Origin of the sequence: Aeromonas sp. MR16 (assembly GCF_022549315.1) — a bacterium.
Taxonomy (GTDB): domain Bacteria; phylum Pseudomonadota; class Gammaproteobacteria; order Enterobacterales; family Aeromonadaceae; genus Aeromonas; species Aeromonas aquatica.
Map to the genome: position 1 here is coordinate 1 of NZ_JAKZFK010000005.1, position 56721 is coordinate 56721.

The window sequence follows — 56721 nt, forward strand, 5'->3', positions numbered from 1 at the left end:
GCGACAGACAGCCCTGCGGCTGATGGCGTTATTCAAACGCCGCTATGTGCGGAACTCGGGGGGAATGGGCAGGTCTTTGGCGATCGGAGTCGGGCGCCGGCCACGACCACGGCGGAACTTCTTGAGCCGGTACGCACAGGCCAGCGCTTACACCACGGCGACAGACAGCCCTGCGGCTGATGGCGTTATTCAAACGCCGCTATGTGCGGAACTCGGGGGGAATGGGCAGGTCTTTGGCGATCGGAGTCGGGCGCCGGCCACGACCACGGCGGAACTTCTTGAGCTGATACACATAGGCCAGGACCTGCGCCACGGCGGCGAACAGCCCCTCCGGGATCTCCTGGCCAATCTCGGTGGCGTGATAGATGGCGCGGGTGAGCGGCGGGGACGGCATGATGGGGATCTCGTACTCGCGGGCGATCTCCCGGATCTTCATCGCCACCTCGTCCACCCCCTTGGCCAGCACCTTGGGCGCCGCGCCGGGCTTGCTCGCATCGTATTTCAGGGCCACCGAGTAGTGGCTCGGGTTGGTGATGATGACGTCCGCCTTGGGCACATCTCCCATCATGCGGCGCATCGCCATCTGCATCTGCAACTGGCGGATCTTGCCCTTGACCTCGGGCTTGCCCTCGCTGTCCCTGAATTCGTCCTTGATCTCCTGCTTGGTCATCTTGAGCTGGCGATTGTGGTTCCAGGTCTGGAAGGGCACGTCGATGGCGACGATGGGGATCAGGGCGCAGCAGAGGATGATCAGCATCCAGAGCAGCAGATCCAGGGCGTCTATGATGCCGCCGGGAAACCCCTCGAGGGAGAGATTCAGTAGATGATTGAACTTGCTGGATAGCATCCACCAGGCGAATGTGCTAATAAAAATCACTTTAGCAATGGACTTGATGAGTTCCACCAGGGATTGCACCCCGAACATCCTCTTAAGACCATTCAAGGGGCTCAGCTTGCTCCACTTGGGTAGCATGGCCTCGGAGGAGAAGTTCATCCCGCCGAGCAGGGTGTTACCGACGAAGGCGGCGATGGCTACCAGCAGGAACAACAGGCCGAGCGGCTGTAGCAGCGGGGCCAGCAGGGCGGGCACCATGGCGCCCATGGCGTTGGGATCGAAGGCCTGATCCCGGTCCAGGGTAAAGCCGACGGTGAGCACCTTGACCATGGCACCGGCCAGGCTCTCCTTGATCATCAGCAGACCAAACACGGTCGCCAGCAGGACGCTGGCGGTACCCAGCTCCTTGGAGCGTGCAATCTGCCCTTTTTCCCGGGCCTGTTGCAGTCGTTTGCCCGTGGGTTGTTCGGTACGTTCCTGGTCGGTATCAGCCATGCTGACCCCCGACTGGCGAGAGGCAGGCGATCATCCGGCCAAAGACCTGGCATTGCGTGAACTGCGCCAACACCAGGTCAACCATTCTGGCCCCCATAGCACCGGACGTTGATAAGCTCGCAGCTGGTCTCCTGCACTCGCTCCCAGATGGATTCGAAGTGGCCCATGAAGCCGCCTATGGTGAGCCAGAGGATAAACAGGCCGGACATCATGCTGACCGCGAAGCCGATGCTGAAGATGTTGAGCTGGGGGGCGGCCCGGGTCATGACCCCGAACGCGAAGTTGATGAGCAGCAGCGCGACGATGGCCGACAGCGCCATCACCAATGAGGCCTGGTACATGACCCCGAGGAAGCTTATCAGGCTGCGAATGGCGGGCAGGGTCAGCCCGCTGTCGGAGACCGGCAGGGTCTCGAAGCTCAGCACCACCATCTTGATCATCAGCAGGTGACCGTCCACCGCCAGGAACACCAGGGTCGCCAGCATCAGGTAGAACTGGCCCACCACGGGGGCGGACTGGCCGTTCATGGGATCCACCAGGGTGGCGAACCCCAGGCTGGTCTGCATGGCGATGACCTGGCCCGCCATCACGAAGCTCTCCAGCAGGAACTGGGTCATGAGGCCCAGCGCCACGCCGATGAGCAACTGCTGCCCCAGCACCAGAAAACTGCCGACAGAGAACAGCTCTATCTTGGGCATGGGGGGCAACAGGGGGGCGATGATGAGGGTGATGGCCAGCGCCAACCCCATGCGGATATGGGCCGGGGCCAGCCGGCTGCCAAACACCGCCATCACCATCAGCAGGCTGCTCACCCGGGCCAGCGGCCAGAGGATGGAGGCCAGCCACTCCATGATCACCGCAGTGGTATAGCTCATGCCGCCGCTACCGAAGCCATGGGACTGGTGGTCATCGGCAGCCTGATGGTCGCGAATGCCGACACGGGCATCAGCCGACGACCTCGGGGATCTGGCTCACCATCAGCTGGAAGAAGTCCATCAGGCTCTGCAGGCCCCAGTGAGCGCCCGCCCCCAGCGCCAGCAGGGTGACAATGAGACGGGGCAGGAAGCTCAGGGTCTGTTCGTTGATGGAGGTGGCGGCCTGGAAGATGGCGACGACGAGCCCCACCATCAGGCTCGGCAGGATCACGGCGCACACCATGATGGTCACCAGCCAGAGTGCCTCGCGAAACACATCGACAAAGGTTTCCGGACTCATCTTATCGGCTCCTTTCCATTGACCGGCTTAGCCGGCGCCCAATCCGAAGCTGTTGGCCAACGATCCCAGGATCAGGCTCCAACCGTCCACCATGACAACCAGCATCGGCTGGAAGGACAGTGAGGGCGGCACCGGAGGAGAACATCATCCTGCTCCCAGACCAAAGCTGTTGGCGAGGGATCCCAGGATCAGGTTCCAGCCATCGACCATGACGAACAGCATCAGCTTGAACGGCAGCGAGACCAGCATCGGGGAGAGCATCATCATCCCCATGGCCATCAGTATGCTGGCGACCACCAGATCGATGACCAGGAACGGCAGGAACAGCATGAAGCCTATCTGGAACGCGGTCTTGAGCTCGCTGGTGACGAAGGCCGGGATCAGCACCCGCAGCGGCACGTCCGCCGGCTTGTCCACCTGCACGTTTGCTATCTCCATGAAGGTGTTGAGATCCTTGACCCGGGTCTGGGCCAGCATGAACTGGTGGATGGGCAGCTCGGCCTTCTCCAGCGCCTCCTTGGCGCCTATGGTCTCCGCCAGATAGGGCTGCAGCGCCTCGTCGTTGATGCGATCCAGCACCGGCGACATGATGAAGAAGGACATGAAGAGGGCGATGCCGATCAGCACCTGGTTGGACGGGCTCTGCTGCAGGCCAATGGCCTGGCGCAGTATGCCGAGCACCACGATGATCCGGGTGAAGGAGGTCATCATGATCACCATGGCCGGCAGGAAGGAGAGCGCGGTCATCAGCGCCAGCACCTGCAGGGTCAGGCTGTATTCCTGACTGCCATCCGCCATGGTCTTGACGGTCAGCGCCGACATGCCGTCCTGGGCCAGGGCCAGTGGCGACAGCAACACGGACAACAGGCCCAGCCACCCAATCCAGTTAGCTTTTTTCATGCTTGCCCATCAATTTGCCGAGCTGCTGGGAGAACGCCTGAGGCTGGCTCTCGTCCAGCGGCTGCTCCAGGCGATAGAGAAAGTTGACCTGCTGGGGCGTCACCCCGATGAGCAACTGCTGTTCGCCCACCTTGACCACCATCAGCTTCTCCTTGTAACCCACCGGCAGGGTGGCGATGACCTTCATCTGGCCGCCCCCCATCACCTGGGTGAGCTTGCTCTTCTTGAGCAAAAAGCCCAGCACCAGGATGAGGCCGATCACCATCAGGCTGGAGAGCAGCCAGGAGGTGATGCTGGGGGGATTGACGCCCCCCTCGGCCAGCGCGGGGAAGGACAACAGCAGCAACGGGAAGACGAGGTTCATTTGAGTTTCTTGATCCGCTCTATCTGGCTGATCACATCGGTCAGGCGAATACCGAACTTGTCGTTCACCACCACCACCTCGCCGTGGGCGATCAGGGTGCCGTTGACCAGCACGTCCAGCGGCTCGCCGGCGACCCGGTCCAGCTCCACCACCGAGCCCTGGTTGAGCTGCAGCAGGTTGCGGATGCTGATCTGGCTGCGGCCCACTTCCATGGCGATGGTCACCGGAATGTCCAGGATGGTGTCCAGCTTGCGGCGCTCCTCGGCGCTGATGGGGGCATCGTCTTTGAGCTCCTCCAGCGGGGCGGGCTTGGCCTCGGCCGTCACCTGTTCTTCCAGCGCAGCCGCCCAGGCATCTGCCATCAAATCCTGCTCGTCATCGGTTCCGCTCATCTTGCTTCCTTATGCTGCTTCGTGACCCGCGTCTGATACGACGGGTCTGTTAAGAGTGTTTGTCTTCGATGCTGCGCTCGAGCTCTTCCAGCTCGGCCTCGCCATCGATGCGCACGCCCCCACGGGTCACCAGATGCATCTCTGTCTTGACCCCGTCAGGGCGTTTGAGTTTGTCGACTATCTTGAGCGCCACGTTCTCCTTGGTGCGCCCCATCTTGGCGTGGAAGGTCGGCAAGTCCTCCACGTAGACCAGCAGGTTCTCCGGCATCTCCACCGGGATGATGTCGCCGGGTTTGAGCTCCATCAGATCGCGCAGGGTCAACTCGGTCTCCAGCAGCTTGGCCTTGAGCTCCACCTTGACGTCCATGATCTCGTCGCGCAGCGCCTTGCTCCAGCGCACGTCGGTGTCGCCCTTGTCGCTCTGCACCCCGGCATCGAGCAACTCGCGGATGGGTTCCAGCATGGAGTAAGGCATGGCCACGTGGAAGTCGCCGCCGCCGCCATCGAGCTCGATGTGGAAGGAGCTCACCACTATGACTTCGGTGGGGCTGACGATGTTCGCCATGGCCGGGTTGACCTCGGAGTCGAGATACTCGAAGCCCACGTCCATCACCGGCGCCCAGGCATCCTTGTAGTCCTCGAACACCAGCTTGAGCAGCATCTGGATGATGCGCCGCTCGGTGGGGGTGAACTCGCGTCCCTCGATCTTGGCGTGGTAGCGGCCGTCACCACCGAAGAAGTTCTCCACCAGGATGAACACCAGGCGGGCCTCCATGGTGATCAGCGCCGTGCCCTTGAGGGGACGGAAACGCACCATGTTCAGGCTGGTCGGCACGAACAGGGTGTGCACGTATTCACCGAATTTCAGCATCTGCACGCCGTTGATGGAGACCTCGGCGGTGCGCCGCATCATGTTGAACAGGCTGATGCGCATGTGGCGGGCGAATCGCTCGTTCACCAGCTCCAGGGTCGGCATGCGGCCACGGACGATACGGTCCTGGGAAGAGAAATCGAACTGGGCGATGCCGGGATCCCCGGCCGCCCCTAGCTCTTCCTCTTCGACATCATCGACACCGTGCAACAGGGCATCAATTTCGTCCTGACTTAACAGATCGCTCACGCTTCACCTTTCATTGCATGACAAAGCCGGTAAACAGCACTTGTTCTATTACGGGGGAAGAGACCAGGTCATTGAGCACCCGGCGACACTCTTCCAGTGAATCCTGACGCAGCTTCTCCTTGCCCTCGAAGGTCATCAGCTGCTCGGCGGTGGCCGCGCTGAAGACCCGCAGCAGGGTGCCTTCGATCAGGGGAGCATTCTGCTTGGCCAGCGCCTCGTCGGCGGCGCCGCGCACCATCAGCTGGATCTTGATCTGCACCAGCCGATCTCGCTGCCCACCCGCCACATTGAACACGAAGGGGCGCAGCATGGCGACATAGAGCGATGGCTGTGGCGTGCTGGCCTGTGGCTTGGCCTCCTCGGTCGCGGCGACCGCGGCTTTGTCCCCGCCCGCCAGCATGAACCAGGCACCGGCGCCGCCGCCCCCCAGCACGATGACGGCGAGGGCGACTATCATGATCAGCTTCTTTTTCTTGGCTGCCGCCGGGTCCTTCAGCGTCAGTTCGTTATCGTCTGCCATCCCTTGTCCACCCTGGTCCTAAACTGGTTCGATATCATAAACTTACTCAGGCAGGCATCAAGCATAGAAATCAATTCCGCTGTCGTTTGTCGATTCCACCAGCAGACTCATGGCACGGGCCGTATTATCTCCCTTCCCCTGGCCGCTGCCGCCGAAAGATCCGCCCTCTTGCTGACTCTGCTGACCCTGACCGTTGAAGGCCGACTGGCCCTGGGATTGCTGTTGTTGTCCCTGCTGCGCCTGCTGCTGTGACTGTTGCTGGACCTGGGTCTGACCGAGCTGGATCCCCTGCCCCGCCAGCATGTCCCGCAGACGTGGCATGGCCTGCTCCAGCATCTCCCGGGTCTGGCCATGCTGCACCACGAAGTGGACGCTGGCCTGGTTGTCAGCCCCCATCTGTATCTGGATCTTCATCTTGCCAAGCCCCAGAGGATCGAGCTGGAGCTCCGCCTGCTGCAACTTGTCCGTCAGCATCAGGTTCACCTTCTGGTGCAACTGCTCAGGTGCTTCCGGGGTCGCCAGCTTGAGGTGCGGCAGACTCTGAGCCTCCCGCCTGGCCGCTATTTCGGCCGCAGGTCTGCTCTCGCCGGGCTGGGTCTGTGCATGCTGCGGGGCCGGAGTCGATTCGCTCTGCTCGACCGACTTGGTCTCCAGCGCAGGCTGACCGGACTCATCCAGTTTTAGCTTCATGTCGGTCTGCTTGAGCTCGACGGCCGCCCTGACCGCGACCGCGGGCTCGGCCTCCATCTGCTGAATACCGGCCGACAGGGCCGTCAGCGAGGCTTGCGGCCCCTGGGATTCGTGGCTCGCCAGGATCTGCGGTGGCGCCGTCAGTACCGGCTCGGGATCCGCGCCGGCGGGTGTAGGCGCCCCGCTCCCAGCGGCGCCCTGGGCGGCGGCAGTGGTCTCGGACTTGGCTGCCGGCGTCTGCCCCGGCTTGGCCTCCTGCTCGGCGGCAGCTCTGGTCTGGCTGCTCTCATCGCCGGACTTGGTGCCATCCGGGGTGGCATTGGCGCTGGTGTCTGTCCTGGTATCCACCCTGACCAGCCCCTCGCCAAAGGCCTTGGCCACACTCGCCTGGGCGCCGTGCGCCCCTGAAGTTGCCTGAGCGCCATGGGCGGCGTGCTCAGCCGAAATAGGCTGCACCGGCTTGCCCGCCCTGGGTAGCACGCTCGCGTCTACCACCGGCTCGGCGTCCGCGGGGATCACCTTGGCCAGCAAGGCGGCCCGATCCTGACCGGACAGCGGCTGTGGGACGGCTTTCGGCGCGGCAGCCTCGAGCCTCTCTGCCTGGCTGGTGGCCTGCTCTTTTGACTGGGCAGCCCGATCTGCGGCCAGAGCGTCGACAGGCAGGGCAAGAGCCTGAGCCCCCTTGCCAAGTCCGGCAGCCGGCGCACTCCCCTTGTCGCTCTTGCCTGCCTCGGCGTCTGGAGCTGCTGCACCTTGAGCAAGGGTCTCGCCCGTGCCTCGCCCTTCGGCCGCCGGTTGCAAGAGCGCCTGCGGCGTGGCGGCGCCGGTCGTAACCGTGGGCTTGCCGACGTCAGCCAGTGACACCGGCTGCGACTCGGACGGCAAGTCGTTGCCGTCGATGACCGGCGCCGTCGGCACCGCCGTCTGGGTCACCAGGGGCGCAGGAGGGACCACCAGGCTCACATCCTGTCTGAGGGAGGCCTGCAACTGCTGCAGAAAATCATCGGGGGGCAGCTCGGTCTCGTCGCTCTTGTCAGACGTTGGCTGCGTCGCGACGGGAGTCCCGTCGGTCGCCAAAGATTTGGCATCCAGCGCTATCGCTATCGGGGGCTGTTCGCCAGTTTGGGCGGCTGGCGCCCCCTTGCCGACAAGCTGGGCCCTGGCCATGGCATCGGCAAACGCGGCCTTGCCATCCCCCTGCAGTGGCAGTTCGGCCTCATTGCCCTGGAGCATGGCCGACGGCGTGCCGCTGTCGGCAGGGGTGGCCTGGATGGCGGCCTTGAGCAACTGGGTCTGTATCATGCGGGGATCCCTGACGACAATCCGGTGGCCGGCGACATCGACGTCGCCCCGTCACCGCGTATTTATCACGATAAAGAAAACGGAAGCAAGTTACAGGCCAGAATGGTGATAGCGCCGCATGATGGCGTAATCGTCCAGCATCTTCTGCTCCTGACGCTGGGCCTTCTGGCGCACCCGTCCCGCCTGTTTCTCGAGCAGCAGCTCGACCGCCTTGCGTCGCTGCTGGGCCTCCAGCCATTGGGTGCGACACAATGCCAGCGCCTCGCGCACCTGCAGCACCCCTTGGTACTGCTGGGTCGCCGCATTCTCAAGCTTGCTGATGAAGGCGTGATACTGGCTGTTCTGCTGGGGCGTGATCCCCTGCAGGCCCCGGTCTGTCCATTGCTGGTGGTAGATCTGGCGATACTGGTTCAGCGCCTCTTGCTGATCCATGAACAGCTTCAGATCCTGCTGGGCCTTGGCCAGCGCCATGGCCGCCTGCTGCTCCGCCTCGACCAACCTGGTGGCCAACAACTCCAAGCCTTTACTCATTCCAACACTCCCATCCGGTTCATCTCATCAGCGCATCAGTGGCATGGCCACCATGTGCAGGGATTGCAGGCCTTCGTCGTAGGGAATCACCTCGCGCATTTTCTGCTGCAAGAACTGATCCAGATAGGGTTTCTGGATGATGGCCCTGTCGATGCGGGGATCCGAGCCCTGGCTGTAGGCGCCTATGGTGATGAGATCCCGGTTCTGCTGATAGAGGGAGTAGAACTGCTTGAAGGTACGCGCCAGCTCCATGTGTTCCGGCGAGGTGACCATGGGCATGACCCGGCTGATGGACTTCTCGATGTCGATGGCCGGATAGTGGCCCGCATCCGCCAGCTCCCGCGCCAGCACTATGTGGCCATCGAGGATGGCCCGCGCCGCATCGGCGATGGGATCTTGCAGATCGTCCCCCTCCGTCAGCACGGTGAAGAAGGCGGTGATGGAGCCCTGGCCGTCGCTGCCGTTGCCGGCCCGCTCCACCAGCGCCGGTAATTTGGCAAACACCGAGGGCGGGTAGCCCTTGGTGGCTGGCGGTTCCCCCACCGCCAGGGCGATCTCGCGCTGGGCCTGGGCGTAGCGGGTGAGGGAGTCCATCAGCAGCAACACGTTGAGGCCCTGCTCGCGGAAGTATTCCGCGATGGCGAGCGCCGTCTCGCAACCCTTGAGCCGCATCAGCGGCGAGGCATCGGCGGGGGCCGCCACCACCACGGCGCGCTCGCGCCCCTCGGCCCCGAGGATCTCCTCGATAAACTCCTTCACCTCCCGGCCCCGTTCGCCGATGAGGCCGACCACCACCACGTCCGCCGCGGCGCCACGGGTCATCATGCCGAGCAGCACCGACTTGCCGACGCCGGAGCCGGCAAACAGCCCCATGCGCTGGCCCTGGCCCACGGTGAGCACGGCGTTGATGGCGCGCACCCCTACATCCATCGGCTGATGGATGGCACGGCGGGCGAGCGGATTGATCCGTTGCTGGGCGAACTGCACCGTCTGGGAGGAGATGATGGGGCCGAGTCCGTCCAGGGGCTGGCCTATGCCGTCGATGACCCGGCCGAGCAGGTTCATGCCCACCGGGATGCCGTGATCCTCGGTGATGGGCACCACCCGGGCGCCGGGGATGACCCCCTTGAGCTGTTCGCTCGGCATCAGGAACAGGCGATCGCCGGAGAAGCCCACCACCTCGGCCTCCAGGGAACCATCCTGGGTATCGATGCGGCACAGGGCGCCGATGGCGGCGCGGCAGCCGATGGCCTCCAGCGTCAGCCCCACCACCCTAGTCAGCTTGCCTGCCACCGGTGGAATGGGGGCGACATCGCGCACCCGATAGCCTTGCAGCCGATTGAGCAAGGACGCTGTCATCGCGCCTCCAGAGAGAAAGGGGAAAGATGGCGGAGCATACCGTTGTCCGGCATTGTCACGCAGGGAGATACCACGCAGGGGCGCGACGTCCCGATAAAGAGCCGGGGCACAGGGTTACTCGACATTGTCACGCTGGGAGATGCCGCACAGCAGCGCGATGCCTCGTAGAGAGCACGGAACATGCCGTTACTCGGCATTGTCACGCTGGGAGATGCCGCGCAGCGGCGCGACGTCCCGATAAAGAGCCCCACAGGGTTACTCGGCATTGTCGCGCAGGAAGTTGCGCAGCAGCTGATCGATGCGTCCCGAGAGGGTCAGATCGATGCTGGAGAGTTCAGTGGCCAGTTGCAGATCGCCGGGGGAGAGGGTGGGATCGCTACGCAGCCGCCAGTGACGCTTGGCACACTCCTCGGCGCCGAAGGCCTGCTCGACCCGGGTGACATCGTCCGGGTGCAGCATCAGGGTCACGCCATGCTCGGCGGCGGGCAACAGGGAAAGCCCCTGCTTGAGCGCCTCGAGCAGCAGCTTGGGGGACGTCTGCGCTTCATGGCGGATGAGGGCGCGGGCCAGCTGTTGCACCAGGGCGATAAGCTGTTGCTCCACCGCACTGTCTTGCTCGCTGAGCGGGTTGGCGAGACGATCCGCCAGTCCCTGCCAGTGGGCAATCTGCTGCTCCACCTGCTCCTGGCCGAGGGCGAGCCCCTCTTCCCTGCCCTGCTCCAAACCCGCCTGATGACCCTGTTGCAAGCCTTCCAGCTTGCCCTCCTCCAGCCCCTTGGCAAAACCGGCCTCCCGCCCATCGCGCATGCCCTCTTCCCAGGCGGCCTGGCGAATGGCTTCCAGCTCTTCGGCTGTGATGCTGGGAGCCGGCTCCTCCTCGGGCTCTTCGATGGGAGCCTCGGCTTCCTGCTCCTGCCGGTACCAGTCCGGGCCAAGCCCCAGGGCATTGACCTGGATCTCGGACTCGACCTCCATCTCGGGCCAGCCCCAGGCCTCGACCTGATCGGCGTCCGCCTCGGGCCTGACATAGCCGCGCAGCTTGTTATTGTTGTTATTCATGCTTTAGAGACGCTCCTCGCGACGACCAGATGACAGGGCGACATCATCACACGGTTTAGGCTGCATGGCTTAGAGGAATTCCTCGCCGCCACCGGAGCCCAGCATGATCTCGCCCGCATCCGCCAGACGACGGGCGGTGGAGAGGATCTCCTTCTGGGCCGCCTCCACTTCGGAGACCCGGATCGGCCCCATGGCCTCCAGATCGTCCGCCAGCATCTCGGCGGCCCGTTTGGACATGTTCTTGAACACTTTTTCCCGCATCTGATCGTCGGAGCCCTTGAGCGCCCGTTGCAGCAGATCCCCCGGCACTTCCCGCAGCAGGGTCTGGATGCCCCGATCGTCCACGTCGATCAGGTTCTCGAACACGAACATCAGATCCTGGATCTGCTGGCTCATCTCCTCGTCGGAGTCGCGGATGGAGTCCATCAGCTGGCCTTCGATGTTGGTGTCGAGGTAGTTCATAATGTTGGCGGCGGCCTTGAGACCGCCCATCTTGGCGGCCTGAGCCCCGGCCGCACCGGCGAACTGTTTCTCCATGATGTCGTTCAACTCCTGCAGCGCCGCCGGTTGCACCTCTTCGAGGTTGGCGATACGCATCACCAGATCCAGGCGCACCTGCTCCGGGAACTGGCTCAGGATCTCGGCGGACTGCTCCGGCTCCAGATAGGAGAGCACGATCGTCTGGATCTGCGGGTGTTCGTTCTGGATGATGCTGGCCACCTGGCGCGCATCCATCCACTTGAGGGAGTCGAGGCCACGGGCACCTGACCCCAGGATGATCTGATCCACCAGGTTGCTGGCCTTGTCCTCGCCGAGCGCCGCCACCAGGGCCTTGCGCACGAAGTCTTCACTGCCGATGCCGATGTTGGTGTATTTCTGGATGTCTTCGATAAATTGCCGGTGCACCGCCGCCACCCGATCGTGGCTGAAGTCCGACATGGAGGCCATGGACATGCCGAGCCGCTGCACCTGCTTGGGCTCGAGGTGGCGGAAGATCTGGGCCGCATCCTCTTCGTTGAGGCTCAGCATCAACAGGGCGGCCATCTCCATCCCGGGCATCTGATCCAGGATCTGGCGCTGCACATCGGTAATCTCGTTACCGGTGATTTGGTTTTTCTTCTCTTCAGGCATCTCGGTTCGTTACCCATTCTTTAATGACCTGAGCGGCCAGATCCGGTTCATTCGCCACCAGCGCACGCACCGCCTTGAGCAAGTCTTCGTCACGGTGCAGATCCGGCAGCTTCAGATGGCCGTCACGCACCCCGAACACGGGTTCGGCTTCCGCTTGCGCCGCCAGCAGGCTGAGCTCGTCATCCCCACCCAGCACTATGCTGTTGTCCAGATCCAGCTCCCCTTCCGGGCGTGCATCCGGGTAGAGCAGGCGCTTGAGCATGGGCCGTACCACGGTCACGATCAGCACTATGATGACCAGCACCGAGGCGGCGATGCGCACCGCACGCCAGAACCAGGGCTGCTCGTAGACGGGGGTATCGGCCATGGCCTCGAGTTCGGGGCGGTTGAACGGAATGGCGACCACCTCCAGGGTATCCCCCCGGGTCACATCATAACCGAGGCCGCCACTGAGCAGGCGACGCAGGGTATCGAGTTCGGCCTGGCTGCGGGCCTCCCGGGTGACGGCGCCATCGGCGCCCGGGGTGGCCTTGTAATCCACCGCCACCGACACCGTCATGCGGCGAATGCCGCCCTGCTGGCGCCGGATATGGCTGACGGTGGTATCCAGTTCGAAGTTACGGGTCGCCTCCTTGCGGGAGCGACCACTGGAGGCTGACTCCGCATCGGCGCCCGTCGCCTGCTGGGGAATGCTGGAAGCGGCCGGAGGCTGGTTGGAGAGCGCGCCGGGCACGCCGCCATTGCTGCCCGTGCCGCTGTTGTCTTCCACCGTCATCTCGGAGCGCACGGCGGGCAGGTCGGGGTTGTAGGTCTTGCGGGTCTGCTCCTGCTGGGAAAAGTCGAGGGAGAGATCCACCTCCGCCGTGTAGTTGTCAGCCCCCAGCACCGGGATCAGGATGGCGTCAATTTTTTGTTTGTACTCCAGCTCCTGCTTCTGCTGCATCGCAAACTCCTTGCGAGTCTGGGCGGAGAGCGGATCCTGGGAGCCGGAGTTGAGCAGGCGACCGTTCTGATCGGTCACGGTGACGCGGGTCGGTTCGAGGCCGTGGACGGCGGAGGCGACCATGTCGACGATGGAGTCCACCTCCCCCTGGCCGAGGGCGCTGCCCTTGAGGCTCAGCACCACGGTGGCGCTGGGTTTGCGTTCGTTGCGGGCGAACACGTTGTCCTTGGGAATGGCCAGCAGCACCTGGGCCTTGGCCACATTCTGGAACTGCTCGATGGCGCTCGCCAGCTGGCGCTCGCGGCTGAGCTTGAGGCGCTCCCCCTCCATGCGCTGGCTGACGCCGAAGCTGGAGTCCTTGAGCAGGATGGACTCGCCATCGTTGCTGACGTCGCTGTTGCCAGCCAGTCCGGCCCGGGTCAGACGCAGGCGGATGTCACCATAGTTCTCGGCGCTGACCAGCACGCTCTTGCCCTCGACCTGATAGGGGATCTTCTGCTGATCCAGATAGTCGAGGGTGGAGACCAGCTCCTGGGTGTTGAAGGTGCCGAGCGGACGCATCTCCGGCTCCTTGCCCCACAGCAGGATGAAGACGGCGATGGCCAGACAGATGGTCAACCCCAGGATCAGGGTGATCTGCCGCAACACATCGGTGTTGGACAAGAAGCCCAGCGCCGAGCTCTTCTGCTCGTGCTCGTCGAGGGCCGCGCCCCCCTCGCTGTTGATCAGCAGGTCGCCGTTTTGATCAGTTGCCACGAGTTAGGTCCTTATTGCTGACATGTTCACGGTTTATTGACCCTTATACCGGCATGTTCATGATGGTCTTGTAGGCATCGACCATCTTGTTACGCACCTGTACCGTCGCCTCGAAGGCGATGGAGGATTTCTGCCCGGCGATCATCACCTCGGACAGGTCCACCGACTTGTCACCCATGTCGAAACGGGTGCGCAGATCATTGGCGCCGCCCTGTAGCTCGTTGACGTTGTCGAGCGCCTGTTGCAGCATCTGACCAAAATCCGAATTGACCTGACGACCGGGTTGGCTCAGCGGCGTGGCGCCGGCTTCGACCTTGAGAGCCTGCATCTCTTGCATCAGGCTGCTTGCACTTATTTCCATCTTCATCCCCAGACAAATCATTGACGCTGACTGCCACTAAGCAATTAGAGTGCCAATGAATGCAGATCCTGTGGGGCGTGTCGGCGAGTGGTCAGGATTTAGACGAACCTGGCTCTGTGGTGGGCCTGGGACTGAGCGGAACTCATCAAAATGAGCGGATCCTGGGCATAAAAATGGCCCGCATCAGGCGGGCCAGGATAACAGCGGATCTTGACGCTTACTGGGTCAGATCCTCGTCGATCCAGTATTTGGAGCCGGTGATACTGACGCCATACATCAGCCCCTTCTCGCCGATCTGGTAGATGGCCATGCCGCCGTTGTAGCCGCCATCGAGCGAGGCGCTCTCCTTGCCTGCCACGACGCCCGCCTCCGAGGTCGCCTCCCAGCCCTTGTTCACGAAGTCGTCAAAGGTCTGCTTGGTCTCGAACAACATCACCTGTTGATAGAACTTGCCGCCGAAGCCACTCGCCATGCCAGCGCCGAACATCTTCATATAAGTATGCTTGTTGCCAGAACGATTGACCGCCACCCCTGAGCCCTGATTGGTGTGCACCATCAGGGAGAACTTGCGCGAGTCAAACACCGCATAGCCATAAGCCTTGTCAAACAGCAGCTTGGCAGAAGGTTGCTCGTTGAACAGCCGCACCAGCGCGGTGTCGGCCATGGTGTCGAGGGCGGTGCGGGCCTCGGCCGGCGTCTTGGGCTCGAGCATGGTGTCGAGCTTCTTGTCCGCCGCCGACAGCCATTCCTTGCCGGTGGCGGCGCTCTCTGCCGTCCAGGCACCTGTCTTGTTATAGGCATCGGCCCCCCAACTGGAGACCGACTCCCAGGTCGCCTTGGAGAAATCGGTAATGCCCTGCCAGGCCTCCTTGCTGGTGTCGCTCACCGCCGTGCCCAGCTCGGAGGCGGCTTCCTTCAACTTCGCCCAGTCGGCATGGCTGGGGGTAGACGCCAGTACCAGGGTGGCGGCAACTATCCAGGATCGGGTCTTCATAATATGTTCCTTATCATCTCTCATCGGCTGAGGGCCACCTTAGCAGATAGTTCGCGCTCATACAGCTCCTCATGGGTAGTCCGCCATCAGCGCAGACGCTTGCCGCTCGCATCCACTACCTGCTCGCCATCCTCCTTGGCGAAGGCCCCTAGCTGGGGGTCGGGCAGGATATCCAGCACCAGTTCCGACGGGCGGCACAGTTTGGTGCCAAGAGGCGTCACCACTATGGGGCGGTTGATCAGGATAGGGTGAGCCAGCATGGCGTCGATCAGCGCGTCGTCGCTGAAGCTATCCTCCGCCAGCCCCAGCGCCTCATAAGGCGGCACGTTCTGACGCAGCAGCGCGCGCACCGGCATGCCCATGGCGGCGATCAGCGCCACCAGTTGGTCGCGGGAGGGGGGGGTCTCCAGATAATGGATGACGGTGGGCTCGACGCCGCTGTTGCGAATAAGCTCGAGGGTGTTGCGGGAGGTACCACATTCCGGGTTGTGATAGATGGTGATTGTACTCATTTTGCGTGTCTCTCATGGCTTAAGTGAATAAAAGGGTTAGCGGCGGATGCCTGCTTCATACCAGGGCTTGCTGGCATTGACGACGCGCACCACCAGCAGCATGACAGGTACCTCGATCAGCACGCCGACGACAGTGGCGAGCGCCGCGCCTGAGTGAAAGCCGAACAGGCTGATGGCGGCAGCCACCGCCAGCTCGAAGAAATTCGATGCCCCTATCAGGGCAGAGGGGCCGGCCACCGAGTGCTTCTCCCCCACCTTGCGGTTGAGCCAGTAGGCCAGCCCCGAGTTGAACAGCACCTGGATCAGGATCGGCACCGCCAGCAGGGCGATGACCAGCGGCTGCTCCATGATGGCGTTGCCCTGAAAGGCGAACAGCAGCACCAGGGTGAGCAGCAGGGCCGCCACCGACCAGGGCTGAATGCGGGCCATGACACCATCGAAACTGGCCAGCCCCTTTTTCAGCAGCGCCTTGCGCAGCAACTGGGCGATGACAACAGGGATGACGATATAGAGCACCACAGAGGTGAGCAGGGTATCCCAGGGCACCACTATGCTGGAGACCCCGAGCAGCAGCGCCACCAGCGGGGCGAAGGCAAACACCATGATGAGGTCGTTCACCGCCACCTGCGACAGGGTGAAGTAGGGATCACCGTTGGTGAGGCGACTCCAGACAAACACCATGGCGGTGCAGGGCGCCGCCGCCAGCAGGATCAGGCCCGCCACGTAGCTGTCCAGTTGATCCGCCGGCAGCCAGTCGGCAAACAGCACGCGGATGAAGAGCCAGCCGAGAAAGGCCATGGAGAAGGGCTTGACCAGCCAGTTGATGAAGAGGGTGACGCCTATCCCCTTCATATGGCCCTTCACCTGATGCAGGGCCCCAAAGTCGATCTTGAGCAGCATGGGGATGATCATCACCCAGATGAGCAGCCCCACCGGCAGGTTGACCCTGGCCACCTCCATGGCGCCGATCGCCTTGAACAGATCCGGCAATCCCTGCCCCAGACCAATGCCCACCAGAATACAGAGCAGCACCCAGGCGGTGAGATAACGTTCAAAAAAGCCGATGGCAGGGGCTGCCTTGGCATCACAGATTGCAGACATAAAAGCTCCCGATGCGGCGCAATCCCGCATCTTCTATTTGTTCAAAACAAGGTTCAAAAAAGGTTAAAAACACGGGTTTATAACAAGTTGACGGCATATTCAAGCCGCCCCGGCAGCAGGCTGGGGCAGCGATTCAATGGTGCTGACAGAGGCGGCGCAGGGCGTCCGGCCCCACCGGCTCTTCGGCCAGCAGCGGCACCACGGCATGGCGGCTGGCGTGCAACTGTTCGACCGCCTCGATATGGGGCAACTGGCGCTCGGCCCGCAGTTGCAGCAAAGGCGAGCTGACCGCCTCCTGCTGCAAACTGTGGTTGATGAGCCAGCCCCAGGGCTCGATACCGGCGCGGCGCAGATCGGCCTGCAGGTTGGCCGCCTCCTGCACCGGCGTGGGCTCGGGCAGGGTGACGATCAGCACCTTGGTCTGTTTGGGGTCCTGCAGTTGCATCATGGGGGTGGTGAAGTGCAGCCCCTTGTTTCCCATCTGGCGGGCAATCTCCCTGTGGTAGGCGCCGGTGGCATCGAGCAGCAGCAGGGTGTGGCCTGTGGGAGCGGTATCCATCACCACGAAGCGCTTGCCCGCCTCGCGGATGATGCGCGAGAAAGCCTGAAACACGGCGATCTCCTCGGTACAGGGGGAGCGCAGATCCTCCTCCAGCAGCGCCCGCCCCTGCTCATCCAGCGCCGCCCCCTTGGTCGCCAGCACCTGGGCGCGGTAACGCTCGGTCTCGGCGTGGGGGTCAATGCGGCTCACCTCGAGATGAGGCAGGCTACCTGCCAGCGTCTCGCTCAGGTGAGCGGCGGGATCCGAGGTGGTGAGATGCACCGGCAGGCCGCGACTGGCCAGCTCCACCGCCACGGCGGCCGCCAAGGTGGTCTTGCCCACCCCGCCCTTGCCCATCAGCATGATGAGGCCGTGGCCATCGGCGGCCAGCTGGTCCACCAGCGTCCCCAGATCGGGTTGGGTCACACTGTCGTGGGGCTGGGCAACGGATACCTGACTCCCTTTGGATGCACAGGGTTGCAGCAACTGACGCAGGCTCTCAACGCCCACCAGATTGGTGGCAAGCAGCGGGATCTGATCCTGCGCCAGGGCCCTGAGGGCCAGCGGCATGGTAGAGAGGGCCTGCTGCTCACGCTGCCAGAGGGCCAGAGCCAGAGCGTCACCGGCGATGGCACCCTCGGGGAAGAGGCCATTGATGACAAGCTGCTGATTCATGAGCCCGATGGCGGCCAGCTCCTCGTGGGTGCGGGCCACTTCGCGCAGGGTGGAACTTTGGGCGCGAGCCACCAGCACCAACCGGGTGTGGGCAGCATCGGCCAGCGCGGCGACCGCCTCGGCGTACTGGCTGCGCTGCTTCTCCAGCCCCGCCAGCGGTCCAAGGCAGGAGGCATCCCCCTTGCCCTGCTCCAGAAACTCGCTCCAGGCCCCCGGCAGTTGCAGCAGGCGTATGGTGTGGCCGGTGGGCGCCGTATCGAACACGATATGGTCATACTCGGCCAGCAGCGCCGGATCGGTCAGCAGGGCGGTGAACTCGTCAAAGGCGGCAATCTCGGTGGTGCAGGCGCCGGAGAGTTGCTCCTCTATGCTGCGCACCACGATCTCGGGCAACTTGCCGCGCACAGGCCCGACGATCCGCTCCCGATAAGCCCTGGCAGCCGCGGGGGGATCTATCTCCAGCGCCGACAACCCCGGCACAGCCGCGATGGCGGTGATGTGATTGCCGATGGTTGTGGCAAACACCTGCCCCACGTTGGAGGCGGGATCCGTGCTCACCAGCAACACCCGCTTGCCGGCATCGCACAGTGCCACGGCACTGGCGCAGGCCAGCGAGGTCTTGCCCACCCCGCCCTTGCCGGTGAAGAAGAGAAAGGGGGGCGGATCGGTCAGAAACTGAAACATGACGAACTCCTGTCGACAGAGTGGCGAGCCCGGCTGGGCAATCTGGGTTGACGCAGGGGATCAGCAGCAACCGCTGCCGGAGCAGCAATCACCCTTGACGATCCCCTTGATGGCCGCTTGCGGCGCGGGCAGACCCGCATAGCGGGCCAGCTCGCTGCGGATCGGATAGCGGCCGGTCAGCACTACCTGCCCTTCCACCAGCACCAGCGGCAGCCCCTCCTCCCCTGCGTGGGTCAGAAAGACGCTGACGGCCGGCGTCTCGGCAAACTGCATCGGCTGCTGCGCCAGATTGAAGCGCTCGATGACAACCCCCTGCTCCTTGGCCCAGGCCACATCGGCGGCGAAGGTGACCAGCGCCTGCTCGACCTGGGTACCGCAGACACCGCTGGAGCAGCAGAGAGCGGGATCAAAAATCTGAATGGCTGACATGGCATTACTCCTTGTTGCAGCAGGGCTGCGCAGGCAGAACATCGGGGGAACAGCCGGACTCGGCGCGCATCATGCCGCACGCCTCGGGATGGCCGGCGCAGCACTCCTCTGTGAGATAACCGATCAGGCCCAGCATCAGGGGAATGTTGGCGCGGTAGCGCAAAAAGCGCCCCTCCTGCGCCACCGACAGCAGCCCGGCATTGAGCATGGCCTTGAGGTGAAACGACAGGGTGTTGGGGGCGATGTCGAGCTCGCTTGACAGCTCCCCTGCCACCCGCCCCTCCAGCCCCGCCTTCACCAGCAGACGCCACACATCCAGCCGAATGCCGGAAGAGAGCGATTCGAAGACCCTGGTGGCTGTCTCTTTGTTCATGCCGTTCATGTTCATCCCCTTGCAACACTCATGACTTCAACTATACAAGAACTATTGAAATGATCAAGATCACTCCTCCGCAGGAGCCGCTGTCCGCGATCAGGCGTGCGGCGTCGCCGGATGAGCACCATTGACGCAGCACTCTTCCTGCAGGAACTGGATGATCCCCTCCAGCACCCCGTATTGCGAGACGCAGTAGAGGGTACGGCTCTCCCGCATCTGCACCACCAACCCCACCGACACCAGCGCCGCGACATGGTGGCTCAGGGTCGAGGCCGGGATCCCAAGCTGCTTTTGCAACTCGCCCACCGGTAATCCCTGCTCACCCGCCTTGACCAGGTGCTTGAAGATAAACAGGCGGGTGGGATGACCCAGCTCCTTCAACGCCTTGGCAACCTCTTCCAACTGCATCACGCATCACTCCGGTTCGACAGATATTTCGACAATACCAGAAATATCTTGATCACCTCCATGTTTCGAATATTTTAGAAATATAGTTTTAATGACGAGAAGAGGAAAATTGCGATGAACGATTGGTTTGCCATGCTGACGCAGTCCGCCTGGATGTTTCTGTTGCTGGCCGTCGAGCTGTCCGTGCTGTTCCTGGTGATCAGTGCTGGTGTCAGCCTGATACGCCAGAGGCTCCCCGACGAGAAGATCCAGGCCATGCTGGGGGCACGAAGAGGCAGGGGCTATGTGATTTCGGCGGCGCTGGGGGCGCTGACCCCTTTCTGCAGTTGCTCGACCATCCCCATGTTGCGCGGACTCTTGTCAGCCAAAGCCGGTTTTGGGCCAACCCTGACCTTCTTGTTTGTCTCGCCGCTGCTCAATCCGATCATCGTCGGTCTGATGTGGGCCACCTTCGGTTGGCAGGTGACGCTGCAGTATGCCGTCATCGCAGCCGGTGTCTCTGTGCTCGCGAGCATGCTGCTGGACAACCTGGGGTTCGAACGCCATGTCATAGACCCCAAATATGCCAAGCAAGGGGGCTGTGCCACGAATGGCGGCGCCTCAACCCCTGAGTCAGCCGGTATGAAGGCCGCCGCTTGCGGTGCGAGCAGCCCCATCAAGTCACTCAAACCGGTCAACGCGGCACCATACTGCTGCGCCCCGCGACCAGAGGCAGCCGCGAGCATCTCCTGCTGCGCCGACGGCACTGCGGCCCTGACTCAGGCGCCGGTGATCCCCACGGCATTCGCCAAGGCGCGCTCCGATGCCTGGCAGCAATTCAAAGAGGTTCTGCCCTACTTGCTGCTGGGGGTGCTGATAGGGTCATTTATCTACGGCTTCATCCCTGCCGGGTGGATAGCCGCCCATGCCGGGGCCGACAATCCCCTGGCCATTCCGTTCAGTGCGGTCGTGGGCATTCCACTCTATATCCGGGCCGAGGCGGTGATCCCTCTTGCGTCGGTATTACTGGACAAAGGCATGGCCATCGGCGCCGTCATGTCCCTCATCATTGGCAGTGCTGGCGCCAGCCTGACCGAGGTGATCCTGCTCAAGTCGATGTTCCGAACCCCCATGATCCTGGCATTTCTGACCGTGATCCTGAGCATGGCCATGCTGATGGGATGCCTCACTCAGTGGTTACTCCCTTTCTGAGGCGTGCCATTCCTGAACAAGCGGGGCCTATGGCCCCGCTTTCTGCCGGTGGATATCCCCAGCCCTGCTCTCCCAGGTTGACTGATGCCAGTCTGGCGTCGCCATGGATCACTCCATCGGATCGCAGTGCCCCCGTGGCCATGCCAGCCCCTGCACCTGTCGCCGCCATCAGCCCTGAGGCCCTTGCCCGCCGTCCCGCGCGCCCGGCAGGCAAAAGCGGCCCCTTCATATTCCCGCCCCCGATGAGTGGCCGGATCCTCTCACTCGACCGCCAGCACGCCGACCACCACAAAGATTGTTCCGCTCCGTTTCACCGGCTGTATAGTTTTTGGTTAGCCATTCCGGTAAAATCCGCGCCCTTATAAGAGAGCCACCTAAGAGTGATTGAGCGATGTCCAACATAAAACAGGCCCCCAAAGTAGGATTCGTCTCCTTGGGTTGCCCAAAAAACAATAAAAGTTACTAAAGACACATATCAGCTCCTACTTACCCACCTCCTAAATGAGCTACGAAACTCAGTTCGTAAGGTCGCGTTTTTGTTAAATCACTGCATTCACCACACCTATATACAACATAGCACCTTGATGTTATTGACAATCGAATACAATATCCTTATAAAAATATCGACCTTATGTAGAGAAACATATCATGCCATCAATAACATTTGTAATACTCGCAAAGTCGGTTAAACATAAAAAATTTTGTATTGCAGGCAAGATTTATCGTAATAGTGAAGTTGGTAACTGGGTTCGCCCTGTCAATCCAACAGCGGACACTGATGCATTAACTCACTCGCATATAGAATATCCTAATAAGCAACGCCCAGAATTACTTCATATAACCACCTTTAATTACATTCAAAGAGTCCCTCATCCAATCCAGAGGGAAAACTATTCGATAGATACATCATTTTATTGGGATAAAACTGGGGTATTTAACAAAGAAAATATCAACGAGCTTTTAGATAACCCACAGACCATATGGTCTAACGGCACATCCAGTTATAGCGGAAAAAATGATAGATTCCCTATAAATTCAGTCACTCATCCTATTCAATCCCTTTATTTTATATATGTTCAAAATTTGAGCGTAAGAGTTAAAGCTGAAGGTGCTAATTTTGGGGATGATTTAAAAAAATTCAGAGGTTTGTTTTCATATAATGGATATGAATATAAAATATTAATAACTGACCCTCAGATTTACTCTGACTATGGTCGGCATCCAGAAGGCATCTATGACATAGGTGCATGTTATATTACTTTAAGTACAGCCCCTCACAACGATGGATTTTGTTACAAATTTATCGCAGCAATTATTAGCTAATTTAATAGGCCGTATCATGAAAATTTTTTCAATTGGATTTACTGAAAAGTCAGCAGAAAAATTCTTTAACCTAATCAAATCACAGCCGATAAAAAAGCTTGTTGATGTGCGTTTAAACAACGTTTCTCAACTTGCTGGTTTCGCCAAAAAGAACGACCTGAAGTATTTCCTTAAAGAAATTTGCAATGTTGATTACATTCATTCCCCTGATTTAGCACCAACTAAAGAAATATTAGACCCATACAAAAAAGGAAATATTTCCTGGGAGACTTATGAGGATAAATTTTTAAACCTAATGGCAAAAAGAAACATAGAGCGAATTGATAGAACATTGATCGAAGATGGATGCCTCTTATGTAGTGAGCACAAACCCCATCACTGCCACCGTCGTCTTGTGATAGAATACTTAAACAAGCACTGGGACACTGACTTTGAGGTTAAGCATTTGCTATGATGAGAGTTCTGATAATGTATCATCCTGACTTTGCATCTAAGGGCAAGTTTGAGCGTAAACTTGCTCGAATTTTTTCGAATGCCAAGGATTATCAGATTCTGTACTTTGAAGATAGCCGAAATTTCATCAAAAATCATTTCCAGCCTGATGTCTTAGCAAAGCTAGATCACGATATACTTACTGATCCTTTTTCTGTTGAACCAACACACGCCATAATCTTTGATTCAGCGAATAAACCTGAATTTGTTACCCCTTACGAAGTCCTATCTTCAAAAATACCAGTTCGTTATATAAAAGATAGGATTACATCTGTTTCCAATAAGGACAAGGGAGAACATTTTGACACATATATTGGTCGCGGAACTTTATGGGGTAACCCCTACGCGATTGGTCATGATGGTGATCGTGATGAAGTAATTAGAAAGTTTCAATATGATTTCGATCGTGAATTTCTCAAAGGTGGTGTCGAATTTAAAGAGAAGCTAATCGCTCTGAGAGGGCATACACTGGGATGTCATTGCAAGCCTTATGCTTGCCATGGTGATGTTCTTGCTAAGTACTTAAACGAAATCGATGACGGGGAATAGATTTAGTATCTATAAGATAGCCTACTATTGAAAATCTATTAGTTAGCTCAGCTTATTCCCCTAAAGTAAATGTGCCAAATAGATTTCCACATATGCATAAAATATTCAGCTTGAAATTTATAGATGACCATATCAACTCTGTATTTTAACTAAAAATGAGTGACACGGTATGGCGTTGATCAGCTCCCGTTAATGGTCTCAAACGGTACGGTGTGGTAGGGTATCTGTCATTTACCACACTATGCACAAGGAATTGTAGTTTTGAGCAAAAAAGCAGCCAAGATCGGAGACATTGGCACAGACCATGATGGCTTTCACCCTACAGCCATCACCGCAGGATCGCCCGATGTGTTCATAGATGGGATCCCCGCTGCCCGCGTAGGCGATCCCCTCGCCCCTCATGACAAGCCAAATAACCCCCCTCATCCCCGTTCCATCGCTTCCGGTTCTTCTACTGTATTCGTCAACGGCAAGCCTCTGGCTATCACTGGTGGGGCAGTTGATTGCGGTGGGGTGATCATTGGTTCAGGGACGGTGATAGTGGGAGACATGGCCCCATCAGGGCAATCAAGCTTCATTCCACGAGTAACTCCGTGGTTTGATACCCATGTTCGTCTACTTGGTTCTACTGGTGAGCCTCTAGCAGATTTCAAATTCACCTATACCGACGATGCAGGAAAAACACACAGTGCCATGACTGGGCCTGATGGGGTAGCTACTGGTCTCGCCAAGTCACAGAAGCCTCAAAAGATCACAGTAGAAGGCAGCAGTAAAAGTTGGCTCGCAAAGGGAAAATGATGAACAACGTACTAACTACACCACTTGAAAATCTTTTTATCACCGATATTCGCCTGGATACTGATAGAGATTTCTTGATTCCATTGATTTTTACCTCATATCGTATCGCAGTGCGTGGGCAGTTTGGACTCTATTATCTTGGACATGCCGGTGTTCTACTCGTAAATGGTGCAACAGGCCAAACACGATACTATGAATATGGCCGTTACCCCGACCCAAAAGCATTCGAACCAGGTATTGTGCGAGGTAGCATTAAGCAACCAGTTAAGCTTGATAGCGGGATGATTGTTGAGAGTAGTTTTAAATCAACACTACATGAGATATCACAAAGCCATGGTCAATCTAGTAACATCGCAGGTGTAGTAATGCGAGGTTATTTCTACGAAAAATCCATAGATTGGATTAATAAAAAGAGACGCGAAAACCATAGCCCAACCAAAGAGGGGTATGGGCTTTTCCAAAATAACTGTATGACGTTCGTTATTGATCTTGCAGAACATTTAGGACTTGATACCTATTGGCGTCCACCGATTGTCGTCCCGACGTTATATGCAGAGCAGTTCCAGCTTCAATATACTGATTTGGACTACGACTTTAAGAATGATATATTAGAGGTATCAGAATGAATGGATTCTTAACTATATTGAAAAAGCTATACCATGTTTGTGCATTCCTATGCGTGCTTGGCGTAGCTATGATTTTTATTTTTTCTGTAGATATCCCTGTATATGATGATGAATCTTATACAGATGGAAATGGTATTACATGGATAAAAGATAAAGGTGTGCCCCATGGATATCAGGTTGTGGAATCAAAGTCAGGAACATACAACTTGAAGATTTACGAGCTAGATGAGAGCAAGAAATCTGTTGTTGTAGCAGAGAAAAATTTTAATATTGACTTGCCTTTAGACTCATCATTAAAAGCGAATAATTTCTCTTTGTATGATGGGCGGCAAGTAATTTTAAATGTTCCAATAAATTTGAAATAATAGAAATTGAATTAAAAGCTCCGCCAGTACGGGGCTTTAATTCATGGGCATCATCTATGTAAAACACTTCATATATAGAAAATTAAAATAATTTCCCAGCAAGCTGGTTTACTACGGCGAAGAGTAAATAAATGCTATCACCAAAGCGATGAGTGATACTACCAATGAAGTTAATGGGATGTATATTCCTGAGGTGTATTTAAATTTATTATCATTATCTAAATATCTATAGTAAAAGGACTTTGCTTTCAATACGATAATTCTAAGACGCAAAAAAATGTTTTTTTCAAATAAAACGCTCGTATACATATGATAAAGACATAAGCTATCCATCAATGAATTGAGTTTTTTGTCACTTATTTTCTCCCCATGAGCATCATGGTAAACAATTATCACTTTATGATCGGCACCACTTTGTTTTGATTTTGCTGGATGTATAAAGACTGTATCGAAACCAACATCAGAGTGAGAAATTACTAATGTAGCCCCAGTCTCATAGTCAATAGTAATACATTCATTTTCATGGTAATACACCCAAGTCGGTTGAAGGAAAATCCTTACCGCAATTGAATCATTACCTTCAATATATGGCTTTGTTTTTACTTGGCCATCATAAATAGAAATTAAAAAATCTTTTGCGTTTATATTTTCAGCTATCTTAGTCAAACGCATGATCAAATCAGCTTTATGATGACGCCAGTTAACGTAACTTATAAGGCATCTAAGTCTATTTTTAGTCACTGAATGGGTGAAGTAACTCTGTATTTTTGTCATTAACAATTCTACTAATATCAACCTAAAATATTTAAAATAGAAATCACTGTCCCTAAGACTTCGAAGCCACATAGCGACTCATCCGTAATAGTCACTGCATTATATTGCTTGTTATCACTGATCAAGCTGTACCCTTCAGAAACTATCTGCACTCTCTTGTATAAGTAGCTCCCTGCCTTACGCATAACAACTACTTTACTATCCCTGAGCTCTTTCTGGCCCTGGTCTATGACTAGAACACTCCCCACGCCAAACGTAGGCTCCATCACATCACTGTCCACTTGCAGAGCAGCAAGACGGCCAGCTTTCTCCTGGATAGATAGGAAGGCTTCATAATCCAAAAAAAGGAATCCATCTTTATTCAAAAAAGGAATTTTTAGTACTCTGTCGTTCTCGACCTCTCGATCTAGAGCCAGAGTCAATCCCCTAAACTCTTCCCCTGTAGCCAGCCATTCCACTGAGACATTCCCAGCTCTAGCAAGCGAGACAAGGTTCTCTAGAGTTGGGCTAGAAACGCCCTGCAAGTAGTTGTGGACGGTACTGTACCCAATCCCGGCCCTCTTGGCGAAGTCGCGGCCAGAGCCTGCCGGAACGATGGATTTTAGCCTCTCGCTGAATTGCAAAATGCTCTCTTTCTTATCAGTCATAGCGTCACCTATCACCACAACAAAAGGAACAGGAGATCCTTATTATGGTTTGACATGTTCCATATAGTGATCAATCATGTACCTAATATAAGTAACGAGTGGTCATTATGAGTATTCATAATCCTGAAGAATCGCAGAAAAAGGAGCTGGATGCCAGTACAAAGAACTGGCACAGAGCAGACATACTGGCAGCCATTAAGAAGAAGGGAGGAACACTAGCCCAGCTATCTAGGACAAATGGCTTACATGAAAGGACGTTGTATAACGCTCTTGAACGGCACTGGCCTAAAGGTGAACAGATTATTGCTGACCATATTGGCGTTTCAGCCCATGTTATTTGGCCTGAAAGATATGCTCTATTAAGTAGCGGAGACGAATAACTCCTTGTTTTTTAATTTCAATAGTAATGGAACTATAGATATCATGAAAAAAATAATTCAGGTGTTGGTATATGGTCTATGGGGATTAATCGCATTGCTCTTTGGACTAAGTGCTTATAATGAAATCTACGAGCCAGGAATAGGTTTCTGGTCTGGCACTCTGACAGCGATATCTGCGACCTTGATGATATTGGTTGCTTTGTTGGCCTTGTCATGGGCAGCTCTTTCTATTGATAAGATTAAAAACAGGCTATTGCCAAAACCAAAGTAAAAACTCGTAAACAACTACACAGTCCCTTGTTTATTAATTATCTTGGTAAGTATTTCGAATACACTGAGATCTTCTGCAAGTGCAATCCAGGGTAAAGAGCTTGGTTTCCTATCTGAAGCAGAGTTTTCTAATGCGAAGAGAAATAAAATCTTTGATAAAGACGAATACTCAACGTATTTGATAGAAAAAAAAGCAAAAGATAAGGCTGATGAAGAAAGAAGAGCCGCTGATGAAGCGAGAGTTTCAGCCGAAAATGCAGTTAAGGAAGAACTGTTAGCGAAAAAAGAACAGGAAGAAAAAGCACAATGTCTTGAGGACGCATATTGCTATTATAAAAATAATAAAAATAGTGAATATGCTTGTATTGAAGCAATTCCAAAGATTGCCAAATATAAATTCGAATGGACAGACAGTTGGTCTGAAAGTAAATTTGATAGAACAGGCTGGTATGATAAATCTAAACGTATCGTTAGAATATCAGGTGATAAAGCGACAGCTCAAAATGGGTTTGGAGCTACTAAAAATATAACCTATTATTGTATATTCAATGCTGATACCGGTGAGATAATTGATCTTGGATTTTTATAAACTTTAAATTAAAAGGCTTTCGTTTTACGAAGGCCTTTATTTATTTGAGACAAGCTGGATGAATAATTACTATTATGTTCATCTATTTTCAATATTATAACTTTCCTGATTATGTATCTACAAAACTATGCCACTAAGCTAATTTTTCTTGCTTTTAAGAATATTGAATATTTTACTTACTCCAGCCTTTGAGTCGAATGCAACTAATGATGTCTTTTGCGGAATTACTTCGCATGGCATATCCAAGCTATAAACAGGCTTAAAAATAATACGTTTATTTTCGAAGAAAGACTTCGTGCTATTTGATATAGCAACTGGAATTTCAGACATATTCTTTGAGTTCATCCAGCAGACTCTATGCCTACCATCAATAATAAATATTTCATTGTCTGTATTTACGCCAACAAGCGGCACATCAAACCAATGAAGTGGATCTCCATATGAAAACCAATCTAATTTTGGTTCATTGATACATTTAGACTTAATGCATTCAACCTGCTCAGCAGTATAATAATCGCTAAACCCGTCATTTACTATGCATGCGTTTATCAAAACAATTTCATACTCACGCTCTCGTTTATTAAATAAATTATATTTCATCATAAGATCACCACCTTTATTAATTTCAGAAAAACACTACATCTTAATATATCGTAGTGATAATATTTATGCCTTATGTGTACACGTCTAACATATTTCACAGTTCTTTGATTCACTCAGTACTCATCATTTCCTTTTTTACACGAAACACCGTCGCCCTACCGCAGTCGCACAGCTTCGCGATCTCATCCGGTGTGTTCTTCCCAGCCAAGAGCATTTCAGTGATTTTGCTGTGTAGTTCCTTGTTCTTCTGCTTGCCCTTGTACCGACCAGCATCTTTTGCAATGGCTATGCCTTCATTACGTCTTGATGCGATCATACCTCGCTCAAACTCTGCAACAGCACCCATCATGGTCAGGATCAAACGACTTTGCGGGGAATTGTCAAAGCTCATGCCGTTAGCCAGGAAGCGAACGACAATGCCTCGATCAACAAGGCTATCTATCATTTCGAGTAAGTCGCGGGTGTTACGTGCAAGACGGTCAATGGAATGAGCTACAAGGGTATCGCCTTCGCGGAGGTGTGAGAGCAGGTTAAGCAGCTCTGGTCTTTCACTGGTGGACTTTCCTGATTCCTTCTCAGAAATGATCTTATCGCAAACAGGTTCCAGTACCGCCAACTGGCGTTCAAGGCTCTGATCTTTTGTCGAGACTCTCGCGTACCCAAAAATCATTTCCTTACCCCTATCAACCATCAAGTATCGTTTAGATTGAACTAATGATACTGTATCATATAGATTGATTCAACATCTAAATGATACTAAGTGAGACTCGTCAGATCGGTATCATTGGGGAGTACTCAAAAGAGATTTTCCTCTAGTGTCTTTTTCAACCCGGATCGCACTCTATCGAATCAGTAATTGCCGTTTACTCAGGATGGTTGAGTTTGATGGGTTATCACGAAACGCTTTTCTGCTGTTGAGAGTTGGGATAGCCTTAAATCTGTGAATGCCCTGTTAAAAGTTGTTTTAGGTAGGCCCATATGCTCTTTAATCAGTTGCTTGCACGTTCTGCGGTATTGGAGGAGCGACTAGCTGACTTCTTTTCGTTACCGCTGGTAAATGATTCCTGTCGTCTACAGGCTACGAGGGCACTTGCTAGCCTTAGCTTTGAACATGCTCAAAGCTTGAAGTATCTAGTGGCAGCAGGCCTACATACATCTGCCGCAGCCCTACTTCGCGTGCAGTATGAGTCGCTGGTTCGTTCCCTTTGGGTGCTTTACGTTGCGACGGACAGCCAAGCTGAATTGATGCTTGCTGAGCTCACGCAGGATACTGCTAAGCAAGCCAACAAAATTCCGATGCTCAGCCAAATGCTAGAAGCAATCGAGGAGAAGGCACCACATGCACCAGTGGTTCATCTCAAGGAGTTCAAACATTACTCGTGGCGGCCTCTGAGCTCTTTTGTGCACGGTGGCATCCATGCAGTGAATCGTCATGGCAGAGGCTTCCCGCCGGAGCTGGTTCTGATGCAAATCCGACACTCGAATGGGCTGCTGGGGATTGCAGGTAATCTGCTTTTGATCCTGGCTGGCGTACCAGCAGAGGCCGGTAAAATGGCTGGCATATATGCTGAGTTTCAAGACTGCTTTCCCCCGGCCGATTCACCTTACCCGCGAACCACTGAGCCATCTTACTAATTAACATCTGAGGCGAGTGAATACCCCTGCGGAATGTCCGTTGGCACGTATACACCCAATAAGCTGAGGCTCGTGGGTAATCACGAAAAGATAAAATATATCTTGACATTTTTCGATAATGCCACATTAAATATTATTCCAGTGGCTCAGATGATTTTTGACTCGTGCAGATAAAAACAGGCTTATTTCTGTTCTGAGTATGAGATTCCTTCAATTTCCTCAAAGAACGATGACGGTACTGGGTTCTGATAATTTTCGGGTTTGAAGGCCAGTCAGCTAGGCTAAGAAAGTAACACTTGATACTTTTATAAAATAAAAATTGACATATTGAATTTCACCTCAATTTCTGAAAAAACAGCACCATTCGTGCTATAATAGATACATCCAAAATTATGCAGCCTCAGACTCTAGACGCCCCTGGCCCTAGGGCTTTTTTTTATGCATTTTATTTGGAAAATCGCCAGTAAACAACGAGTTACTGGGATATATAAAAAGGAAGTATATGAAAATAAAAACAATAATCTACCCTACTTTGATCGATCACAACCTACTGTTTCCAAAACTTCATAAGCTTAAGTTTGCCGCTTATGGTTGTGGAGCTGGCAAAACTACCGCCCTGATCGAAGAGATAAACAGCTCAATATCCGATCAATTCTTCATCTTGGCTTTCGGTACTAACAAGATGCAGGAGTATGTGGCATCACAGATCAATGGTTCTCTGGTGTGGGTCAGTGACAAGGACTCGAAGAACTACTGTTGTGACATTCTACAAGCAGTTCTGGACTACCTACGAACCCCCATAATCAGCCACAAAGCACTGATCATTAGCGATAAAATATTCTCCAAAATCGACCCTAAGCTACTGAAAAATTTCAAAATATATCTGGATGACGTTGTAACTTTCAGTTCTCATATCACTCTCAACGACGCCACACCAGCAGCAAAGCGACTAGTCCAAGATGAGTTGTTAAAGCTTGCCCCTTTCGACATGACCACCAGCAAGAAGGCAAAAAAAGCACAATCCACCGATCAGTACTGCATAGGAACAAAGCGTGATTTTTCAGGGGACATAACCACAACAGTGAGTAAAACTCTCGACATTATTCAGGATAATGACCAGTTCTTCATGGATTCGAGCTGGTTTTATGACAGTTCAAAGTCCCAATTGAACATCACTGCTTGGCGAGATTTGCAGAAGTATATAGATGCTGGTCTAGACATGACCTTCATTGGAGCCAACTTCACTAATTCCATGATTTATAAGGCTCATAGATGCTTGTTCAGGCAAGTTACGCTGCCCAACATACAGGAAAGATCTGTCCCTTTGGATGATCGCCTAGAAATCTTCTACTTTCTGGAGCACACACGGGCATCAGCAACTTGGAAGAATGACAGTGGCGAATGTTTAACTAAAATTTATGACTATTTAGGCGGAAATATTGGTACTAATTACTACTATACCCATAACAACTCTGACGACAAACGTAAGAACACTCGCGGGAAGGCATATGAACTCCCAGGACAAAAAATCAGTGTAGAAGCCCGTGGCTTGAACGATTTCAGGGCGTACGAGACTTGTGTTTGGCTTGCGACGCTCAAACCAAGCCCCAGCGAGGCTACTCACATAGAGCATTTATTCGGCATTACCTACAGCGAGTTCATTAGCTCTAGAGAACACGAGGCTATGCACCAATTCATACTGAGGGGGTGTAGTAGGGATTACAGCTCTGCCCAAACTCAACGAGTCTATGTTCTCGACCGCGAGCAGGCAGAGGCACTAGGGACAAACATCCAGCACATTGATCTACAACTTCAATCTGATTCCTCAGAGAAGAAACCTGTCGGTGCACCTGTGAAGCAGTTCAAGCTGGACGCCGCCGCTTCTGAACGCTGCAGAAGGAGGCTCCAAAAGAATCCAACCCTAGGAGAGTTCAGGGAGTGGATGTTCAAGGGAGCCAATGCTAGCTGTACTGACTGGGAACGAGAGATCTTCATGGAGAGGTACGAGAAGCACCAGTCTACAGCCGGACTGAGGAAGGCTGCCTAATGGATTAAAGGAAAAGTGGGATTTAATACCTTATATATTATAGGGAGTTATTCCCACCTTTCAGTTCTGATCAATCAAAAGGCGATGAAGAACGCCGCTACCGCTTGCGGTAAGGAGTTCTTCCCATGTAGTCATGAGAAACGAGTGCAGCGAGTTCGATTGACTACTGTCGAATGTCTGTAGCAGTACGTTTTTAATACAGAAATTCTACAGGTACCTACTTATACATATGTACACCAGTAGTCACTCGTGGACTCGTGACTACGTGGGAAAAGCCGTAACTGCAAGCAGTAACGGCTTTTCATTCTCTTCTAGTTAATGCATAACTCATTGTTTTTTTTAAATAAAAATCAACTGATTAGTTAGATCCAAAAATGCCTTTGGTGTTGTTAGTTCTACTGCATACGACGAATGGGCGATCAAGCCCATCGGAGGCCCAGGATCTTACATAATGGCTTCAACTAGGAAGGCTCCATGGAGTGCATACTCTACGGCCAAGAAGATCGCTCGCACAGAAGGATCCAAAAGGATTCTTTTATGTGTTAATTTACTTCGCCAACTTCATCCATATATTCATATGAACCCATTCGTAATTCATATTTCTATTGGTTTTTGCATCAAAATTAATGATATTTATATGTCCTATCTGTTAGGCCAAAATGCAGAACCATTTATTTCAGGATACCCAACTGTAGAAAGTAATCCCATTACTGTTTTGAAGTATTCTTGATCGGCGATTTGAATTTCTTTTCCTGTATTAATAATGGATTTCATTTTTGCATGGTTAAGTAAATCATCATCAATACTAACCAAATAACTTTCACCATCAACATAATGCTCTGTGTAGAATTTCCACTGGGGTTTCATTGTGTCCCCAGTAAACGTATAAGCAATATCTGAACCAATACATTTAACTTTGATACTTAAACAACCATCTGCCTTATCCATAAATACAGTTTCAATTATGGAACTTATACTAGAACGAATCTTGTTTCTTGATTCATCAGTAATGTCATTGAAGGTATCCCAGCGGACCAGTTCAATGAAGTCGATCATAGTATCCTCAAATGAACCTTTACCTTCCATGAGAATTTTCTTATCACTTAAGTTTGATATCTGTTTGATCAACCCATCTCTTTCCCTACCCAGTTCAATTAATCTTTCTGAAAGCTCCGAAATATTACCAACACCATTTTCAACCAAAGCCATTAGATTCTTTATTTTATTGGAACTTGCCTCTAAAAGGCTCTGCTTAGATTCTATTAAACTTTCAATGTCAGATACATTTTGTGATATATCCCTAGAGGAATCTAAGTATTCCATAAGCAAACATATGATTATACATTGTTCAACAAGTGGAGCAGCTACTGACCATGCAGTACAGCCCTTTTGTGTGTGCTTACCGTTGACACATATGTATCTTGGTTTTCCTTTGTTGAGATAGCCATGCATAGTCCCCTTGCACTTAGCACAACGTAGGATACTCAAGCCTGACATCAACTTTATGTTGTCTTTGTTTGGATCCCTTTTGGACTTATGTCCATTTTGTACCCTTAACTCTTGAAGTTTTAAGAATTCACTTTCACTTTTACATAGTGCTGGATAGTAATTGTGAAGCACATAAGGTATGTTTTTAACCTTTAGTGTTCGTTCACCGATCAAGGCTCGGTTTTCTCTCATACGCTTGATTACTTGATAGTCCCATTCTTTCCCATTCAGTTCATTTGGGTACTTAGTATCAAGATAGTTCTTAACCTTGTAGATCCCATGTCCTTCTAAAAACATGTCCAAAGCTTCGCGGGCAATGCCCCAATACTTTGGATGGGGTTTAATTGCCTCGTACTGGGAACCGCTATCATCAACCCAAAAAGGGTGTTTTCCTGCACTTTTGATGTTTACAGGTTCACCCTTTCTCTGGCGTTCGATCAGTGCTTCTATGTTCCCGATGGTGCGGGCCTGTTTGGTTTTACTCTCTTCATTCGCTCGGCTGAACAGCAGGATGCTAAGCATTAAGTCTGTGGGGTTCTGGTTGACGGACTCATTTGTATATATCCGTTTATCCATACCTGTGACGATGGTTAAGCCAAGCCGAAGCAACTTCAAAAACAGTTCTTGGGCGGTGGTCACATCCTGCCTTGTGAGACGATCAAGGTTCTCAACGTAGAGCCAGCTATCAGAAGGGATCGCCTTGGCTTCAACAGCCGCGATGAAGTCCCCTAACTTGCCATCAGTGGCGTTCTTACCTTTGAAAGCACTCACCCCAGCCTCTACAAGCTCTAAGCCTTGCTGTATGGCAAATTCCTTAGCTCCTGCCATCTGCCGTTGCAGAGTTGTGCCCAATTCTTGGCGATCTGATGACCACCGTATGTAGCTGTACATTTGTGTCATGTTGTATACTCTGCGACCTTCAGCAATGTGATAGTACAAAAAAATGCCTAAGATTGGTTTTTTATCATTGGGTTGCCCCAAAAACCTGGTCGATTCCGAGCGCATCCTGACCCAGCTGCGTACCGAAGGGTACGACGTGGTGCCCAGCTATGACGATGCGGAGCTGGTGGTGGTCAACACCTGCGGTTTCATCGACAGCGCGGTACAGGAGTCTCTGGAAGCCATCGGCGAGGCCCTCGCCGAGAACGGCAAGGTGATAGTCACCGGTTGCCTCGGCGCCAAAGTAGATCAGATCCGCGAGATCCACCCCAAGGTGCTCGAGATCACCGGTCCCCACGCCTACGAAGAGGTGCTCGGTCACGTCCACAAATACGTGGCCAAGCCGACCCACAACCCCTTCACCAGCCTAGTGCCGGCCCACGGTGTCAAACTGACCCCACGTCACTACGCCTATCTCAAAATTTCCGAAGGCTGCAACCACCGCTGCACCTTCTGTATCATCCCCTCCATGCGCGGGGATCTGGTGAGCCGCCCCATCGGTGAAGTGCTGGCCGAGGCCAAACGCCTGAAAGAGGCCGGCGTGAAGGAACTCCTGGTGATCTCCCAGGACACCTCCGCCTACGGCGTGGACGTCAAGCACCGCACCGGTTTCTACGACGGCATGCCGGTCAAGACCAGCATGGTGGCCCTGTGTGAAGAGCTGGCCAAGCTCGACATCTGGGTGCGCCTGCACTACGTCTACCCCTACCCGCACGTGGACGACGTCATCCCGCTGATGCGCGATGGCAAGGTACTGCCCTACCTCGACATCCCGCTGCAACACGCCAGTCCGCGCATCCTGAAGCTGATGAAGCGCCCCGGCACCGTCGAGCGCACCCTGGAGCGCATCCAGAAGTGGCGCGAGATCTGCCCCGAGATCACCCTGCGGTCCACCTTCATCGTCGGCTTCCCCGGCGAGACCGAAGAAGAGTTCCAGATGCTGCTGGACTTCATCGACAAGGCGGAGCTGGACCGGGTCGGCTGCTTCAAATACAGCCCGGTTGATGGCGCCAAGGCCAACGAGCTGCCGGATCCGGTACCGGAAGATATCCAGGAAGAGCGCTTCGTGCGCTTCATGGAGCTGCAACAGCAGGTCTCCATCCGCAAGCTGGCCCGCAAGGTCGGCCAGGAGATGACGGTGCTGATCGACGGCGTGGACGAAGAGGGCGCCACCGGCCGCTCCTTCGCCGATGCCCCCGAGATCGACGGCCTGGTCTACTTGAACGGCGAGACCGGCCTCAAGCCCGGCGACCTGGTCAAGGTGCGCATCGATGAAGCGGACGAATACGATCTGTGGGCCAGCCTGGTAGGCTAAGCCCTGCCACAACCCGGCTGCCGGCCATGCCGGTGCCCACGAGAAGCCAGTCGGCACACGCCGACTGGCTTTTTTTATGGCTGTTATTTCTGACGCCAGAAGCAAGCGACAGGAGCATGGCGCCGGCAGGATCTTGGGCCCGGCCAGCAGCGGCTGCGCCCTTTTCCTCCCATGTCGGCACAAGCTTCGCCTCAGTGAGCCCGATCACATCCTCGGTCGAATACCTGCTTCTTGTTTCAAGTACAAAAAAAAGCCAGCTACCAGGATAAAAATCGAGCACGATCCAGTTCACAGTATCGTCTTGGAACTGTCATAAAGGGTGACTTGGTGTTTCCTGAGAATTAATGCAACTATATAATTTTAAAGGTTTAAAAAAACAAATTGACGAGAATGACGAGACGGCGTGCGTTTTTACGATATCGACGAAATGAACAGTTGTTGTTTTCCTGTTAATTCTGCTTTTCTAGTGGCGTTGGACGACACAACTACAAGGGTGCAAAACCTGACCAACATAGAGGGCCGACATCCAAGCATGCGATCTCGGCGCTCCATTCCAAAGATGGAAGACCCAATAAGAAAGGAAAACATATGCTTGCCAAAGTATCCAAAATCGCTACCTCAGTCATGCTGGGAACCCTGATGCTCGGTGCCGCCGGTACCGCCATGGCCGCCGAGAACAAAACGGTGCTGACCCTGGTCGCACAGCAGGAAACCGCATGGGTCAAGAACTTCAACCCCTTCCTGCAGGCCGGTCTGCTGCACACTACCCGTCACTTCATCTATGAACCGCTGGTGATCTTCAACGATATGCAGGGTGGCAAACCCGTCTATCGTCTGGCCACCAACTACGCCTTCAGCGATGATCTGAAATCCGTCACCTTCGATCTCCGTGACGGGGTCAAGTGGTCCGATGGTGAAGCCTTCACCGCCGACGACGTCATCTTCTCCTTCAATCTGGTCAAGGCCAACAAGGCGCTGGATGAGCGCTCCATCTGGACTCAGATCAAGAACGTCGAGAAGCTGGGTGATCACAAGATCAAGTTCGACCTGACCGAGGTCAACACCAACGTGGTGAACGACATCGTACTGGTGCCCATCGTGCCCGAGCACCAGTGGAAATCGGTCAAGGATCCGGTGGCCTTCACCAACGACAAGCCGGTCGGTACCGGTCCCTTCACCGAAGTGGACAACTTCTCCGCTCAGCTTTACACCCAGTGCCGCAACCCGCACTACTGGGACAACGCCAGCCTCGCCATCGACTGCATCCGCATGCCGCAGATGGCCACCAACGACCAGGTTCTGGCCGCGGTGATGAAGGGTGATGTGGACTGGTTCGGCTCCTTCGTACCGGACATCGAGCGCCTCTACGTCGGCAACGATCCGAAGAACAACAAGTACTGGTTCCCCGCCTCCGGCACAGTGGCATTCAACGTCAACTTCCAGACCAAGAACCCGGGCAACCACGAAGCCTTCAACGACATCAACTTCCGCCGCGCCTTCTCCATGGCGATGGATCGCCAGTCCATGGTGGACATCGCGGGCTACGGCTACCCGACCGTCAACGAATACCCGTCGGGTCTGGGCAAGGCGTTCGCCTCCTGGGACAACCCGGATGTCGAGAAGAAATACGGCCAGTTCAACAAGTTCGACCTGGAAGGTGCCAAGGCACTGCTGAAACAGGCCGGCTACAAGGACTGTGACGGCGACAAGTTCCTCGACACCCCGAGCTGCAAGAAGATCGAGTTCAAGGTACTGGTACCGAATGGCTGGACCGACTGGGTCAACACAGTCCAGATCGGGGTCGAAGGCCTGCAGGCACTGGGCCTGAACGCCAAGACCTCCACTCCGGAAGCCACCGTCTGGACCGAGAACCTGATCACCGGTGACTTCGACGTCGCCCTGCAGGGCTACTTTGCCGGTGCCAACCCGCACAAGTACTTCGAGACCGCCTTCCACTCCCGCAACATGGGTGAGCGCGGTAACCGCTTCGCGGCGCCTCGCTACAAGGATCCGGCTCTGGACAAGCTGATCGATGACTTCACCCAGACCGCCGATGCGGCCAAGCAGAAAGAGATCATGTTTGCCATCCAGGAGCGGGTCGGGGCCAACCAGACCATCATCCCGGTGTTCAACAACCCGACCTGGTACGAATACAGCACCAAGCGCTTCAATGGCTGGTTCAGTGCCGACAACCCGGTCGCCAAGCCGCAACTGCACCCGGACACCCCGGAGCGTCTGCTGCACGTGTTGTCACTCAAGCCAAACAGCTAACCACCTCGGCCCCCTGCGGGGGGCCCTTTTCCCCGCCATGTCTTCCATCCCCCGTATCGCACGGGGTTGGGGGAGCTTTGCCCGGCGCGGGGCAGGCTTGCAGTAAAAGGGTTTACCATGGGATTTATATTAAGACGTTTCTCCTTCTATCTGGTCGCCTTCCTGGTGGCCGCCACCATCAACTTCCTGTTGCCAAGAGCCATGCCAGGGGATCCCGTCTCCGTCATGTTTGCCCGAGCCGGCGCCATGATGGAACCTGCCGCCCTGGAAGCCCTCAAAGCCACCTTCGGCTTCGTTGACGGCCCTATCGGCACCCAGTTTCTCACCTATGTGAAGAGCGTCTTCACCTGGGATCTCGGCACCTCGGTGCGTTATTACCCGCAACCGGTCGCCGATGTGCTCGGCCGTGCCATCGGCTGGACCCTGTTCCTGGTGGGCACCTCCACCATCATCAGCTTCTCCATCGGTTCCATCGTCGGCATCTTCGCCGCCTGGTACCGGGGTGGCCGCATGGACAGCATCCTCTCGCCGCTCACCCTGGTGATGCAGGCCATACCGCCGGTGGTGGTCTCCCTGCTCGCCCTCTTTCTGTTCGGGGTCAGCCTCGGCTGGTTGCCCATCGGCTACGCCTACAGCCCGGAGATCAAGGCCGATTTCGGCTGGGAACACATCAAGAGCATCATGCTGCACGCCATCATGCCGGTCGGCACCCTGGCGCTGGTGCAGGTGGGGGGATTCCTCATCACCATGCGCAACAACATGATCAACTTGCTGGGGGAGGACTACATCACCATGGCCAAGGCCAAGGGGCTCTCCAACAACAGGGTGATCTTCAACTACGGCGCCCGCAACGCCGTGCTGCCCAGCGTCACCGCCCTCTCCATGGCGCTCGGTTTCGTCATCGGTGGCTCCCTCATCACCGAGGTCATCTTCAACTACCCGGGGCTGGGGCTGACGCTCTATCAGGGCATCCTGGCGCGCGACTACCCGCTGATCCAGGGGCAACTGCTCATCATGACCATCACCATGCTCAGTTTTAACTTCCTGGCCGACATGCTCTACGTCTTCCTGGATCCCCGTCTGCGTACAGGAGGCAAATAAGATGCGTATGCCGACTATCTTGAAAATTTTGCTGGGCAACAAGAAGGCAGCCTTCGGTCTCGCCATCGTGGTCACCTTCGTGCTGATGGCCCTGTTTGCCCCGCTGCTCGCCAGCAATGAGCCCACCAAGCGGGTCGCCCGCCCGCACCAGCCCCCCAGCGTGGAGCTGGTGATGGGATCCAGCCGCATGGGCCACGATCTCTGGTCCCAGTTCACCCACGGCGCCCGCATCTCCCTGATGGTGGGATTCGGGGCCGGGCTGCTGGTCTGCGCCCTGGCCATCGGCATCGGTATCACCGCCGGTTATTTCGGTGGCGTGGTGGACGAGTGCCTCACCTTCCTGATGAACGTGGTGCTGGTGATCCCGAACCTCCCCTTGCTACTGGTGCTGGCCAGCTTTATCGGGGAGGCGTCACCGACGGTGATCGCCCTCATCATAGGCTTCACCTCCTGGGCCTACGGCGCCCGGGTGATCCGGGCCCAGACCCTGGCCCTGCGCGAGAAAGAGTTCGTCATCGCCGCCGAGGTGCTGGGGGAGCCAGCCTGGCGCATCATCCTGGTGGAGATACTGCCCAACCTCATCTCCATCATCGGCGTGAGCTTCATCGGCTCCATCATCTACGCCATCGTCACCGAGGCGACCCTGGAGTTCCTGGGGCTCGGCGATCCGACCGTGGTCAGCTGGGGCATCATGCTCTACAACGCCCAGACCTCGAGCGCCATCCTGGTGGGCGCCTGGTGGGAGATCCTGGCCCCCTGCTTCGCCATCGCCACCCTGGGCGCCGGCCTCGCCATGCTCAACTTCGCCATCGACGAGATAGCCAACCCGCAGCTGCGCTCCCACAAGGGATTACGTCGCTGGAAGCAGCTCGCCGCCCCCGTCCCGGTAACCGTCGCTCAGGAGAAGACAGCATGACCTCGCAACAACCCCTGCTGTCGGTGCGCCAGCTCTGCGTCGACTACATCACAGAGAGCGGCGACGTGCGCGCCGTCAACTCGGTCAGCTTTGACATCATGCCGGGTGAGGTCTTCGGCCTCGCCGGCGAATCCGGCTGCGGCAAGTCCACGGTTGCCTTCTCGGTGGCCCGGCTGCACAAGCCGCCCGCCTACATCAGCGGTGGCGAGATCCTGTTCAAGGGGGAGAACATACTGCACTTCGACGACGAGCGGCTGCGCAGCTACCGCTGGCGTCAGGCGAGCGTGGTGTTCCAGTCCGCCATGAACGCACTCAACCCCGTGCTGCGCATGGAAGAGCAGTTCTGCGACGTGCTGATCGCCCACAACCCGGGGCTGACCCGTTACGAGGCGATCAAGCGTGCCCAGGAGCTGCTGGAAATCGTCGACATTCACCCGAGCCGGCTGCGGGATTACCCGCACCAGTTCTCCGGCGGCATGCGCCAGCGGTTGGTGATCGCCATCGCCATGGCCCTCAACCCCGAGCTGCTGATCATGGACGAGCCGACCACGGCGCTGGACGTGGTGGTGCAGCGGGAGATCCTGCAGAAGGTCTATGCGCTCAAGGAGAAGTTCAACTTCTCCATCCTCTTCATCACCCATGACCTGTCGCTCATGGTCGAGTTCTGCGATCGCATCGGCATCATGTACGCCGGCGAACTGGTGGAAGTGGCGCCGTCCAAGTCGATCCTGACCGCGCCCCTGCACCCCTACACCAAGGGGCTCGGCAACTCCTTCCCACCCCTGCACGGCCCGAAAACCGTGCTGGAGGGGATCCCCGGCACCCCGCTCAACCTGCTGGAAGTACCGGTCGGCTGCCGCTTCCAGGCCCGCTGCTCCAAGGTGCACGCGCGCTGCCGCCAGGAATACACCGCCCTCGCCGAGATCCGGCCTGGGCAACAGACCGCCTGTCATCTCTACGAGGTGGCGGAGCAACAACCGGATCTCCCGATCTATCTGGACAAGGCCGCTGGCTGTTAAGGATGTCTGTCATGCAAATCGCCCAAACCGATGCGCCCATCATCGAGGTCCAGCATCTCTACAAGGACTTCCCCGTCAACTCCAATGCCATCAAGAGTGGCAAGATGCGGGCCCTGTCCGACATCACCTTCAACCTGCACCGGGGCCGCGCCCTGGCGGTGGTGGGGGAATCCGGCTCCGGCAAGAGCACCATCGCCAAGATCATCGCCAAGATGTACAAGCTCTCCAACGGTCGCATCCTCTATCGCGGCCGGGATCTGGAGGAGTTCAACAAGGGCACGGCCTTGCTTGACTACCGCCAGAGCGTGCAGATGGTGTGGCAAGACCCGTTCGGTTCGCTCAACCCGACCCACACCATCTACCACCACATCGCCCGCCCCCTGCTGCTGCACAGCAAGGTGCTCGACAAGAAAGACTTGCCGGAGATGGTCTACAACCTGCTGGAGAAGGTGGGGCTGACCCCGGCCAAGGCGACGGCGGCCAAGTACCCGCACCAGCTCTCCGGCGGCCAGCGCCAGCGGGTCAACATCGCCCGCAACCTGGCGGTGGAGGCCGAGGTGGTGCTGGCGGACGAGCCCACCTCCATGCTCGACGTCTCCATTCGCATCGGCATCCTCAACCTGATGGAGCAGATGAAGAACGAGCTCGGCGTCTCCATGCTCTACATCACCCACGACATCGCCACCGCCCGCTACGTGGCGGAAGATCTCGCGGTCATGTACGTGGGCCACATGGTGGAGTGGGGCGAGGTGGACGAGATCCTGCATCACCCCCAGCACCCCTACACCCAGTTGCTCATCTCGGCGGTGCCGGATCCCGAAAAAAGCATCCACGCCGAGCTGGAGGGGGGCCGCAAGGGAGAGATACCGCTGTGGACGCCGGAGTCCCGCGGCTGCCCCTTCGCCGGCCGTTGCCACCAGGCCATGGCCCGCTGCAAGGAGAGCCTGCCGCCGGTGACCAAGCTCGCCGACAACCACTTCGTGCGCTGCTACCTGCACGAATAAGCAAGGCGGCATCGCCGCCCACGCACATCCATGCGGGCCTTAGCGCCAGGCCCGCCAACCGTCTCGCCCATGCCGGCAGACCAAGGGAGTAAAGCTTGATGGAACTCTTGATCAATCAGGTGGGTTACGATTGTGACGGCCACAAGATTGCCCTATTGCAGGCCGCCGCCGACGCCGACCTCAGCGGCCGGGTGCGGCTGCTGCGCGAGGATGACGGCCAGATCCTGTTCGAGGCCCAGCTGCAGGCCGCCGGCCAGGTGCCGGGCTGGCAGGGCCGCGCCTTCTGGCGGGCCGACTTCAGCGCCTTCACCCGCGCGGGCCACTACCGGCTGGAGGCCGTCACGACCGAGCGGGGCGACGCCACCGCCAGCCCGCGCCTGACCCGCTCCCCCCGCTTCGCCATCGGCCCCGAACTGCTGAGCCGCACCTGCCTCTCCGATGTGATCCACTACTTCAAGGGACAGCGCGCCAGCGGCGCCTTCGATCGCGCCGACCGCAATGCCCGCCTCTATGGCAGCGAGCAACGGCGAGATGTGCACGGCGGCTGGTTCGACGCCAGCGGCGACATGAGCAAGTATTTGAGCCACCTCTCCTACGCCAACTACCTCAATCCCCAGCAGACCCCCATGGTGGTCTGGGCCCTGCTCAAGTGCCGGGAGCTGCTCTCTACCCGCACCGATATCGACAGCCTGAACCTGTGCAAGCGGCTCAATGACGAGGCGCTGCACGGCGCCGATTTTCTCTGCCGGATGCAGGACGAGTCGGGCTTCTTCTACATGACCCTGTTCGACAAATGGAGCAAGGATCCCGAGCAACGCGAACTATGCGCCTACGCCACCCAGCAGGGGCTCAAGTCCAGCAACTGGCAGGCCGGTTTCCGGCAGGGAGGGGGGCTGGCCATCGCCGCCCTGGCCCGCGCCGCCCGCGAATCCACCACCGGTGATTTCGATGCCAGCCGCTATGCCAACGCGGCCAGCAGCGGCTACCTGCACCTGCGCGAGCACAACCTCACCTACCTGGACGACGGCCGCGAGAACATCATCGACGACTACTGCGCCCTGCTCGCCGCCGTCGAGCTGACCCGGACTCTCGGCAATGCGTGGCTGAGCGAGGCCAGGGACAGGGCAAGCCGGCTCTGCGCCCGCCAGCGCCCGCACCCGGATCTCGGCCACTACTGGGCCGCCAATGACGACGGCAGTCGCCCCTACTACCATGCCGCCGAGGCGGGCCTGCCGGTGCTGGCGTTGATCGAATACCTAGGCATGGAGCCGGAACCGGCGCGCCAGACCAGCACGCTGCGGGTGATCCAGCAGGCGCTGACGGCCGAGCTTGCCCTCGCCGCCCGGGCGGGCAACCCCTTCGCCCTCGCCCGCCAGTATGTGAAAGGGGTGGATGAAGCCCCCAGGGTCAGCTTCTTCATCCCCCACCACAACGAATCCGGTTACTGGTGGCAGGGAGAGAACGCCCGGCTGGCCTCCTTGGCTGCCATGGCATTTTCCGCTGCCAAGCTACGACCGCAGCAAAACAAGTCGCTGCTCACCTTCGGCCAGCGCCAGCTCGACTGGATTTTGGGGCAGAATCCCTTCAACACCTGCATGCTGGCGGGGCACGGCATCAACAACCCGAGCTACACCGCCGGTTACCCCAATGCCCTTGGCGGGATCTGCAACGGCATCACCGCCAGTTTCGATGACGAGGCGGATCTGGCCTTTATCCCGGAAGAGTACAAGGATCGGCTGGATCAGAACTGGCGTTGGGGGGAACAGTGGATCCCCCACGCAGCCTGGTTCGCCCTGGCCATCTGCTGGCAGAGCACCTCCGGAGGCTCCCATGATTGAGTACTGGGTCGGGGTGGATGGGGGCGGCACCCACAGCCGCGCCCGCATTCGCGACAGGGCCGGGAAACTGCTGGGAGAAGGCCGGGCGGCGGGATCCAACCTGGAGCTCGGCATCGCACTGGCCCATGGCAACGTGCTGGCCGCCATCGATCTGGCCCGCACCGCGGCGGGCTTGCCCAAAGAGTGCGAGCAGCAGATGGGGGTCGGGCTAGCACTCGCCTCCGCCGAGCTCGCCGATTGCTATCAGGCCCTGCTGGCCATGCCCTTCCCCTTCGCGAGCGTGCGGCTCACCTCGGATGCCTTCGGTGCCTGTCTCGGCGCCTTCGGTGGCCGGGAGGGTGCCATCCTCATCGCCGGCACCGGCTCGGCCGGGCTCATCTACCAGGATGGCCGGCTGCGCAGCTGCTCCGGGCGCGGCTTCCCCATCTCGGATCTCGGCAGCGGCGCCTGGCTCGGCCTGCGTGCCCTCCAGCAGGCGCTGCTCTGCCACGACGGCATCCTGCCCCCCAGCACCCTGGCCATCCGCTTGCTCGATCACTTCAAGGGGGATCAGGCCGAGGTGGTACGGTGGGCAGCCAAGGCCATTCCGGCCGACTATGGCCGCTTCGCCCCCTGGGTGTTCGACGCCGCCAGCGACGGTGACGAGCTCGCCTGCCAGCTGCTGGATGAAACCAGTGCCCAGTTGCAGACCCTGCTGGCGGGGATGCAGCAACTGGGGGCCAGACAGATTGCCCTGCTGGGCGGGGTCGGCACGCGCCTGGCTCCCCGCCTCGCCCACCTCAACCTGGTTCCCCCCAGGGCCGATGCCCTTGAAGGCGCCATTCTGTTCGCTCAATCCGAGGAGCACCCATGTCTGCACTCCTGAGCCTTGCCCTGCCTGCACGGCACGCCGGGAGGGACTCCGCTCCGTTCACTCAATCAGAGGAATACCCATGTCTGCACCCCTGATCCACACCCAAGTTGACCGACGTGACGGTGATGATATCTGGTTCCGCTTCACCCTGAGCCAGCTGCCGGCCAGCCCCTGGAAACTGCACTTCTGCCTGGCTCGTCACATAGACCCGGCCTCGGTCGAGGGGGGCGAGCTGGAGCGCCAGAGCGGCAGCTACAAGGTGCTTGTCCCCCTGGATGGCGCCAGCGAGCTGCGTTTCTGCTGCCGCAACACCCCCATCAAGCGCCTCTCCGATCTGCCCCAGGGTTTCTTCCTGAGCCTGACCGAGAGCAGCGGCACTCCCCAGCTGCTGCCGGTGAGCCTGGTCGAGCAGGCGCTCAACCTGCCATCTCTTGCCCCCGCAGGCCCTGAGCTGCCCGAGGTGGAGCCGGCCAACGGCATAGTGCCCCACCCCGCTCATCTGCAGTTGCCCGAGGGCAACTTCCGGCTGGCGGAGCGCGCCCATGTCAGCGGCCCCGGCTCCCTGACCGGCCTGCTGGCCCACTTCAACGAGCTGACGGGGCTGGCGCTCAGCCAGGATCACGACGCCGAGATCCATCTCATCGAGGCCCCCCTCACCTCCGAGGCCTACAAGCTCTCCATCACCCCGACGGAGATCCGCATCCAGGCGGCGGGCGAGGCCGGCTGGCGTCACGGCCTGATAAGCCTGGCCCAGTGGGCGCTGCAACACGGGGAGAGCCTGCCCTGCCTCGAGCTGCACGATGGGCCGCGCTTCGGTTTTCGCGGCATCTTCCTCGACTGCGCCCGCCACTTCCACTCCATCGCCACCATCAAGCGCCTGCTCAAGCAGATGAGCCTCTACAAGTTCAACCGCTTCCACTGGCACCTGACCGATGACGAGGGCTGGCGCCTCGAGATAAAGGCCTTCCCACAGCTGACCGAGGTGGGCGCCTGGCGCGGCCACGGACTGGCGGTGGACCCCCAGCTCAGCGGCGGGGCCGAGCCTTACGGCGGTTACTACACCCAGAGCGAGGTGCGCGAGCTGGTGGCCTACGCCGCCGGGCTCGGCATCAGCGTCATCCCGGAGATCGACATCCCGGGCCACTGCCACGCGGCCATCAAGGCGCTGCCCGAGCTGCTGCGGGAAGAGGCGGATCACTCCCGCTACCTGTCGGTGCAATATTTCGACGACAACGTGCTCAACCCCGCCCTGCCCGGCACCTATGAGTTCCTCGAGGCGGTGATGGGTGAGGTGTGCGCGCTCTTCCCCGGGCCGCAGATCCACATGGGGGGAGACGAGGTCCCCACCGGCGTCTGGACCGACAGCCCCGCCTGCCAGCAGCTGATGCAGCGAGAGGGGTATCAGGATTGCCGCGAGCTGCAGGGGCACCTGCTGCGCCACTGCCAGCAGTACCTGGCCGCCAGGGGCAAGCAGATGCTGGGTTGGGAGGAGATACTGCACGGTGACAAGGTGAGCCGGGATGCGGCCATCGTCGCCTGGACCAGCTTCCAGGCCGGGCTGGATGCCGCGAGCCAGGGCTACCCCGTGGTGATGGCGCCGGCCCAGCAGCTCTATCTGGATCAGGCCTATAACCAGGACATTCACGAGCCAGGTCTCTACTGGGCCGGACCGGTCAGCCTGGAGCAGGTCTATGCCTGCGATCCGGCCCCCCTCGATTTCCATGCCAACGATAACATCCTGGGGGTGCTGAGCCCCTTATGGTCGGAACTGGTGATCTCTCGTGACCGTCTCGACTACATGTTGTTCCCGCGCATGCTGGCCACGGCCGAGGTGGCCTGGAGCGCCCCCGTCCGCAAGGAGTGGGTGCACTTCGCTGCCCGTCTGCCCGGTCAGCTGCAGATCCTCGATCAGTTGCAGGTGCGTTATCGGGTGCCGCAGAGGTAGTGTTATCTTTCTCTTTTTGGCGACCTTTTGGTCGCCTTTTTTTACCACCAATCAACAAAAACCCAACCTAAGCCCTACTTTTCATCCGCCTTTATTGGCAAAATAGGGCCCGAGATGAAGCCGACAAGGCATCAGGTCAGGTTTTCATCCTCCCAATCACAATAACAATCAGCATGAACATCGGAGCTTATCCTTATGGCCCGCAGAGACGTCCAGGCGCTGGACAGCGAAGTGGAGTTTCCTGCCGACGTACAACTCGTGTCGACCACGGACCTGCGCGGCGTCATCACCTACGCCAATCCCGCCTTCTGCCGCATCGCCGGCTACCAGGCCGATGAACTGGTCGGCCAGAACCACAACCTGGTGCGCCACCCCGACATGCCCAAGGCCGCCTTCGCCGATCTCTGGGATCGCCTCAAAGAGGGCAAGCCCTGGCGCGGCATAGTGAAGAATCGCTGCAAGGATGGCCGCCACTACTGGGTCGATGCCTATGTGACCCCCATCTATGAACAGGGCAAGATCAGCGGCTACCAGTCGGTGCGCTGCAAGCCGGAGCCCCAGATCAAGCAGGTCGCCAACCAGACCTATCAGGCCCTGCTCAAGGCCGAGCGAGAAGGCGCCAGCAAGCTGCCCTCCCTGCGGCCGCTGCGGCCCGCGCTGCTCGCGGTGCTGATGCTGGGGCTGCTCGGTTGGGCGCTCCACTCCCACGGCGCCATGACGGCGCTGCTGATGCTGCTGCCCCTGCTGCTGGTCACCGGTGCCTACTGGCGCGAGCTCATCTCTCTGCCACGCTATCTCAAGCAGCTCGGCCAGCAATATGACAGCCTGACCCGGCTGGTCTATTCGGGGGATGCACCCGGCGCCATCGCCGATTTTCACTTGAAGATGCTGCAGGCCCGCATCCGCACCGTGCTGGGGCGGGTCAACGATGCCACCCACCCCTTGCAGACCCTGGCGAGCGACTTGAAGGACTCCTCCCATCAGGCCTTCCTCGACATCAACGAACAGGATGCCCAGACCCAGCAGATGGCCGCCGCCATGACCCAGATGGCCAGCACGGCCCACGAGATAGCGCGTAACATCCAGGACACCAACGGCCAGGTGACGGAGGCGCGCAGCAGCTGTGAACACACGGTGCAGCAGCTGGATCAGACCGGACAACAGATGGAGCTGTTGGCCAAGCAGGCCGAGCAGGCCTTCCACTCCGCGGTGGAGCTTGCCAGCGAGTCGGAGCGGATCGGCAGCGTCATGGGGGAAATCCAGGGCATCGCCGAGCAGACCAACCTGCTGGCGCTGAACGCCGCCATCGAGGCGGCGCGCGCCGGTGAGCAGGGCCGGGGCTTTGCGGTGGTAGCAGACGAGGTGCGCACCCTGTCGACCCGTACCCACAAGGCGACCGAGCAGATCCAGGGCAGCATCCATCAGATCCAGCAGACCCTGGGCCGCTGGCAGGGGATGATGCAGGACAACCTGGCACAGACCCGGGAATGCGCCGAGATGACCCGTCAGGGCTCAGGCAACCTGCATCTGGTGCTGGGGGAGATAGAGCAGGTCACCGAGTTCTCCACCCAGATAGCGGCGGCGGCCGAGCAGCAGCAGGCGGTGGTGGAGGAGATCAGCCGCAACATTCACCAGATCTCCCAGTACTCCCGCGCCAACAGCCAGAAGATGCAGGCGGTGGACGACTCCAGTCAGGAGTTGCTAAAGCGTGCAAGCGAGCTCAGGGGGCTGAGCCAGACCTTTGGCTGACACCTTGCCCAGAAGACAACAGAAGCGCCACAATGGCGCTTCTGTTTTTTAAGAGACGACCCGAGTCATGATGATCGATCCCCCCAAGACCGGCCTGAACAAGGTGGCGCGCATCGAGGCGATCCTGGCCCTGATCCCGCCGGGCCGGGTGGTGAGCTATGGCCAGGTCGCCGATCTGGCTGGCCTGCCCGGCCGCGCCCGGCTGGTAGGCAAGGTGCTGCGAGAGACCGACAAGGTGCTGCCCTGGCACAGGGTGCTGGGGGCCGGCGGCACCATCTCCCTGCCCAAGGGCTCGGCGGGCTTTGATAAACAGACGGGGTTATTGCAGGAGGAGGGAGTGCCGGTGATCGGCGGTCGAGTCAGGATGCGGGAGTGGCAGTGGCAGCCCGACCTGGCCGAGCTGCTGTTTCTGATCCCGTTCTAGGGGTTGCCGCGCTAGTCACTGAGAAGCGGGCCCAGGATCTCGTCGCTGCGCACCTGCACCGGGATGGTTTCATCTTCCCGCTGCAGCAGCACCAGCAGACTCTGCTTGTCCACTTCCAGCACGTAGGCCGTTCCCTCCCTGGTCAGGCAGGTCATGCCTGGCCGGATTTCATGTATCTCCATGACAACCTCCGTGTCTTGCGCTGCCATCCATGCAGCCTCTTCAGTATACCGCCATCTCCCAATAAAAAGGCCCCTGTGCGGGGCCTCTTTCGTCATTGTGTGAACAACGACCGATCAGGATTTCTTGGCCTTGGCCAGGCTCTCCTGCCATTTTCCGTTGTCGTAGTGGGCCGTCCAGCCCGTCGCCTTGCCGTTGACCTCGGTCATCACGTACTGCTCCTTGGTCTTGCGACTGAAGCGCACCACGGAGGCGTTACCGTCAGGATCTGACGCCGGTGCATCGGCCAGGTACTGATGCTTGGGCGAGAGCCGGTCGCGGAAGCGCTTGAGCTCTTCAACCAGTGGCGCACGAGTCTCACGGGATTTCGGGAAGTTGCTGGCGGCGAGGAACAGGCCGGCGGCGCCGTCACGGAGCACGAAGTGGGCGTCGGACTGGGTGCACTTGAGCTCGGGCAGCGGCACCGGATCTTCCTTCGGCGGCGCTATGTCGCCATTTTTCAGGATCTTGCGGGTGTTCTTGCAGCTCTCGTTGGTGCAGCCCATGTACTTGCCGAAGCGGCCGTTCTTCAGCTGCATCTCGGCTCCGCAGCGATCGCAGTCGATGCTCGGCCCTTCGTAGCCCTTGAGCTTGAACTGACCCTGCTCGATCTCGTAGCCGTCACAATCCGGGTTGCGGCCACAGACGTGCAGCTTGCGGCTGTCGTCGATGATGTAGGCATCCATGGCGGTGCCACAAATGGTGCAACGGTGCTTGGCGCGCAGCGCCTCGGTTTCGGCCTCGTCACCGTCATCGCTGGCGGAGACGAACTCGTCGGCACTGACCAGGTTGATGGTCTTCTTGCAGCGCTCCTTCGGTGGCAGCGCATAGCCGGAGCAGCCGAGGAAGACCCCGGTGGTGGCGGTGCGAATGCCCATCTTGCGGCCGCAATCCGGGCAGTCGATGTCGGTCTGCACCATCTGATTGGCGCGCATGCCGCCCTCTTCCGCCGGCTTGTCGGCCTGCGCCAGCTCCTGGGTAAACTCGGCGTAGAAGGCGTCGAGCACCTTCTTCCACTCCAGGCTGCCCTCGGCGATGCCATCGAGCTTGTCTTCCATCTTGGCGGTGAACTCGTAGTTCATCAGCTCGACGAAGTTCTCCACCAGTCGATCGGTGACGATCTCCCCCATCTTCTCGGCGAAGAAGCGGCGGCTCTCGACCCGCACATAACCGCGATCAACGATGGTGGAGATGATGGAGGCATAGGTAGACGGGCGGCCGATGCCACGCTTCTCCAGCTCGCGTACCAGCGCCGCTTCGGTGAAGCGGGCGGGCGGCTTGGTGAAGTGCTGACGGGGATCCAGCTTGACCAATTTCAGGATCTCGCCGACGGTCACCGCCGGCAGCTGGTTGTCTTCGCCCTTGCGACCCATGGGGGGCAGCGCCTTGGTCCAACCGGCGAAGCGCAGGGTGCGACCACGGGCTTTGAGCTCGAACTCACCGGCCTTGACGGTCAGGGTGGAGGAGTCGTACTGAGCCGGGGTCATCTGACAGGCGACGAACTGACGCCAGATGAGGTCATAGAGCCGCATGGCATCCGGCTCCATCCCTTCCAGCATCTCGGCGGTGACCAGCACGCTGGAGGGACGGATCGCCTCGTGCGCTTCCTGGGCACCGGCCTTGGAGCCATAAAGAGTCGGCTCTGCGGGCAGGTAGGCCGCGCCATACTGCTCGCCTATGTATTCGCGCAGCGCCTCGACCGCCTCTTTGCTGAGGTTGGTGGAGTCGGTACGCATATAGGTGATGTAACCCGCCTCGTACAGGCGCTGGGCCATCATCATGGTCTTCTTCACCCCGAAGCTCAGACGGGTCGAGGCCGCCTGCTGCAGGGTGGAGGTGATGAAGGGCGCGGACGGCTTGGAGCCGGTCGGCTTGTCTTCCCGATTCACCACCTTGTAGTCGACCCCTTCCAGGGCGGCCACGGCGGCGAAGGTCTCGGCCTGGGTGACCGGCTTGAAGTCGGCACCGTTGCGGCTGACCACTTCCATGCGCAGGGCACTCTTGTCGCCGGTCAGCAGATCGGCGTTGAGATCCCAGAACTCCACCGGCACGAAGGCCTTGATCTCGCGCTCTTTATCGACGATGAGGCGCACCGCGACAGACTGCACCCGACCGGCGGAGAGACCACGGGCCAGCTTCTTCCACAGCAGTGGGGAGACCATGTAGCCCACCACCCGGTCGAGGAAACGACGGGCCTGCTGGGCGTTGACGCGATGGATGTTCAGCTCGGACGGCTGGGCGAACGCCTCCTGGATCGCAGTCTTGGTGATCTCGTTGAACACCACCCGCTTGTAGCGGCTGTCGTCACCGCCGATGATCTCGCGCAAATGCCAGGCGATCGCTTCCCCTTCTCTATCCAAGTCGGTTGCGAGATAGATGGTGTCTGCCTTGGCGGCCAGACTTTGCAACTCGCTGACCACTTTTTCCTTGCCGGGCAAAATCTGGTAGTTGGCCTGCCAGCCCGCGGTCGGATTGATCCCCATCCTGGAGAACAGGGCGTTGCGATCCTTGGCCGCCTTCTCGGATTCGCTGAGCTTGATGCCGCGAATGACAGGTTTTTTGGGCTCGTTACTGGCGCTGCCGCTGGTCGGCAGATCACGAATATGACCGACGCTGGATTTCACCACGTAGTCCTTGCCCAAATATTTGTTGATGGTCTTGGCCTTGGCCGGAGACTCCACTATGACCAGTGATTTGCCCATGCTGTAACTATTATCCTCGTTGCACCCGACAGGGTTGGCGTGCGGTTTTGTGGGGCTGTATAAGAGATTTGACGCAAAAAAGCAATCATGGAGGCAAATTTGCTTGACCAGCCCATACCGCACTCTCTCTTTATTTATTAATGCGAAGCCAGGACGCGGGAAGCAACCGCTTTTTTGTTTTTATGCTATATCCCCCCCTTTTTTAGCGTGGAAATGACATAACCAGCCGCCCTCGTCACATAAAAAACCAGCTTGGTTATCAGCTTGTTACAAAGGATGAAATCTCTTTATAATGGCCGCATACCGCAGCTTTGTGCGCGGAAGGAACCGTTCCCCCTATAAAAATCGAAAGGATATCGTGATGAAGCACTTCGAGGTCAACTTCGACGGACTGGTCGGCCCCACCCACAACTATGCCGGCCTCTCCTATGGCAACGTGGCCTCCCAGAGCAATGCCAAGGAAGCCTCCAATCCCAGGGAGGCGGCCAAGCAGGGTCTGCGCAAGATGAAGGCGCTGACCGAGCTCGGCATGGTGCAGGGGGTGCTGGCGCCCCAGGAGCGACCCGATCTCGCCACCCTGCGCCGCCTCGGCTTCAGCGGCTCGGATGCCAGCGTGCTGGCCCAGGCCGCCAAACAGGCCCCCGCCGTGCTGGCCGCCTGTTACTCGGCCTCCAGCATGTGGACCGCCAACGCCGCCACCGTCTCGCCGAGCGCCGACACCCAGGATGGCCGCATTCACTTCACCCCCGCCAACCTGACCAACAAGTTCCACCGCTCCCTCGAGCCGGAGGTGACCGGCCGCATCCTGCGCGCCGTGTTCAACAACGATCGCCACTTCTGCCACCACCAGCACCTGCCGGAAAACGATCACTTCGGCGACGAGGGCGCCGCCAACCACACCCGGCTGTGCCACGCCTACGGTGAGGCCGGGGTCGAGCTGTTCGTCTATGGCCGCAGCGCCTTCGACGTCTCCCAGCCCGCCCCCAAGCGCTACCCGGCCCGCCAGACTCTGGAGGCGAGCCAGGCCATCGCCCGCCTGCACGGCCTCGGCGACGAGAGCGCCGTCTTCATCCAGCAAAATCCCGAGGTGATCGATCAGGGGGTGTTCCACAACGACGTGATCGCGGTAGGCAACCAGAACGTGCTGTTCTTCCACCAGCAGGCCTTCCTCAACACCGCCACCGCACTGGCCGAGGTGCGCAGCAAGTTCGGCGAGGGGGAGCTGCACTTCATCGAGGTGCCGACCAATGAGGTGTCGGTGCAGGATGCGGTGAAATCCTACCTGTTCAACACCCAGATCCTGACCCTGCCCTCCGGCGAGATGGCGATCATCGCCCCCACCGAGTGCCGTGACAACCCGGCGGTCTCCGCCTATCTGAGCAAGCTGACGGCCATGGGCACCCCCATCAAGGGGGTGCACTTCATGGACGTGAAGCAGAGCATGCGCAACGGCGGTGGCCCCGCCTGCCTGCGACTGCGGGTCGCCATGAACGACGCCGAGCTGGCCGCGGTCAACCCGGCCTGCCTCATCGACGACGGTCAGTTTGCCCGCCTGGATCAGTGGGTGGAGCGCCACTACCGCGACAGCCTGGCGCTCGACGATCTGCGCGATCCGGCCCTGGTGCTGGAGACCCGCACCGCCCTGGACGAGCTGACTCAGATCCTCAAACTCGGCTCCGTCTATCCCTTCCAGCGCTGAGAACCTGGTCACGATCTTACTGCGAGGCCGTGCTCAAGGCTCATGCGCTGCTCGCTTGTTTGTAACCAAGAGTGCTCACGTATGCCTATACGCTCCGGTTCCTGCGCCGCTCTTTACCTTGCTGACGACCTCTCGCGACAGCTCCTAGACAGGTTCCAAGCCGCAACAAAGCCATAAACGAAGAGCCGGGCGATTGCCCGGCTCTCTTGTTTCAACTCATTGAACGGCGACTTAGCGCCAAGGGCTCTGTTGCCACAGGCGACCGATAGCCGCCTCCAGCGCCTGGGCGCCCTGCTGCCCCAGCCTCTGGGTCAGGCTCTTGGGCCTGCGGTAGCTGATGCCGATCACCTTGTGATGGCTGGACTGAGCCAGCAGGTAGTCATCACTGGTGCTGAGGGTATCCACCAGCCCGAGCTGCTTGGCCTGGCTCGCCAGCCAATGCTCCCCGGTGGTGACCTTGTCGATGTCGAGGCTGGGTCTGTGCTCGGCCACGAATGCCTTGAAGCGATCGTGGATGGCACCCAGCTCCTCACGGAACTTCTCCCGCCCCAGATCATCGTTCTCACCGAACATGGTGATGGTGCGCTTGTACTGGCCCGCGGTGTGCATCTCAAATTCGATGTCGTGTTTTTTCAGGAGCTTGTTGAAGTTCGGCAGCTGAGCTATCACCCCGATGGAGCCGACGATGGCGAAGGGCGCCGCTAGGATCTGGTCTGCCACACAAGCCATCATGTAGCCACCGCTCGCCGCCACCTTGTCGATGGCCACGGTGAGCTTGATATCTCTGTCCCGCAGGCGCTGCAGCTGGGAGGCCGCGAGGCCATAGCCGTGTACCACGCCGCCACCGGACTCGAGACGCAGCAGCACCTCGTCGCCGGGCTGGGCCACCCCTATCACGGCGCTCACCTCTTCGCGCAGGGAGCTCACTTCCTTGGCATCCATGCTGCCGTGAAAATCGAGCACAAACAGTCGGCTGCGCTCATCCGTCGCCTTGGCGCGCTGCTTGTGCTGCTCCTTGCGCTGCTTCTCGAGCTGCTTGCGCTGCGCCTTGCCAGCCAGCGCAGCCTGCAGCTGATGACGCCCCTGCTCCAGCTCGTCGGAGAGATCGGTCACCACCAGCTCCCCCTTGCGGGCCTTGGGGTGGCGGCTGCTGATCACCATCAGGACGATGGCGCCTATGGCCAGCAAGAAGGTGAGGGTTTTGGCCAGAAACAGGCCGTACTCGGTCAAAAATGCCACTTGAAGCTCCACGATGAGTCGGTTTTTTCACATAGTAAGGAGTTTGACGGGATCGTGCAAAACCTCTGCCATTCCCCTCGGGATCTCGCCCCCCATCGGCCCTACCGTCCTGTTTTATTCACATTTTTGCCGTCTCATACTGGTCAAAGGCGGTGCCGGCTCAGTACACTTGCCCCCTTGTTGGTACCGTCCATCTGTCACGAATTTATTAACAGGAGTCCACATGCTCGATTATCAGGCCCCCCGGGCACTGCTCAAGGACAAGGTCATTCTGGTGACGGGTGCCGGTGACGGCATTGGCCGCGAGGCGGCGCTCACCTATGCGGCCCACGGCGCCACCGTGATACTGCTCGGCCGCACCAGTGCCAAGCTCGAGGCTGTTTACGACCAGATCGAGGCCGCCGGTCATCCCCTGCCCGCCATAGTACCGGTCGACCTGAAAGGCGCGACCAGGAGTCACTACCTTGGCATGGCAGAGACTTTCGCTCAGCAGTTTGGCCGCCTCGACGGCGTGCTGTTCAACGCCGGTCTGCTCGGCACCCTGTCACCGTTCGAGCACATCCAGGAGAAGGAGTGGGACGAGGTGATGCAGGTCAACGTCAAATCCGAATTCCTGCTGACCCAGGCGCTGCTGCCGCTCATCCGTCAGACCGCCAAGGAGCACGGCGACGCCTCCATCGTCTACACCTCCTCCAGCGTGGGTCGCAAGGGTCGCGCCTACTGGGGCACCTATGCCATCTCCAAGTTCGCCATCGAGGGCATGATGGAGGTGTTGGCAGACGAGCTGGAAAATACCCGGGTGCGGGTCAACACCCTCAACCCCGGCGGCACCCGCACCAGGATGCGGGCCAGCGCCTTCCCGGGAGAAGATCCGCAGACTCTGAAGACCCCAGCCGAGCTGATGCCGCTCTATCTCTATCTGATGGGGGCCGACAGCCGCGGCCAGACCGGCCAGACCTTTGTTGCCCAACCGAAAGCGGCCCAGCCCAAATAAATCAACAAAAATAACCAGATAGGGTTAAATTGAAGAGGGGTGTCAGTGGCACCCTGTTGAATCCCATCGGCACCCTGACAGGTTGAACTATGTTTCGTCCCAAGAGCACGTTTGAGCAATGGCGGATCTTTCAGGCCGTGGTGGACTGTGGCGGTTACGCCCAGGCCGCCGAGGCGCTGAACAAGAGCCAATCCTCCCTCAATCATGCGGTGGCCAAGCTGCAACAGAGTCTGGGGGTGGCCCTGCTGGAGGTGCGGGGCCGCAAGGCGGTGCTGACGCCGGCGGGGGAGATCTTCCTCAAGCGGGCTCGCCAGCTCAGCCAGCAGGTGGAGGAGCTGGAGAATCTGGCCAACAACCTGGAGCGACAGTGGGAGCCGCAGATCAATCTGTATGTCTCCGTGCTGCAACCCAGGGAGCGGCTCTATCGGGCGCTGGCCAACTTCTATCCCCGCAGTCGGGGTTGTCGCATCAACCTGCACGAACGGATCCACTGTCACTTCAATGCGCTGCAGGTGGGGGATCTGATGCTCTCCGAGCACCTGCCTCTCGATCGCACCGGCCTGCCGCTGGACGAGGTGTGCCTGCTGCCCCTGTGTGCGGCGACCTATCCCCTCGCCAGCCAGGCCGAGCCCATCACCTCAGAGCTGCTCGCCAGCCATAACCAGATAAGCCTGCATCCCCCCATTCACCGCTCGGTGGACTGGAACGATGCGGACGACACCGGCTGGAAGGCGACCCATTACCATGAGGTGTTCACCATGTTGCGGCTCGGCCTCGGCTATGCCTGGTTGCCGCGCCACCTGGTGCAGGAGGAGCTCGCCAACGGCAACCTGGTGCAGCTCAATCTGGAGGGGGGCAGCGAGCGCTACCTCTACACCTACCTGCTCACCCCCTCGACCGATGCGCTGGGGCCCGCGGCCGAGCTGCTGCTGCGTTGCCTGCGCAACGAATACCAGGCCGAGAGCGTCAAGTAAGCCCTGCTGCCAGCTGCCAGCCCTGCTCACGCCCGCTAGCCGGGGCACAG

The 56721-nt window shown here is 57.7% G+C and carries 55 protein-coding genes and 2 pseudogenes; 26 read left to right on the forward strand and 31 right to left on the reverse strand.

Annotation, left to right across the window (positions count from 1 at the left end):
- Positions 1-42: 42 nt before the first annotated feature.
- From MM194_RS05755 to MM194_RS05865, 23 genes and pseudogenes are all read right to left on the reverse strand, one after another.
- Positions 43-144, reverse strand: a pseudogene (locus tag MM194_RS05755) (flagellar biosynthesis protein FlhB); the annotation flags it as partial.
- Positions 145-199: 55 nt separating this feature from the next.
- A complete protein-coding gene (flhB, locus tag MM194_RS05760) occupies positions 200-1330 on the reverse strand; it encodes a flagellar biosynthesis protein FlhB (RefSeq protein WP_241343001.1) in 1131 nt (376 codons plus the stop codon).
- Between the two features lie 77 nt (positions 1331-1407).
- Positions 1408-2205, reverse strand: coding sequence for a flagellar biosynthetic protein FliR (gene fliR, locus MM194_RS05765; RefSeq protein WP_033130821.1), 798 nt, complete (start codon positions 2203-2205; stop codon positions 1408-1410).
- A 70-nt stretch (positions 2206-2275) separates the two neighbouring features.
- Complete coding sequence (fliQ, locus tag MM194_RS05770; RefSeq protein WP_033130820.1) at positions 2276-2545, reverse strand: flagellar biosynthesis protein FliQ; 270 nt, start codon at positions 2543-2545, stop codon at positions 2276-2278.
- Positions 2546-2689: 144 nt separating this feature from the next.
- Positions 2690-3445: a flagellar type III secretion system pore protein FliP gene (gene fliP / locus MM194_RS05775; protein ID WP_241343002.1), complete on the reverse strand. Its 756-nt coding sequence runs from the start codon at positions 3443-3445 to the stop codon at positions 2690-2692.
- The gene (gene fliO, locus MM194_RS05780; RefSeq protein WP_033130818.1) at positions 3432-3809 is read right to left on the reverse strand and encodes a flagellar biosynthetic protein FliO; all 378 of its coding nucleotides are present in this window, start codon (positions 3807-3809) and stop codon (positions 3432-3434) included. Before fliO ends, fliP begins: the two co-directional genes overlap by 14 nt.
- Positions 3806-4201 carry a flagellar motor switch protein FliN gene (gene fliN, locus MM194_RS05785; RefSeq protein ID WP_025326247.1) on the reverse strand — a complete coding sequence of 132 codons (396 nt, stop codon included), beginning with the start codon at positions 4199-4201 and terminating at the stop codon, positions 3806-3808. The genes fliO and fliN overlap by 4 nt, the downstream gene beginning before the upstream one ends.
- 49 nt (positions 4202-4250) lie before the next feature.
- A complete protein-coding gene (gene fliM / locus MM194_RS05790; protein WP_033130817.1) occupies positions 4251-5321 on the reverse strand; it encodes a flagellar motor switch protein FliM in 1071 nt (356 codons plus the stop codon).
- A 10-nt stretch (positions 5322-5331) separates the two neighbouring features.
- On the reverse strand, positions 5332-5841 hold the full coding sequence (fliL, locus tag MM194_RS05795; protein WP_033130816.1) for a flagellar basal body-associated protein FliL: 510 nt from the start codon (positions 5839-5841) through the stop codon (positions 5332-5334).
- Positions 5842-5898: 57 nt separating this feature from the next.
- A complete protein-coding gene (locus MM194_RS05800) occupies positions 5899-7833 on the reverse strand; it encodes a flagellar hook-length control protein FliK (protein ID WP_241343003.1) in 1935 nt (644 codons plus the stop codon).
- Between the two features lie 90 nt (positions 7834-7923).
- The gene (fliJ, locus tag MM194_RS05805; protein ID WP_033130814.1) at positions 7924-8364 is read right to left on the reverse strand and encodes a flagellar export protein FliJ; all 441 of its coding nucleotides are present in this window, start codon (positions 8362-8364) and stop codon (positions 7924-7926) included.
- Positions 8365-8391: 27 nt separating this feature from the next.
- On the reverse strand, positions 8392-9723 hold the full coding sequence (gene fliI / locus MM194_RS05810; RefSeq protein WP_241343004.1) for a flagellar protein export ATPase FliI: 1332 nt from the start codon (positions 9721-9723) through the stop codon (positions 8392-8394).
- A gap of 255 nt (positions 9724-9978) precedes the next feature.
- Positions 9979-10782 carry a flagellar assembly protein FliH gene (gene fliH, locus MM194_RS05815; protein WP_033130812.1) on the reverse strand — a complete coding sequence of 268 codons (804 nt, stop codon included), beginning with the start codon at positions 10780-10782 and terminating at the stop codon, positions 9979-9981.
- Between the two features lie 69 nt (positions 10783-10851).
- Positions 10852-11913 carry a flagellar motor switch protein FliG gene (fliG, locus tag MM194_RS05820; RefSeq protein WP_033130811.1) on the reverse strand — a complete coding sequence of 354 codons (1062 nt, stop codon included), beginning with the start codon at positions 11911-11913 and terminating at the stop codon, positions 10852-10854.
- Positions 11906-13612 (reverse strand): flagellar basal-body MS-ring/collar protein FliF, encoded by a 1707-nt coding sequence (gene fliF, locus MM194_RS05825; RefSeq protein WP_033130810.1) that lies wholly within the window; start codon positions 13610-13612, stop codon positions 11906-11908. Before fliF ends, fliG begins: the two co-directional genes overlap by 8 nt.
- A 43-nt stretch (positions 13613-13655) precedes the next feature.
- On the reverse strand, positions 13656-13973 hold the full coding sequence (gene fliE / locus MM194_RS05830) for a flagellar hook-basal body complex protein FliE (protein WP_033130848.1): 318 nt from the start codon (positions 13971-13973) through the stop codon (positions 13656-13658).
- 217 nt (positions 13974-14190) lie between these two features.
- Entirely contained in the window at positions 14191-14967 is a 777-nt protein-coding gene (locus tag MM194_RS05835) for a lipoprotein (protein WP_033131097.1), read from the reverse strand.
- Positions 14968-15053: 86 nt separating this feature from the next.
- Positions 15054-15479, reverse strand: coding sequence for a glutaredoxin-dependent arsenate reductase (gene arsC, locus MM194_RS05840; RefSeq protein WP_241343005.1), 426 nt, complete (start codon positions 15477-15479; stop codon positions 15054-15056).
- Positions 15480-15515: 36 nt separating this feature from the next.
- Positions 15516-16580 (reverse strand): ACR3 family arsenite efflux transporter, encoded by a 1065-nt coding sequence (gene arsB, locus MM194_RS05845; protein WP_241343006.1) that lies wholly within the window; start codon positions 16578-16580, stop codon positions 15516-15518.
- A gap of 133 nt (positions 16581-16713) precedes the next feature.
- Positions 16714-18480 carry an arsenical pump-driving ATPase gene (arsA, locus tag MM194_RS05850; RefSeq protein WP_241343007.1) on the reverse strand — a complete coding sequence of 589 codons (1767 nt, stop codon included), beginning with the start codon at positions 18478-18480 and terminating at the stop codon, positions 16714-16716.
- 60 nt (positions 18481-18540) lie between these two features.
- Positions 18541-18909 (reverse strand): arsenite efflux transporter metallochaperone ArsD, encoded by a 369-nt coding sequence (gene arsD / locus MM194_RS05855; RefSeq protein WP_241343008.1) that lies wholly within the window; start codon positions 18907-18909, stop codon positions 18541-18543.
- Between the two features lie 4 nt (positions 18910-18913).
- Positions 18914-19282, reverse strand: coding sequence for a helix-turn-helix domain-containing protein (locus tag MM194_RS05860; RefSeq protein WP_033131108.1), 369 nt, complete (start codon positions 19280-19282; stop codon positions 18914-18916).
- Between the two features lie 99 nt (positions 19283-19381).
- Entirely contained in the window at positions 19382-19693 is a 312-nt protein-coding gene (locus tag MM194_RS05865; RefSeq protein ID WP_033131092.1) for a metalloregulator ArsR/SmtB family transcription factor, read from the reverse strand.
- A gap of 114 nt (positions 19694-19807) precedes the next feature.
- On the opposite strand from MM194_RS05865, the gene MM194_RS05870 reads away from it, so the two are divergent.
- The 7 genes and pseudogenes from MM194_RS05870 to MM194_RS05900 all read left to right on the forward strand — a co-directional run bounded on the left by MM194_RS05870 (position 19808) and on the right by MM194_RS05900 (position 25037).
- Positions 19808-20884: a permease gene (locus MM194_RS05870; protein WP_241343009.1), complete on the forward strand. Its 1077-nt coding sequence runs from the start codon at positions 19808-19810 to the stop codon at positions 20882-20884.
- 648 nt (positions 20885-21532) lie between these two features.
- The gene (locus tag MM194_RS05875; protein WP_241343010.1) at positions 21533-22207 is read left to right on the forward strand and encodes a hypothetical protein; all 675 of its coding nucleotides are present in this window, start codon (positions 21533-21535) and stop codon (positions 22205-22207) included.
- 16 nt (positions 22208-22223) lie between these two features.
- The gene (locus MM194_RS05880) at positions 22224-22661 is read left to right on the forward strand and encodes a DUF488 domain-containing protein (RefSeq protein WP_241343011.1); all 438 of its coding nucleotides are present in this window, start codon (positions 22224-22226) and stop codon (positions 22659-22661) included.
- Positions 22658-23248: a DUF4326 domain-containing protein gene (locus MM194_RS05885; protein ID WP_241343012.1), complete on the forward strand. Its 591-nt coding sequence runs from the start codon at positions 22658-22660 to the stop codon at positions 23246-23248. Before MM194_RS05880 ends, MM194_RS05885 begins: the two co-directional genes overlap by 4 nt.
- A gap of 261 nt (positions 23249-23509) precedes the next feature.
- Positions 23510-23794: pseudogene (locus MM194_RS22020) on the forward strand (type VI secretion system PAAR protein); the annotation flags it as partial.
- A gap of 251 nt (positions 23795-24045) precedes the next feature.
- Positions 24046-24672, forward strand: a complete 627-nt coding sequence (locus MM194_RS05895) for a hypothetical protein (RefSeq protein WP_241343014.1) — start codon at positions 24046-24048, stop codon at positions 24670-24672.
- Positions 24669-25037 (forward strand): hypothetical protein, encoded by a 369-nt coding sequence (locus tag MM194_RS05900; RefSeq protein WP_241343015.1) that lies wholly within the window; start codon positions 24669-24671, stop codon positions 25035-25037. The genes MM194_RS05895 and MM194_RS05900 overlap by 4 nt, the downstream gene beginning before the upstream one ends.
- A gap of 111 nt (positions 25038-25148) precedes the next feature.
- On the opposite strand, the gene MM194_RS05905 is transcribed toward MM194_RS05900, so the two are convergent.
- Positions 25149-25709: a hypothetical protein gene (locus MM194_RS05905; RefSeq protein ID WP_241343016.1), complete on the reverse strand. Its 561-nt coding sequence runs from the start codon at positions 25707-25709 to the stop codon at positions 25149-25151.
- A 119-nt stretch (positions 25710-25828) separates the two neighbouring features.
- Positions 25829-26458 (reverse strand): LexA family transcriptional regulator, encoded by a 630-nt coding sequence (locus MM194_RS05910; RefSeq protein WP_241343017.1) that lies wholly within the window; start codon positions 26456-26458, stop codon positions 25829-25831.
- Positions 26459-26565: 107 nt separating this feature from the next.
- On the opposite strand from MM194_RS05910, the gene MM194_RS05915 reads away from it, so the two are divergent.
- From MM194_RS05915 to MM194_RS05925, 3 genes are read left to right on the forward strand one after another with little or no spacing between them, the layout of a single operon-like run.
- Entirely contained in the window at positions 26566-26838 is a 273-nt protein-coding gene (locus MM194_RS05915) for a helix-turn-helix domain-containing protein (RefSeq protein WP_241343018.1), read from the forward strand.
- 43 nt (positions 26839-26881) lie between these two features.
- Positions 26882-27109, forward strand: a complete 228-nt coding sequence (locus MM194_RS05920) for a hypothetical protein (RefSeq protein WP_241343019.1) — start codon at positions 26882-26884, stop codon at positions 27107-27109.
- Between the two features lie 42 nt (positions 27110-27151).
- Positions 27152-27697 carry a hypothetical protein gene (locus MM194_RS05925; RefSeq protein WP_241343020.1) on the forward strand — a complete coding sequence of 182 codons (546 nt, stop codon included), beginning with the start codon at positions 27152-27154 and terminating at the stop codon, positions 27695-27697.
- A gap of 138 nt (positions 27698-27835) precedes the next feature.
- On the opposite strand, the gene MM194_RS05930 is transcribed toward MM194_RS05925, so the two are convergent.
- A complete protein-coding gene (locus MM194_RS05930; RefSeq protein WP_241343021.1) occupies positions 27836-28300 on the reverse strand; it encodes a hypothetical protein in 465 nt (154 codons plus the stop codon).
- A 109-nt stretch (positions 28301-28409) separates the two neighbouring features.
- Complete coding sequence (locus MM194_RS05935) at positions 28410-28991, reverse strand: recombinase family protein (RefSeq protein WP_241343022.1); 582 nt, start codon at positions 28989-28991, stop codon at positions 28410-28412.
- A gap of 287 nt (positions 28992-29278) precedes the next feature.
- Between MM194_RS05935 and MM194_RS05940 the strand changes: the two genes are divergently transcribed.
- Together MM194_RS05940 and MM194_RS05945 are read left to right on the forward strand one after the other, a co-directional pair.
- Complete coding sequence (locus tag MM194_RS05940) at positions 29279-29935, forward strand: hypothetical protein (protein WP_052448195.1); 657 nt, start codon at positions 29279-29281, stop codon at positions 29933-29935.
- Between the two features lie 502 nt (positions 29936-30437).
- Positions 30438-31982 carry a hypothetical protein gene (locus MM194_RS05945; protein ID WP_241343023.1) on the forward strand — a complete coding sequence of 515 codons (1545 nt, stop codon included), beginning with the start codon at positions 30438-30440 and terminating at the stop codon, positions 31980-31982.
- 642 nt (positions 31983-32624) lie between these two features.
- Here MM194_RS05945 and MM194_RS05950 read toward each other — a convergent pair.
- Positions 32625-34370 carry a recombinase family protein gene (locus tag MM194_RS05950; RefSeq protein WP_241343024.1) on the reverse strand — a complete coding sequence of 582 codons (1746 nt, stop codon included), beginning with the start codon at positions 34368-34370 and terminating at the stop codon, positions 32625-32627.
- 43 nt (positions 34371-34413) lie between these two features.
- On the opposite strand from MM194_RS05950, the gene rimO reads away from it, so the two are divergent.
- From rimO to MM194_RS06005, 11 genes are all read left to right on the forward strand, one after another.
- A complete protein-coding gene (gene rimO / locus MM194_RS05955) occupies positions 34414-35724 on the forward strand; it encodes a 30S ribosomal protein S12 methylthiotransferase RimO (protein WP_241343025.1) in 1311 nt (436 codons plus the stop codon).
- Positions 35725-36312: 588 nt separating this feature from the next.
- On the forward strand, positions 36313-37995 hold the full coding sequence (locus MM194_RS05960) for an ABC transporter substrate-binding protein (RefSeq protein WP_033131089.1): 1683 nt from the start codon (positions 36313-36315) through the stop codon (positions 37993-37995).
- 117 nt (positions 37996-38112) lie between these two features.
- Positions 38113-39096: an ABC transporter permease gene (locus tag MM194_RS05965; protein ID WP_033131088.1), complete on the forward strand. Its 984-nt coding sequence runs from the start codon at positions 38113-38115 to the stop codon at positions 39094-39096.
- A 1-nt stretch (position 39097) separates the two neighbouring features.
- Positions 39098-40012, forward strand: coding sequence for an ABC transporter permease (locus tag MM194_RS05970; protein WP_033131087.1), 915 nt, complete (start codon positions 39098-39100; stop codon positions 40010-40012).
- On the forward strand, positions 40009-41031 hold the full coding sequence (locus tag MM194_RS05975) for an ABC transporter ATP-binding protein (protein ID WP_033131086.1): 1023 nt from the start codon (positions 40009-40011) through the stop codon (positions 41029-41031). Before MM194_RS05970 ends, MM194_RS05975 begins: the two co-directional genes overlap by 4 nt.
- 11 nt (positions 41032-41042) lie before the next feature.
- Positions 41043-42035 carry an ABC transporter ATP-binding protein gene (locus MM194_RS05980; RefSeq protein WP_241343026.1) on the forward strand — a complete coding sequence of 331 codons (993 nt, stop codon included), beginning with the start codon at positions 41043-41045 and terminating at the stop codon, positions 42033-42035.
- 98 nt (positions 42036-42133) lie between these two features.
- Positions 42134-43873, forward strand: a complete 1740-nt coding sequence (locus MM194_RS05985; RefSeq protein ID WP_241343027.1) for a glycoside hydrolase family 9 protein — start codon at positions 42134-42136, stop codon at positions 43871-43873.
- Entirely contained in the window at positions 43866-44738 is an 873-nt protein-coding gene (locus MM194_RS05990) for a BadF/BadG/BcrA/BcrD ATPase family protein (protein ID WP_033131083.1), read from the forward strand. The genes MM194_RS05985 and MM194_RS05990 overlap by 8 nt, the downstream gene beginning before the upstream one ends.
- Positions 44739-44805: 67 nt before the next feature.
- On the forward strand, positions 44806-46671 hold the full coding sequence (locus tag MM194_RS05995; RefSeq protein WP_241343028.1) for a beta-N-acetylhexosaminidase: 1866 nt from the start codon (positions 44806-44808) through the stop codon (positions 46669-46671).
- A gap of 195 nt (positions 46672-46866) precedes the next feature.
- Positions 46867-48420 carry a PAS domain-containing methyl-accepting chemotaxis protein gene (locus MM194_RS06000; protein ID WP_241343029.1) on the forward strand — a complete coding sequence of 518 codons (1554 nt, stop codon included), beginning with the start codon at positions 46867-46869 and terminating at the stop codon, positions 48418-48420.
- 67 nt (positions 48421-48487) lie between these two features.
- The gene (locus MM194_RS06005; RefSeq protein WP_033131080.1) at positions 48488-48844 is read left to right on the forward strand and encodes an MGMT family protein; all 357 of its coding nucleotides are present in this window, start codon (positions 48488-48490) and stop codon (positions 48842-48844) included.
- Positions 48845-48855: 11 nt separating this feature from the next.
- Here the strand turns inward: MM194_RS06005 and MM194_RS06010 are convergent, their stop codons facing one another.
- Together MM194_RS06010 and topA are read right to left on the reverse strand one after the other, a co-directional pair.
- The gene (locus tag MM194_RS06010; RefSeq protein WP_193354270.1) at positions 48856-49026 is read right to left on the reverse strand and encodes a hypothetical protein; all 171 of its coding nucleotides are present in this window, start codon (positions 49024-49026) and stop codon (positions 48856-48858) included.
- Positions 49027-49140: 114 nt separating this feature from the next.
- A complete protein-coding gene (topA, locus tag MM194_RS06015; RefSeq protein WP_241343030.1) occupies positions 49141-51765 on the reverse strand; it encodes a type I DNA topoisomerase in 2625 nt (874 codons plus the stop codon).
- 361 nt (positions 51766-52126) lie between these two features.
- Between topA and astB the strand changes: the two genes are divergently transcribed.
- Positions 52127-53464, forward strand: a complete 1338-nt coding sequence (astB, locus tag MM194_RS06020; protein WP_033131078.1) for an N-succinylarginine dihydrolase — start codon at positions 52127-52129, stop codon at positions 53462-53464.
- A 231-nt stretch (positions 53465-53695) separates the two neighbouring features.
- On the opposite strand, the gene sohB is transcribed toward astB, so the two are convergent.
- Positions 53696-54703 carry a protease SohB gene (gene sohB, locus MM194_RS06025; protein WP_033131077.1) on the reverse strand — a complete coding sequence of 336 codons (1008 nt, stop codon included), beginning with the start codon at positions 54701-54703 and terminating at the stop codon, positions 53696-53698.
- 223 nt (positions 54704-54926) lie between these two features.
- On the opposite strand from sohB, the gene MM194_RS06030 reads away from it, so the two are divergent.
- Both MM194_RS06030 and MM194_RS06035 read left to right on the forward strand, forming a co-directional pair.
- Complete coding sequence (locus tag MM194_RS06030; protein ID WP_033131076.1) at positions 54927-55697, forward strand: YciK family oxidoreductase; 771 nt, start codon at positions 54927-54929, stop codon at positions 55695-55697.
- 89 nt (positions 55698-55786) lie between these two features.
- Complete coding sequence (locus tag MM194_RS06035) at positions 55787-56671, forward strand: LysR family transcriptional regulator (RefSeq protein ID WP_033131075.1); 885 nt, start codon at positions 55787-55789, stop codon at positions 56669-56671.
- Positions 56672-56721: the final 50 nt, after the last annotated feature.

What these genes read in the sequence shown, in the direction of transcription:
- flhB (WP_241343001.1), bottom strand. Translation starts at nt 1,330, where the DNA reads ATGGCTGATACCGACCAGGAACGTACCGAACAACCCACGGGCAAACGA.
- fliR (WP_033130821.1), bottom strand. Translation starts at nt 2,205, where the DNA reads ATGAGCTATACCACTGCGGTGATCATGGAGTGGCTGGCCTCCATCCTC.
- fliQ (WP_033130820.1), bottom strand. Translation starts at nt 2,545, where the DNA reads ATGAGTCCGGAAACCTTTGTCGATGTGTTTCGCGAGGCACTCTGGCTG.
- fliP (WP_241343002.1), bottom strand. Translation starts at nt 3,445, where the DNA reads ATGAAAAAAGCTAACTGGATTGGGTGGCTGGGCCTGTTGTCCGTGTTG.
- fliO (WP_033130818.1), bottom strand. Translation starts at nt 3,809, where the DNA reads ATGAACCTCGTCTTCCCGTTGCTGCTGTTGTCCTTCCCCGCGCTGGCC.
- fliN (WP_025326247.1), bottom strand. Translation starts at nt 4,201, where the DNA reads ATGAGCGGAACCGATGACGAGCAGGATTTGATGGCAGATGCCTGGGCG.
- fliL (WP_033130816.1), bottom strand. Translation starts at nt 5,841, where the DNA reads ATGGCAGACGATAACGAACTGACGCTGAAGGACCCGGCGGCAGCCAAG.
- MM194_RS05800 (WP_241343003.1), bottom strand. Translation starts at nt 7,833, where the DNA reads ATGATACAGACCCAGTTGCTCAAGGCCGCCATCCAGGCCACCCCTGCC.
- fliJ (WP_033130814.1), bottom strand. Translation starts at nt 8,364, where the DNA reads ATGAGTAAAGGCTTGGAGTTGTTGGCCACCAGGTTGGTCGAGGCGGAG.
- fliI (WP_241343004.1), bottom strand. Translation starts at nt 9,723, where the DNA reads ATGACAGCGTCCTTGCTCAATCGGCTGCAAGGCTATCGGGTGCGCGAT.
- fliH (WP_033130812.1), bottom strand. Translation starts at nt 10,782, where the DNA reads ATGAATAACAACAATAACAAGCTGCGCGGCTATGTCAGGCCCGAGGCG.
- fliG (WP_033130811.1), bottom strand. Translation starts at nt 11,913, where the DNA reads ATGCCTGAAGAGAAGAAAAACCAAATCACCGGTAACGAGATTACCGAT.
- fliE (WP_033130848.1), bottom strand. Translation starts at nt 13,973, where the DNA reads ATGGAAATAAGTGCAAGCAGCCTGATGCAAGAGATGCAGGCTCTCAAG.
- MM194_RS05835 (WP_033131097.1), bottom strand. Translation starts at nt 14,967, where the DNA reads ATGAAGACCCGATCCTGGATAGTTGCCGCCACCCTGGTACTGGCGTCT.
- arsC (WP_241343005.1), bottom strand. Translation starts at nt 15,479, where the DNA reads ATGAGTACAATCACCATCTATCACAACCCGGAATGTGGTACCTCCCGC.
- arsB (WP_241343006.1), bottom strand. Translation starts at nt 16,580, where the DNA reads ATGTCTGCAATCTGTGATGCCAAGGCAGCCCCTGCCATCGGCTTTTTT.
- arsA (WP_241343007.1), bottom strand. Translation starts at nt 18,480, where the DNA reads ATGTTTCAGTTTCTGACCGATCCGCCCCCCTTTCTCTTCTTCACCGGC.
- arsD (WP_241343008.1), bottom strand. Translation starts at nt 18,909, where the DNA reads ATGTCAGCCATTCAGATTTTTGATCCCGCTCTCTGCTGCTCCAGCGGT.
- MM194_RS05860 (WP_033131108.1), bottom strand. Translation starts at nt 19,282, where the DNA reads ATGAACAAAGAGACAGCCACCAGGGTCTTCGAATCGCTCTCTTCCGGC.
- MM194_RS05865 (WP_033131092.1), bottom strand. Translation starts at nt 19,693, where the DNA reads ATGCAGTTGGAAGAGGTTGCCAAGGCGTTGAAGGAGCTGGGTCATCCC.
- MM194_RS05870 (WP_241343009.1), top strand. Translation starts at nt 19,808, where the DNA reads ATGAACGATTGGTTTGCCATGCTGACGCAGTCCGCCTGGATGTTTCTG.
- MM194_RS05875 (WP_241343010.1), top strand. Translation starts at nt 21,533, where the DNA reads ATGCCATCAATAACATTTGTAATACTCGCAAAGTCGGTTAAACATAAA.
- MM194_RS05880 (WP_241343011.1), top strand. Translation starts at nt 22,224, where the DNA reads ATGAAAATTTTTTCAATTGGATTTACTGAAAAGTCAGCAGAAAAATTC.
- MM194_RS05885 (WP_241343012.1), top strand. Translation starts at nt 22,658, where the DNA reads ATGATGAGAGTTCTGATAATGTATCATCCTGACTTTGCATCTAAGGGC.
- MM194_RS05895 (WP_241343014.1), top strand. Translation starts at nt 24,046, where the DNA reads ATGAACAACGTACTAACTACACCACTTGAAAATCTTTTTATCACCGAT.
- MM194_RS05900 (WP_241343015.1), top strand. Translation starts at nt 24,669, where the DNA reads ATGAATGGATTCTTAACTATATTGAAAAAGCTATACCATGTTTGTGCA.
- MM194_RS05905 (WP_241343016.1), bottom strand. Translation starts at nt 25,709, where the DNA reads ATGCGTTTGACTAAGATAGCTGAAAATATAAACGCAAAAGATTTTTTA.
- MM194_RS05910 (WP_241343017.1), bottom strand. Translation starts at nt 26,458, where the DNA reads ATGACTGATAAGAAAGAGAGCATTTTGCAATTCAGCGAGAGGCTAAAA.
- MM194_RS05915 (WP_241343018.1), top strand. Translation starts at nt 26,566, where the DNA reads ATGAGTATTCATAATCCTGAAGAATCGCAGAAAAAGGAGCTGGATGCC.
- MM194_RS05920 (WP_241343019.1), top strand. Translation starts at nt 26,882, where the DNA reads ATGAAAAAAATAATTCAGGTGTTGGTATATGGTCTATGGGGATTAATC.
- MM194_RS05930 (WP_241343021.1), bottom strand. Translation starts at nt 28,300, where the DNA reads ATGATGAAATATAATTTATTTAATAAACGAGAGCGTGAGTATGAAATT.
- MM194_RS05935 (WP_241343022.1), bottom strand. Translation starts at nt 28,991, where the DNA reads ATGGTTGATAGGGGTAAGGAAATGATTTTTGGGTACGCGAGAGTCTCG.
- MM194_RS05940 (WP_052448195.1), top strand. Translation starts at nt 29,279, where the DNA reads ATGCTCTTTAATCAGTTGCTTGCACGTTCTGCGGTATTGGAGGAGCGA.
- MM194_RS05945 (WP_241343023.1), top strand. Translation starts at nt 30,438, where the DNA reads ATGAAAATAAAAACAATAATCTACCCTACTTTGATCGATCACAACCTA.
- MM194_RS05950 (WP_241343024.1), bottom strand. Translation starts at nt 34,370, where the DNA reads ATGACACAAATGTACAGCTACATACGGTGGTCATCAGATCGCCAAGAA.
- rimO (WP_241343025.1), top strand. Translation starts at nt 34,414, where the DNA reads ATGCCTAAGATTGGTTTTTTATCATTGGGTTGCCCCAAAAACCTGGTC.
- MM194_RS05960 (WP_033131089.1), top strand. Translation starts at nt 36,313, where the DNA reads ATGCTTGCCAAAGTATCCAAAATCGCTACCTCAGTCATGCTGGGAACC.
- MM194_RS05965 (WP_033131088.1), top strand. Translation starts at nt 38,113, where the DNA reads ATGGGATTTATATTAAGACGTTTCTCCTTCTATCTGGTCGCCTTCCTG.
- MM194_RS05970 (WP_033131087.1), top strand. Translation starts at nt 39,098, where the DNA reads ATGCGTATGCCGACTATCTTGAAAATTTTGCTGGGCAACAAGAAGGCA.
- MM194_RS05975 (WP_033131086.1), top strand. Translation starts at nt 40,009, where the DNA reads ATGACCTCGCAACAACCCCTGCTGTCGGTGCGCCAGCTCTGCGTCGAC.
- MM194_RS05980 (WP_241343026.1), top strand. Translation starts at nt 41,043, where the DNA reads ATGCAAATCGCCCAAACCGATGCGCCCATCATCGAGGTCCAGCATCTC.
- MM194_RS05985 (WP_241343027.1), top strand. Translation starts at nt 42,134, where the DNA reads ATGGAACTCTTGATCAATCAGGTGGGTTACGATTGTGACGGCCACAAG.
- MM194_RS05990 (WP_033131083.1), top strand. Translation starts at nt 43,866, where the DNA reads ATGATTGAGTACTGGGTCGGGGTGGATGGGGGCGGCACCCACAGCCGC.
- MM194_RS05995 (WP_241343028.1), top strand. Translation starts at nt 44,806, where the DNA reads ATGTCTGCACCCCTGATCCACACCCAAGTTGACCGACGTGACGGTGAT.
- MM194_RS06000 (WP_241343029.1), top strand. Translation starts at nt 46,867, where the DNA reads ATGGCCCGCAGAGACGTCCAGGCGCTGGACAGCGAAGTGGAGTTTCCT.
- MM194_RS06005 (WP_033131080.1), top strand. Translation starts at nt 48,488, where the DNA reads ATGATGATCGATCCCCCCAAGACCGGCCTGAACAAGGTGGCGCGCATC.
- MM194_RS06010 (WP_193354270.1), bottom strand. Translation starts at nt 49,026, where the DNA reads ATGGAGATACATGAAATCCGGCCAGGCATGACCTGCCTGACCAGGGAG.
- topA (WP_241343030.1), bottom strand. Translation starts at nt 51,765, where the DNA reads ATGGGCAAATCACTGGTCATAGTGGAGTCTCCGGCCAAGGCCAAGACC.
- astB (WP_033131078.1), top strand. Translation starts at nt 52,127, where the DNA reads ATGAAGCACTTCGAGGTCAACTTCGACGGACTGGTCGGCCCCACCCAC.
- MM194_RS06030 (WP_033131076.1), top strand. Translation starts at nt 54,927, where the DNA reads ATGCTCGATTATCAGGCCCCCCGGGCACTGCTCAAGGACAAGGTCATT.
- MM194_RS06035 (WP_033131075.1), top strand. Translation starts at nt 55,787, where the DNA reads ATGTTTCGTCCCAAGAGCACGTTTGAGCAATGGCGGATCTTTCAGGCC.